Annotated in this window: 54 protein-coding genes, 20 tRNA genes and 1 riboswitch (1 of these 75 cut by a window edge); of the genes, 67 read left to right on the top strand and 7 right to left on the bottom strand. The window is 28.8% G+C overall.

Annotated elements, in window-relative coordinates; all coding sequences use genetic code 11:
• Positions 1 to 202 precede the first annotated feature (202 nt).
• The 4 genes from ACFYH6_RS16735 to ACFYH6_RS16720 all read left to right on the top strand — a co-directional run bounded on the left by ACFYH6_RS16735 (position 203) and on the right by ACFYH6_RS16720 (position 2,848).
• On the top strand, positions 203 to 547 hold the full coding sequence (locus tag ACFYH6_RS16735; protein ID WP_416179772.1) for a YciI family protein: 345 nt from the start codon (positions 203 to 205) through the stop codon (positions 545 to 547).
• Positions 548 to 908: 361 nt separating this feature from the next.
• Positions 909 to 1,466 (top strand): sigma-70 family RNA polymerase sigma factor, encoded by a 558-nt coding sequence (locus ACFYH6_RS16730; RefSeq protein WP_316343790.1) that lies wholly within the window; start codon positions 909 to 911, stop codon positions 1,464 to 1,466.
• Positions 1,459 to 2,166: a DUF4367 domain-containing protein gene (locus ACFYH6_RS16725; RefSeq protein ID WP_416179734.1), complete on the top strand. Its 708-nt coding sequence runs from the start codon at positions 1,459 to 1,461 to the stop codon at positions 2,164 to 2,166. The genes ACFYH6_RS16730 and ACFYH6_RS16725 overlap by 8 nt, the downstream gene beginning before the upstream one ends.
• Positions 2,167 to 2,191: 25 nt before the next feature.
• Positions 2,192 to 2,848 (top strand): hypothetical protein, encoded by a 657-nt coding sequence (locus ACFYH6_RS16720; protein ID WP_416179733.1) that lies wholly within the window; start codon positions 2,192 to 2,194, stop codon positions 2,846 to 2,848.
• A gap of 237 nt (positions 2,849 to 3,085) precedes the next feature.
• On the opposite strand, the gene ACFYH6_RS16715 is transcribed toward ACFYH6_RS16720, so the two are convergent.
• Complete coding sequence (locus tag ACFYH6_RS16715; protein WP_416179732.1) at positions 3,086 to 3,295, bottom strand: cold-shock protein; 210 nt, start codon at positions 3,293 to 3,295, stop codon at positions 3,086 to 3,088.
• 201 nt (positions 3,296 to 3,496) lie between these two features.
• On the opposite strand from ACFYH6_RS16715, the gene ACFYH6_RS16710 reads away from it, so the two are divergent.
• From ACFYH6_RS16710 to ACFYH6_RS16635, 16 genes are all read left to right on the top strand, one after another.
• On the top strand, positions 3,497 to 4,300 hold the full coding sequence (locus ACFYH6_RS16710) for an alpha/beta hydrolase family protein (RefSeq protein WP_316343794.1): 804 nt from the start codon (positions 3,497 to 3,499) through the stop codon (positions 4,298 to 4,300).
• A 417-nt stretch (positions 4,301 to 4,717) separates the two neighbouring features.
• Positions 4,718 to 6,295 carry an ABC transporter substrate-binding protein gene (locus ACFYH6_RS16705; protein ID WP_316343795.1) on the top strand — a complete coding sequence of 526 codons (1,578 nt, stop codon included), beginning with the start codon at positions 4,718 to 4,720 and terminating at the stop codon, positions 6,293 to 6,295.
• A gap of 68 nt (positions 6,296 to 6,363) precedes the next feature.
• On the top strand, positions 6,364 to 7,317 hold the full coding sequence (locus tag ACFYH6_RS16700; RefSeq protein WP_316343806.1) for an ABC transporter permease: 954 nt from the start codon (positions 6,364 to 6,366) through the stop codon (positions 7,315 to 7,317).
• A 4-nt stretch (positions 7,318 to 7,321) separates the two neighbouring features.
• The gene (locus ACFYH6_RS16695; protein WP_416179731.1) at positions 7,322 to 8,203 is read left to right on the top strand and encodes an ABC transporter permease; all 882 of its coding nucleotides are present in this window, start codon (positions 7,322 to 7,324) and stop codon (positions 8,201 to 8,203) included.
• Positions 8,203 to 9,177, top strand: coding sequence for an ABC transporter ATP-binding protein (locus ACFYH6_RS16690; RefSeq protein ID WP_316343797.1), 975 nt, complete (start codon positions 8,203 to 8,205; stop codon positions 9,175 to 9,177). The genes ACFYH6_RS16695 and ACFYH6_RS16690 overlap by 1 nt, the downstream gene beginning before the upstream one ends.
• Before the next feature lie 23 nt (positions 9,178 to 9,200).
• Positions 9,201 to 10,175, top strand: coding sequence for an ABC transporter ATP-binding protein (locus tag ACFYH6_RS16685; protein WP_416179730.1), 975 nt, complete (start codon positions 9,201 to 9,203; stop codon positions 10,173 to 10,175).
• A 105-nt stretch (positions 10,176 to 10,280) separates the two neighbouring features.
• Positions 10,281 to 10,465: riboswitch (Lysine riboswitch) on the top strand.
• A gap of 140 nt (positions 10,466 to 10,605) precedes the next feature.
• A complete protein-coding gene (locus ACFYH6_RS16680) occupies positions 10,606 to 11,433 on the top strand; it encodes a transporter substrate-binding domain-containing protein (protein WP_316343799.1) in 828 nt (275 codons plus the stop codon).
• A gap of 68 nt (positions 11,434 to 11,501) precedes the next feature.
• Positions 11,502 to 12,272 (top strand): amino acid ABC transporter permease, encoded by a 771-nt coding sequence (locus tag ACFYH6_RS16675; protein WP_316343800.1) that lies wholly within the window; start codon positions 11,502 to 11,504, stop codon positions 12,270 to 12,272.
• A 12-nt stretch (positions 12,273 to 12,284) separates the two neighbouring features.
• On the top strand, positions 12,285 to 13,019 hold the full coding sequence (locus tag ACFYH6_RS16670) for an amino acid ABC transporter ATP-binding protein (protein ID WP_416179729.1): 735 nt from the start codon (positions 12,285 to 12,287) through the stop codon (positions 13,017 to 13,019).
• A gap of 152 nt (positions 13,020 to 13,171) precedes the next feature.
• Complete coding sequence (locus ACFYH6_RS16665) at positions 13,172 to 15,187, top strand: methyl-accepting chemotaxis protein (protein WP_416179728.1); 2,016 nt, start codon at positions 13,172 to 13,174, stop codon at positions 15,185 to 15,187.
• 268 nt (positions 15,188 to 15,455) lie between these two features.
• On the top strand, positions 15,456 to 16,244 hold the full coding sequence (locus ACFYH6_RS16660; RefSeq protein WP_316343803.1) for an electron transfer flavoprotein subunit beta/FixA family protein: 789 nt from the start codon (positions 15,456 to 15,458) through the stop codon (positions 16,242 to 16,244).
• 11 nt (positions 16,245 to 16,255) lie between these two features.
• On the top strand, positions 16,256 to 17,458 hold the full coding sequence (locus ACFYH6_RS16655; protein WP_416179727.1) for an FAD-binding protein: 1,203 nt from the start codon (positions 16,256 to 16,258) through the stop codon (positions 17,456 to 17,458).
• Positions 17,448 to 18,848 carry an FAD-binding oxidoreductase gene (locus tag ACFYH6_RS16650; RefSeq protein WP_416179726.1) on the top strand — a complete coding sequence of 467 codons (1,401 nt, stop codon included), beginning with the start codon at positions 17,448 to 17,450 and terminating at the stop codon, positions 18,846 to 18,848. Before ACFYH6_RS16655 ends, ACFYH6_RS16650 begins: the two co-directional genes overlap by 11 nt.
• Before the next feature lie 154 nt (positions 18,849 to 19,002).
• A complete protein-coding gene (locus ACFYH6_RS16645; protein WP_316345389.1) occupies positions 19,003 to 19,455 on the top strand; it encodes a metal-dependent transcriptional regulator in 453 nt (150 codons plus the stop codon).
• Positions 19,456 to 19,484: 29 nt separating this feature from the next.
• On the top strand, positions 19,485 to 20,927 hold the full coding sequence (locus ACFYH6_RS16640) for an FAD-dependent oxidoreductase (protein ID WP_416179725.1): 1,443 nt from the start codon (positions 19,485 to 19,487) through the stop codon (positions 20,925 to 20,927).
• The gene (locus ACFYH6_RS16635) at positions 20,917 to 21,804 is read left to right on the top strand and encodes a tocopherol cyclase family protein (RefSeq protein WP_416179724.1); all 888 of its coding nucleotides are present in this window, start codon (positions 20,917 to 20,919) and stop codon (positions 21,802 to 21,804) included. Before ACFYH6_RS16640 ends, ACFYH6_RS16635 begins: the two co-directional genes overlap by 11 nt.
• Before the next feature lie 53 nt (positions 21,805 to 21,857).
• On the opposite strand, the gene pflB is transcribed toward ACFYH6_RS16635, so the two are convergent.
• Positions 21,858 to 24,089, bottom strand: coding sequence for a formate C-acetyltransferase (gene pflB / locus ACFYH6_RS16630; protein ID WP_416179723.1), 2,232 nt, complete (start codon positions 24,087 to 24,089; stop codon positions 21,858 to 21,860).
• A gap of 214 nt (positions 24,090 to 24,303) precedes the next feature.
• Here pflB and ACFYH6_RS16625 point away from each other — a divergent pair, with 214 nt between their 5' ends.
• The 11 genes from ACFYH6_RS16625 (at position 24,304) to ACFYH6_RS16575 (ending at position 34,161) form a co-directional block, all read left to right on the top strand.
• Positions 24,304 to 24,624: a (2Fe-2S)-binding protein gene (locus ACFYH6_RS16625; protein ID WP_416179722.1), complete on the top strand. Its 321-nt coding sequence runs from the start codon at positions 24,304 to 24,306 to the stop codon at positions 24,622 to 24,624.
• A 191-nt stretch (positions 24,625 to 24,815) separates the two neighbouring features.
• Complete coding sequence (locus ACFYH6_RS16620; RefSeq protein ID WP_416179721.1) at positions 24,816 to 25,568, top strand: DeoR/GlpR family DNA-binding transcription regulator; 753 nt, start codon at positions 24,816 to 24,818, stop codon at positions 25,566 to 25,568.
• Complete coding sequence (pfkB, locus tag ACFYH6_RS16615; protein ID WP_416179720.1) at positions 25,565 to 26,470, top strand: 1-phosphofructokinase; 906 nt, start codon at positions 25,565 to 25,567, stop codon at positions 26,468 to 26,470. Before ACFYH6_RS16620 ends, pfkB begins: the two co-directional genes overlap by 4 nt.
• A 15-nt stretch (positions 26,471 to 26,485) precedes the next feature.
• Complete coding sequence (locus tag ACFYH6_RS16610; RefSeq protein ID WP_416179719.1) at positions 26,486 to 28,360, top strand: fructose-specific PTS transporter subunit EIIC; 1,875 nt, start codon at positions 26,486 to 26,488, stop codon at positions 28,358 to 28,360.
• Positions 28,361 to 28,554: 194 nt separating this feature from the next.
• Complete coding sequence (gene rbr, locus ACFYH6_RS16605; RefSeq protein WP_416179718.1) at positions 28,555 to 29,142, top strand: rubrerythrin; 588 nt, start codon at positions 28,555 to 28,557, stop codon at positions 29,140 to 29,142.
• 165 nt (positions 29,143 to 29,307) lie between these two features.
• Complete coding sequence (locus ACFYH6_RS16600; protein ID WP_416179717.1) at positions 29,308 to 30,957, top strand: sensor histidine kinase; 1,650 nt, start codon at positions 29,308 to 29,310, stop codon at positions 30,955 to 30,957.
• 18 nt (positions 30,958 to 30,975) lie between these two features.
• Complete coding sequence (locus tag ACFYH6_RS16595; protein WP_416179716.1) at positions 30,976 to 31,563, top strand: response regulator; 588 nt, start codon at positions 30,976 to 30,978, stop codon at positions 31,561 to 31,563.
• Positions 31,564 to 31,658: 95 nt separating this feature from the next.
• Positions 31,659 to 32,099, top strand: a complete 441-nt coding sequence (locus tag ACFYH6_RS16590) for a hypothetical protein (RefSeq protein WP_416179715.1) — start codon at positions 31,659 to 31,661, stop codon at positions 32,097 to 32,099.
• A 172-nt stretch (positions 32,100 to 32,271) separates the two neighbouring features.
• Entirely contained in the window at positions 32,272 to 32,439 is a 168-nt protein-coding gene (locus tag ACFYH6_RS16585) for a hypothetical protein (RefSeq protein WP_316345568.1), read from the top strand.
• Positions 32,440 to 32,928: 489 nt separating this feature from the next.
• Entirely contained in the window at positions 32,929 to 33,621 is a 693-nt protein-coding gene (gene sfsA, locus ACFYH6_RS16580) for a DNA/RNA nuclease SfsA (RefSeq protein WP_416179714.1), read from the top strand.
• A gap of 33 nt (positions 33,622 to 33,654) precedes the next feature.
• Positions 33,655 to 34,161, top strand: coding sequence for an NAD(+) diphosphatase (locus ACFYH6_RS16575; protein WP_316345570.1), 507 nt, complete (start codon positions 33,655 to 33,657; stop codon positions 34,159 to 34,161).
• A gap of 41 nt (positions 34,162 to 34,202) precedes the next feature.
• Here the strand turns inward: ACFYH6_RS16575 and ACFYH6_RS16570 are convergent, their stop codons facing one another.
• Together ACFYH6_RS16570 and ACFYH6_RS16565 are read right to left on the bottom strand one after the other, a co-directional pair.
• A complete protein-coding gene (locus tag ACFYH6_RS16570; protein WP_416179713.1) occupies positions 34,203 to 34,547 on the bottom strand; it encodes a hypothetical protein in 345 nt (114 codons plus the stop codon).
• Between the two features lies 1 nt (position 34,548).
• Positions 34,549 to 35,799: a DUF1576 domain-containing protein gene (locus tag ACFYH6_RS16565; RefSeq protein WP_416179712.1), complete on the bottom strand. Its 1,251-nt coding sequence runs from the start codon at positions 35,797 to 35,799 to the stop codon at positions 34,549 to 34,551.
• A 172-nt stretch (positions 35,800 to 35,971) separates the two neighbouring features.
• Here ACFYH6_RS16565 and ACFYH6_RS16560 point away from each other — a divergent pair, with 172 nt between their 5' ends.
• The 8 genes from ACFYH6_RS16560 (at position 35,972) to ACFYH6_RS16525 (ending at position 45,031) form a co-directional block, all read left to right on the top strand.
• On the top strand, positions 35,972 to 36,649 hold the full coding sequence (locus ACFYH6_RS16560) for a hydrolase (protein ID WP_416179711.1): 678 nt from the start codon (positions 35,972 to 35,974) through the stop codon (positions 36,647 to 36,649).
• Between the two features lie 136 nt (positions 36,650 to 36,785).
• Positions 36,786 to 38,078 carry a diaminopimelate decarboxylase gene (gene lysA / locus ACFYH6_RS16555; protein WP_416179710.1) on the top strand — a complete coding sequence of 431 codons (1,293 nt, stop codon included), beginning with the start codon at positions 36,786 to 36,788 and terminating at the stop codon, positions 38,076 to 38,078.
• Positions 38,079 to 38,203: 125 nt separating this feature from the next.
• Entirely contained in the window at positions 38,204 to 38,428 is a 225-nt protein-coding gene (locus ACFYH6_RS16550; RefSeq protein WP_316344542.1) for a DUF3006 domain-containing protein, read from the top strand.
• Positions 38,425 to 38,973 carry a signal peptidase I gene (gene lepB / locus ACFYH6_RS16545; protein ID WP_416179771.1) on the top strand — a complete coding sequence of 183 codons (549 nt, stop codon included), beginning with the start codon at positions 38,425 to 38,427 and terminating at the stop codon, positions 38,971 to 38,973. Before ACFYH6_RS16550 ends, lepB begins: the two co-directional genes overlap by 4 nt.
• Positions 38,974 to 38,992: 19 nt before the next feature.
• Complete coding sequence (gene ftsH, locus ACFYH6_RS16540; RefSeq protein ID WP_416179709.1) at positions 38,993 to 40,927, top strand: ATP-dependent zinc metalloprotease FtsH; 1,935 nt, start codon at positions 38,993 to 38,995, stop codon at positions 40,925 to 40,927.
• 136 nt (positions 40,928 to 41,063) lie between these two features.
• Complete coding sequence (locus ACFYH6_RS16535) at positions 41,064 to 43,163, top strand: HelD family protein (RefSeq protein WP_316344539.1); 2,100 nt, start codon at positions 41,064 to 41,066, stop codon at positions 43,161 to 43,163.
• Positions 43,164 to 43,427: 264 nt separating this feature from the next.
• The gene (locus ACFYH6_RS16530) at positions 43,428 to 43,901 is read left to right on the top strand and encodes a hypothetical protein (RefSeq protein WP_416179708.1); all 474 of its coding nucleotides are present in this window, start codon (positions 43,428 to 43,430) and stop codon (positions 43,899 to 43,901) included.
• 20 nt (positions 43,902 to 43,921) lie between these two features.
• On the top strand, positions 43,922 to 45,031 hold the full coding sequence (locus tag ACFYH6_RS16525) for a sn-glycerol-3-phosphate ABC transporter ATP-binding protein UgpC (protein ID WP_316344537.1): 1,110 nt from the start codon (positions 43,922 to 43,924) through the stop codon (positions 45,029 to 45,031).
• A gap of 118 nt (positions 45,032 to 45,149) precedes the next feature.
• Here ACFYH6_RS16525 and ACFYH6_RS16520 read toward each other — a convergent pair whose 3' ends face one another.
• Positions 45,150 to 45,803: a superoxide dismutase gene (locus ACFYH6_RS16520; RefSeq protein WP_316344545.1), complete on the bottom strand. Its 654-nt coding sequence runs from the start codon at positions 45,801 to 45,803 to the stop codon at positions 45,150 to 45,152.
• A 166-nt stretch (positions 45,804 to 45,969) separates the two neighbouring features.
• Here ACFYH6_RS16520 and ACFYH6_RS16515 point away from each other — a divergent pair, with 166 nt between their 5' ends.
• From ACFYH6_RS16515 to ACFYH6_RS16505, 3 genes are all read left to right on the top strand, one after another.
• A complete protein-coding gene (locus ACFYH6_RS16515; RefSeq protein ID WP_316344535.1) occupies positions 45,970 to 46,281 on the top strand; it encodes a thioredoxin family protein in 312 nt (103 codons plus the stop codon).
• 106 nt (positions 46,282 to 46,387) lie between these two features.
• Positions 46,388 to 47,086, top strand: a complete 699-nt coding sequence (locus ACFYH6_RS16510) for a response regulator transcription factor (protein ID WP_316344534.1) — start codon at positions 46,388 to 46,390, stop codon at positions 47,084 to 47,086.
• Positions 47,061 to 49,217 (top strand): sensor histidine kinase, encoded by a 2,157-nt coding sequence (locus ACFYH6_RS16505; protein WP_416179707.1) that lies wholly within the window; start codon positions 47,061 to 47,063, stop codon positions 49,215 to 49,217. Before ACFYH6_RS16510 ends, ACFYH6_RS16505 begins: the two co-directional genes overlap by 26 nt.
• A gap of 72 nt (positions 49,218 to 49,289) precedes the next feature.
• Here ACFYH6_RS16505 and ACFYH6_RS16500 read toward each other — a convergent pair whose 3' ends face one another.
• Positions 49,290 to 49,547: a hypothetical protein gene (locus ACFYH6_RS16500; RefSeq protein ID WP_416179706.1), complete on the bottom strand. Its 258-nt coding sequence runs from the start codon at positions 49,545 to 49,547 to the stop codon at positions 49,290 to 49,292.
• A 148-nt stretch (positions 49,548 to 49,695) separates the two neighbouring features.
• On the opposite strand from ACFYH6_RS16500, the gene ACFYH6_RS16495 reads away from it, so the two are divergent.
• A complete protein-coding gene (locus ACFYH6_RS16495; RefSeq protein ID WP_316345248.1) occupies positions 49,696 to 51,198 on the top strand; it encodes an ABC transporter substrate-binding protein in 1,503 nt (500 codons plus the stop codon).
• Positions 51,199 to 51,235: 37 nt separating this feature from the next.
• Here ACFYH6_RS16495 and ACFYH6_RS16490 read toward each other — a convergent pair whose 3' ends face one another.
• Positions 51,236 to 52,780 (bottom strand): hypothetical protein, encoded by a 1,545-nt coding sequence (locus ACFYH6_RS16490; protein ID WP_416246466.1) that lies wholly within the window; start codon positions 52,778 to 52,780, stop codon positions 51,236 to 51,238.
• Between the two features lie 97 nt (positions 52,781 to 52,877).
• On the opposite strand from ACFYH6_RS16490, the gene rph reads away from it, so the two are divergent.
• The 24 genes from rph to pulA form a co-directional block, all read left to right on the top strand.
• Entirely contained in the window at positions 52,878 to 53,624 is a 747-nt protein-coding gene (rph, locus tag ACFYH6_RS16485; RefSeq protein ID WP_316345246.1) for a ribonuclease PH, read from the top strand.
• A 3-nt stretch (positions 53,625 to 53,627) separates the two neighbouring features.
• The gene (locus tag ACFYH6_RS16480; protein ID WP_316345245.1) at positions 53,628 to 54,239 is read left to right on the top strand and encodes an XTP/dITP diphosphatase; all 612 of its coding nucleotides are present in this window, start codon (positions 53,628 to 53,630) and stop codon (positions 54,237 to 54,239) included.
• Between the two features lie 9 nt (positions 54,240 to 54,248).
• A complete protein-coding gene (locus tag ACFYH6_RS16475) occupies positions 54,249 to 54,725 on the top strand; it encodes a metallophosphoesterase (RefSeq protein ID WP_416179704.1) in 477 nt (158 codons plus the stop codon).
• A 151-nt stretch (positions 54,726 to 54,876) separates the two neighbouring features.
• Positions 54,877 to 54,952: transfer RNA gene (locus tag ACFYH6_RS16470), tRNA-Pro, on the top strand.
• Positions 54,953 to 54,967: 15 nt separating this feature from the next.
• Positions 54,968 to 55,041 (top strand) — tRNA-Gly (locus ACFYH6_RS16465).
• A 77-nt stretch (positions 55,042 to 55,118) separates the two neighbouring features.
• Positions 55,119 to 55,195 (top strand) — tRNA-Arg (locus tag ACFYH6_RS16460).
• 6 nt (positions 55,196 to 55,201) lie between these two features.
• Positions 55,202 to 55,277, top strand: a tRNA-Pro gene (locus ACFYH6_RS16455).
• A gap of 15 nt (positions 55,278 to 55,292) precedes the next feature.
• Positions 55,293 to 55,366: transfer RNA gene (locus tag ACFYH6_RS16450), tRNA-Gly, on the top strand.
• Positions 55,367 to 55,379: 13 nt separating this feature from the next.
• A tRNA-Arg gene (locus ACFYH6_RS16445) sits at positions 55,380 to 55,456 on the top strand.
• Positions 55,457 to 55,462: 6 nt separating this feature from the next.
• A tRNA-His gene (locus ACFYH6_RS16440) sits at positions 55,463 to 55,538 on the top strand.
• 8 nt (positions 55,539 to 55,546) lie between these two features.
• A tRNA-Gln gene (locus ACFYH6_RS16435) sits at positions 55,547 to 55,621 on the top strand.
• Between the two features lie 3 nt (positions 55,622 to 55,624).
• Positions 55,625 to 55,700, top strand: a tRNA-Lys gene (locus tag ACFYH6_RS16430).
• A gap of 9 nt (positions 55,701 to 55,709) precedes the next feature.
• A tRNA-Leu gene (locus ACFYH6_RS16425) sits at positions 55,710 to 55,793 on the top strand.
• Between the two features lie 27 nt (positions 55,794 to 55,820).
• Positions 55,821 to 55,895: transfer RNA gene (locus ACFYH6_RS16420), tRNA-Gly, on the top strand.
• Positions 55,896 to 55,901: 6 nt separating this feature from the next.
• Positions 55,902 to 55,975: transfer RNA gene (locus ACFYH6_RS16415), tRNA-Gly, on the top strand.
• 27 nt (positions 55,976 to 56,002) lie between these two features.
• A tRNA-Arg gene (locus ACFYH6_RS16410) sits at positions 56,003 to 56,079 on the top strand.
• A gap of 5 nt (positions 56,080 to 56,084) precedes the next feature.
• Positions 56,085 to 56,160 (top strand) — tRNA-Lys (locus ACFYH6_RS16405).
• 6 nt (positions 56,161 to 56,166) lie between these two features.
• Positions 56,167 to 56,242: transfer RNA gene (locus ACFYH6_RS16400), tRNA-His, on the top strand.
• An 8-nt stretch (positions 56,243 to 56,250) separates the two neighbouring features.
• Positions 56,251 to 56,325: transfer RNA gene (locus ACFYH6_RS16395), tRNA-Gln, on the top strand.
• 3 nt (positions 56,326 to 56,328) lie between these two features.
• Positions 56,329 to 56,404, top strand: a tRNA-Lys gene (locus ACFYH6_RS16390).
• A 9-nt stretch (positions 56,405 to 56,413) separates the two neighbouring features.
• Positions 56,414 to 56,497: transfer RNA gene (locus ACFYH6_RS16385), tRNA-Leu, on the top strand.
• A 27-nt stretch (positions 56,498 to 56,524) separates the two neighbouring features.
• Positions 56,525 to 56,599: transfer RNA gene (locus ACFYH6_RS16380), tRNA-Gly, on the top strand.
• A 6-nt stretch (positions 56,600 to 56,605) separates the two neighbouring features.
• A tRNA-Gly gene (locus ACFYH6_RS16375) sits at positions 56,606 to 56,679 on the top strand.
• A 147-nt stretch (positions 56,680 to 56,826) separates the two neighbouring features.
• Positions 56,827 to 57,671, top strand: partial view of a type I pullulanase gene (pulA, locus tag ACFYH6_RS16370; RefSeq protein ID WP_416179703.1) — the beginning only. 1,144 nt of this gene lie beyond the right edge of the window; only the first 845 of its 1,989 coding nucleotides appear in the window; the start codon lies at positions 56,827 to 56,829; the stop codon falls past the right edge of the window.

Here is a 57,671-nt window from a genome sequence, read left to right as displayed (position 1 = left end):
TTTGGTAGTGTTACTAGAGGTTACTGAAGTAGCGAATATTAGAAAATTGATAATATTATTGAATTATTATTGTAAGTATATGAATTATTATTGTAAGTATATGAAGGATTATATAAAATTATAATAAGATTAAATGTTGAAATTAAATAAACTTTATTACAAGAATTAATTAAATGTATAAGGAGGAATAGTTTTGTTATTTATGTTGATTGTGAAAGCATCAAAGAATTCTGAAGCTGGAAATCTACCAAGCTCTGAGCTTATTGAAGCTATGAACAAGTACAATGATGATTTAGTTAAGGCTGGAGTACGGGTTATGGCTAAAGGACTTCAACCAAGTTCTAATGGGATTCGCATATCATATCCTAAACCAGGGGAAAAGCCTGTTGTTACAGAGGGGCCGTTTACTGAAACAAAAGATTTGATTGCTGGTTTTATTCTTATTGATGTAAATTCTAGGGAAGAAGCTGTGGAATGGGCTATGAATATGCCTGATCCTCAAGGATATGGAGAAGGTCAGATTGAATTACGTCAAGTGTTTGATTAAGTACTAATAGATGTATTTAATTATTCAATTAGCAGATAGACAAGAAATTGAAAGAATTTATAACTCTCTGATTCAAGAGGAAAGATTAGATAAGTAAAAATCATGGCTAGATAATAGTGAAAGTGCAATAGAGTAGTATTTATTCTGTTGCACTACTTTTTTATGGATAAAGTACGATAAAGAAAATATAAAATAGAGGATTGAAAATATTTGAAGTTTTCATACTTAACATATAATTATGTATTTACTAATATTTCTTAAATAGATATATAAAGGAATAAAAAAATTATTTAAAATAGGGAGCGGGAAATTAATTGGATACGTCTAATAAGTGTAAGCACCACAAGAAAGGAGGTAACTTATGGATTCCCTTTCGGTACCAAAGGAGAATAAATCGGTTAAAGGACAGAATATAGAAAAAGAAATTCAAAGATTAATGGATACTTATGGTAACGATGTATTAAGGACATCTTATATGTATCTGAAAAACTTACAGAATGCTGAGGATGCTTTCCAAGAAGTGTTTATTAGGGTTTTTAATAAACTTGAAAGTTTTAAAGGGGAAAGCAGTGAAAAAACATGGATAATTAGAATAACCATTAATGTATGCAAAGATATGTTACGTAGTTCATGGCTCAAGAGAGTGCTGCTTACTGATAAGTTGAAAGATAAGAATGTAAATATAGGAATTGAAAACAGAATTATTAAAATAGAAGAAAATAAAATTTTATTTGAAGAGGTAATGTCCCTATCACATCGATTTAAAGAGGTTATAATACTTTACTACTACCATAATTGCAATACAGCGGAAATAAGTAAAATTTTGAATGTTGCTGAAGGAACTGTAAGAAGTAGACTACACAGAGCAAGAGAAATACTTAAAACCAAGTTAGGAGGGAGGATTGATTGGAGTGAATAAAATCAGGGACTTTAAAAATATAGCGGATGATATCATGAAAGATGTAAAAGTTGATGAAGATCTTAAGAAAAAGACCTTGCAAAAATGTCTAAAGAAAAATTATAGGCCAATCAACAAAGTACTGATAGTAGCTGCATGTTTTCTCTTAATTATTGGAATAGCAAATATATCTCATATCCTGCCATTAAAGAATCAAGAGAATCTAGATATAACTCCTGAAAATAATCTTATGATGAGTGTTGATGATACTGAGTCAATTCCAGAGAATTCTGGTAACAATATACTAAATGCTGAGGAAGAGAAAAGCTGGGTTATAGATACACTTGATAATGCAAAAGGAGATTTTGAAAGTACTTTTATTATACCTACTTATATTCCAGAAGACTATGAGCTTGAAAAAATTAATGCATATGGTTTTGAGGAAGGAAAGGCATATAAAATTATTCTTAATTACTTTTCAGGAGATAAATCTTTTATGATTATTCAAGAAAAAGGACAAGTAGAAAATAAATTTGCTAATTATGAAGAATTTGATATTAATGGAACTATAGGGTTTCTAAATAAGAATATATCAACAGAGGGAGAAAATGAAGACAGTATGAATATTGAGCTACATTGGTTTAAAGATGAGGTTCACTATTTAATTAGTGGATTAATAACACAAGAAGATGCTATTAAGATTGCAAGATCTATGAAATAAAAAATAAATTGGAGGTATGATTTTTATGAAAAAAATTAATATTTTAAGGGCTCTTATTTTTGGAATAGGTATAACTGTATTATCATCCAATGTAGTGTTTGCAGAAACAAATCAAGATAATAAAAATGCTTATCAAACCATAGAAATTGCTGTTGTTGACGAGAACTTAGCTAAAAAGCAAGAAGAAATTGATTATATTGTATTTAATAAGAATAGTAAGGAAATTGAGGAAAAAGGCTTCACTGTAGTAAGTACGGGGATGGTTAATAAATTTGTAGAGGTTAGAATAGAACCTTATAATGAAGAAAATGCTGAATATCTATATAGTATTCTTGGAAGAGATATGGTTAATGTTGTTGATGGTAAAGAAGCAGCACTACTTGAAACAGATGAAGTTTCTCCAGATGTTGATTTATCAAGTCCATCATTTTCTGCTACAGCAATTGATGAGAATATATTAAATAAACAAAGGGAGATTGACCAATATGTAATTGAAGGACAAGAAGCTATTTCAGATGACATTATTTACTACGATACTACTGCTGAACTTTATAATACAACAACTGCTGTTAAGGAAGAGAAATCTAGCGGCTTGACATTACCTTTATTAATAGTTTCTGTTTGTGCACTTGGTGGCGTTGCTATTCTATCAACAAGAAAAAAAGCTAATTATAAAAGATAGTTTTAGAAATATAGGTAGCAGTAAGTATTTATACTTGCTACTACCTATAATTTTACTTAAATCAAAATGGAAAGTATGAATAAGTTTATAAAGGGCGGAAAATATTATGAGGATTAGAAATGTATGATTAGTAATGAAGGATTAACTTAATATGATTAAGGTTAAGTTAATAGAAGTGAATATATTAGGTACTATTATATATTAAAAAAAGCATCTCATAAGAGGTGCTTTTTTAGATTATAATTTTTGTACGTTCACAGCCATAGGTCCTTTTTCATTTTCTGTAATGTTGAAGGTTACATTTTCGCCTTCATGTAAAGATTTTTCAGAACCTTTCTCTTTAATTTGTGAGTAATGTACAAATACATCATTCCCTTCATTGCATGATATGAAACCATACCCCTTTTCACAATTGAACCATTTAACTACTCCTGTTATTTCTGCCATGATTTATCCTCCTTACTATATATATCATTAAATAGTATCTGCTAAAATTAATATTTTAAAACCTTTGTAAATAAAAAACGATTTGATATAAAAAATTATTAATGAATATATGGAAAATCATTATTATTTAATATGAATTATATACAGTCGAATTTTTTAGGTATATAATAACATAATAAAATAGTTTTTAGGAGGATAGGCATGGTTTTATTTGAAGTAAACTATTTCTCAAATACCTTAGGAATTAATACTAAGTTAAATGTACTTTTGCCTCAACAAAAGTCAAATGAAATAGATGCTAAGGAAAGTATTAATAAGAAAGGACAACCAGTATTATATTTATTACATGGTATGGGAAATGATGAAAGTGTTTGGATGCGTAGAACATCTATAGAAAGATATGCATCACAATACGGATTTGCTGTAGTAATACCTACAACTCAATTAGGTTGCTATACAGATACTACATATGGAGCTAAATATTGGACTTACATATCAGAAGAACTACCTAAGTTTTGCAAAGAATATTTCAACAACTTTTCAGATAGAAAAGAAGATACTTTTGTTGCTGGTGTTTCTATGGGGGGGCATGGTGCTCTTAAATTAGCATTAACTCATCCTGAAAAGTTTAAGGCAGCAGCATCATTATCAGGTCCTTTAAATATAGCTAGTGAATCAATGACAGAAGGCTTTAAGAATAAAAGAAAGTCTTTTTGGGAAGGAGTATTTGGACCATTAGAAAATATTAAAGGGTCAAAAAATGACTTAATATATCTTTTAGATTCCTTGTCAAAAGATAATGAAATTAATAATTTACCCAAAATATATTCTTGGTGTGGTACAGAGGACTTTCTATATAAAAATAATCAGGAAATGGAAGAAAAAATGAAGGCTTTAGGAGTAGATTCTGAATTTAATTACTCAGAAGGAGAGCATAATTGGTCTTGTTGGGATAGAGAAATACAAAATGTATTAAGATGGTTTGATGAAATAAGAAATAAATAAAAAATACGAATACATGTTAATAAATTTAAATAAAAATAGATAAGCCTATTTTTATTTAAATTTCATTGACAAAAAATAATAATGTTCATATAATATGGATATAATGCTAAAAAGTAATCCGATAGGGATTATGTGTAATCTTAATAAAGGTAGATTTAGTAAGGCTTTGAAAGAAAAAGTTCTTTGTTTCTCAAGTATTAATTGCACCTTAATTAGAGTGTAATAATAAAATAGAAGGAGTTTCTTATTATATTAAATAGATTAAGGATTTATATTATTTTATAACAATTAAAGAGGAATAGGGTTTATTTAACTTCGGATCTTAATAAGAGACGATTTTTTATTATAGTGGAATTTATAAAAAGACTATACTATAAATATCTTTTGCTAAAAATAATTATTTTATGGAGGGTAAATATGAAATTTAAGAAAATATCAAAATTATTAACAGTAACAATAGCTACAGCAATGTTATTAGCAGCTTGTGGTAATAAAGTAGATAATAATAGCAATACAGGAGGAACTTCCTCACAATCTGATTCATTTATATACGGTATTGCTGGGGATCCAGGAAACTCAGTAAATGTTATAACAACTAGTGATCGTTATGGATTAATGACTATAAAAGCATTATATTCACCTTTATATATGTATAATGCAGATGGAATTAATTATTTTCTTGCAGAAAGCATGACTCCATCAGAAGATAATTTAACTTATACAGCTAAGCTTAGAAAAGATGTTAAATGGAGTGATGGAGAAGCATTTACAGCTGATGATGTTGTGTTCACTTATGAACAAATGTTAAAAGAAGAAAATGCAGGATGGGCATATAGCCAATTAATTTTTAATGGAAAACCAGTAAAAGTTGAAAAAGTAGATGATTATACAGTTAACTTCATACTTCCAGAAGTTAGTGCTCCAGCTATGGAACTATTAGCTAATATATTCATTATGCCAAAGCATATTTATGAAGGAGAAACTAATTTTGAAAATAGTGAAAAGAATGCTACACCAGTAGGAACTGGTCCATATAAATTAGCAGAATATAAAGCAGGACAATATGTTAAGTTTGAAAAAAATGAACATTACTTCCTTGGTGAAGCCAATATACAAAATGTAATATTTAGAATAATACCAGATGCTAATACAGCTAAACTTGCTTTACAAAAGGGTGAAATAAATGCTTTATCTGTTCAATCTAGTGATTTAACTGATTTAACAAAAGGAGATAATTTAACTCCATATAAGTATGATGAAGGTAGAGTTGCTTATGTAGTTATTAATTCAAACTCAAAAAAATTACAAGATAAAAAAGTTAGACAAGCTATTTTTTATGGAATGAATAGAACAGATTTAATAAATGCTGCTTTTGGTTCAAAGGAATATGCAGAGGAAGCTTATACATTCTTACCAAACGGGAACCCATTCCATACAAATGATGTTGAACAATATAATTTTGATCAAGAAAAAGCTAAAAAGTTATTAGAAGAATCAGGGGTTACCAATTTAACAGTTAAGCTTGGATATACTTCAAATGATGTTCCATCTCAAAAAGAAGCTACAATAATTCAACAAAATCTTAAAGCAATAGGTGTTAATGTAGAATTAGCAGGACAAGAAGGAACAGCTTTAAGTCAACAAATGCTTAATGAAGATTCAGATTATGATATGTTTATTGGTGGATACATCATGGGAATAGATCCAGATACATTTAACTCATTATTTACTTCAGAAAGTAAATACAATTATAGTCACTATAAAGACAAGGAAATTGATGACTTATTTAATGCTGGTAGAGTTGAAACTGATGAAGCAAAAAGAGTTGAAATATATAATAAAGTTCAACAAAAATTACAAGATAACGCATACTTCTATCCAATGTTAGAAAACAAGAGAATAGTAGTTATGAGTTCTAATGTAACAGGAGTTGATGAAGCTAAATTAGTACCAGTTTATACTTTTGAAGATATGTCAAAATTAAGCTTTAAGTAGAATTTTAATTTTAATGAAGGTGCTGCATATTGCAGCACCATATAATTTTTGTCGGGGAAGTGATAATGATGGCTAAATACATTTTAAAGAGAATACTTCAAGCTATTCCTTTAATACTACTAATTTCAATAATTTGTTTTACATTAATTCAATTAGCACCATACAATGCCATTGATACAATGATTACTCCAAAAATGTCCCAGGAAACTGTAGAGCTTATAAAAGCAAAATATGGTTTTGATAAACCTGTATATATGCAATATTTATTATGGCTTAAAGGAATTTTTAGTGGACAATTTGGATATTCAATAATTACTCATGAAAGCATATCTAATGATTTAATAGCAAGAATTCCAGCAACTGCTATATTAGTATTCCCGTCTTATTTAATCGCATTTATAATTTCAATAGTTTTAGGCTTATTAGCAGGATCTAATAAAAATAAATTGGTAGATAAAATTATAGATGGATTTTGTTCTATTGGAATAGCTATTCCTAGCTTTTGGTTTGCAATGATTATGATATTTATCTTTGGATATAAGTTTTCAATATTACCTATATTAGGAATGAACACTATTGGAAGAGAAGGATCAATAGGAGATTTCTTATTACACTTTGTAATGCCTTGTATAGTTTTAGTAGTAGCCTTTTTACCTGATTTAATAAGATATGTGAGATCTTCTACAATAGGACAAGTTTCTGAAGACTATGTTATGGTTCAAGAAGCTTTTGGAGCAAGTAAATCAGAAATATTATTTAAACACGTTTGTAAAAATGTGCTTTTACCTATAATTACAAAACTAGGAATGGCTCTCCCTATGCTTATTACAGGAGCCATGATAACAGAAACTGTTTTTGGATGGCCAGGAGTTGGACCTTATTTCGTAAATGCTGTAAGATCTTTAGATTATCCAATTATTATGGCAATTCTATTGCTATCATCAACTTTAGTTATACTAGGAAACTTATTGTCAGATATACTTTATTCATTAATAGATCCTAGAATAAAGGAAATGAGGTAGCGTAATGGAAAATAGAAAATTAAAAAATAGAAGATTAAAAAATAGAAGATTAAAAAACTTTGAAGATGAAATTAAGCATAATAAGAGTGCTTTATTTGCTATGTTATTTTTAATATTTATAGTATTTATATCAATATTTGCCTTTATAATTCCAATAGATCCTGACTTAACTAATACATCTAATATTCTTCAATCACCTAGTTTAGCTCATATATTTGGAACTGATGAATTAGGAAGAGATTACTTTGTTAGAACTGTATATGGAGGAAGAGTTTCATTAACAGTAGGAATTTTAGCTATGATTATATCTACTAGTATTGGAGTAGCTGTAGGAACCATAAGTGGATATTATGGAGGAAAGATAGATAATATTTTAATGAGAATTGTTGATATAATATCATCTATTCCATGGATGATATTAGTAACAGTAATAAGTATATTTTTAAAACCAGGATTACAAGCAATTATAATAGTTATAGGTTTATTTTCATGGATGGAAACTTCAAGATTAGTACGTGCAGAAACTCTCTCAATTAAAGAAAGAGAATATGTGCTTTATGCAAAATCTATTGGAGAAGCTTCAGGGAAAATAATATTTAGACATATTATACCTAGCGTTTTTCCAACAATAATTATTGCTTCAACATCTAGTATTGCAGGTGCAATAATGACTGAATCTTCCCTAAGCTTTTTAGGCCTTGGAATTCAGCCGCCAATGTCATCTTGGGGAAACCTTCTTCAAAATGCACAAACTAATCTTCAAAGTGCCTTATATATGGCATTAATACCAGGGATATTAATAATTTTAACTATATATTCATTCAATAAATTAGGAAATGTATTAAGAGTCCTTGTAGAACCTAAAATTTCAGGAGGTGAGAACTAATGGATAGAGATAATAGCCTTCTTAGTGTAGAGAATTTAAAAACCAATTTTAATATTAAAGATAAGAAAATTGAAGCTGTAAGAGGTGTAAGCTTTAATGTTAATAAAGGTGATATATTAGGGATAGTTGGAGAATCAGGAAGTGGTAAAAGTGTTCTTATGAAATCTGTAATGAATATATTACCTGAAAATGCGAAAATAGAAGAGGGAAAAGTTTATTTTAATAATATAGATATTTCAAGCATGAGCAAAAAAGAATTGCAAAGTATTAAGGGAAAAGAAATAGCTATGATTTTTCAAGATCCTATGACTGCTTTAAATCCATTAAAAAAAGTAGGAGATCATTTAATAGAAGTATTAGTGAGACATAAAGGCATAAATAAGAAAGCAGCAAAGATAATAGCATTAGACATTTTAAAGCAAGTAGGAATACCTATGCCAGAAAAGAGAATAGATCAATATCCTCATGAATTTAGTGGAGGGATGCGTCAGAGAGTTTTAATAGCCATGGCATTAGCATGTAATCCTAAGCTTTTAATTGCAGACGAGCCTACTACAGCCCTTGATGTAACTATACAAGCTCAGATTTTACAGTTATTAAAGAACTTAAAAGAAATTAATGATATGTCAGTTATATTAATAACTCATGATCTTGGAGTAGTAGCAAGCCTTTGCAATAGAGTAATTGTAATGTATGGTGGATTAATAATGGAAGAGGGGCTTGTGGAGGAAATTTTCTATGAAGCTAAACATCCATATACTAAGGCTTTACTTAATTCAATACCTAAAATAGAAGATGATGAAAAAGCAAGACTTAAGCCTATAAAAGGTTCTGCACCATCTCTATTAAATCCACCAAAGGGTTGTCCTTTTGCAAATAGATGCGAATTTGCCTTTGAAAGATGTTTTCAAGAAATGCCTAATTATAAAAACTTTAGTGAAACACATAGATCAATGTGCTTTTTAGAAAAATAAATCTAAGATTGGGAGGTGTTAGAATGTCTAATGATATATTAATAGAAGTAAAGAATTTAAAAAAGTATTTTCCAGTAAAAAATGAGTTTTTAAGTGGGGAAAAAAAATACGTTAAAGCAGTAGATGGAGTTTCTTTTAATATTAAAAAAGGAGAAACCTTCGGACTTGTAGGTGAATCAGGTTGTGGTAAATCAACTCTTGGAAGATCTATTACAAGGCTTTATGATACAACAGAAGGAGATATAATTTTTGAAGGAACAAATATAGCTAAGCTTTCTAAAAAAGAAATGAAAAACTTTTATAGTAAAATTCAAACTATATTTCAAGATCCATATTCATCTTTAAATCCGAATATGACAGTTGGAGAATTAGTAAATGAACCTTTAGCATTGCATACTAAATTAAATAAGGATGAAAGAAATAAAAAAATAAAAGAATTACTAGACATGGTTGGATTATCAGAGGCAGATATGGATAAGTTTCCTTATGAATTTAGTGGAGGACAAAGGCAGAGAATAGGAATTGCAAGAGCCATATCTACTGAACCAGATTTTATTCTTTGTGACGAGCCTATTTCTGCATTGGATGTATCTATTCAAGCTCAAGTGGTGAATATGTTAGAAGATTTGCAGAAAAAATTAAAACTAACATATCTTTTTGTTGCTCATGATTTATCTATGGTAAAGCATATTTCTGATAGAATAGGAGTAATGTATCTTGGAAAAATGGTAGAAATATCAGATAGTAATGAATTATATAAAAAGCCACTTCACCCATATACAAAAGGGCTTTTATCAGCTATACCAATAGCAGATCCTAAGAAGGCAAATAATTCAGAAATAACATTAATAAAGGGAGATGTGCCTAGCCCTATAAATATTCCATCAGGATGTAGATTTCATACTAGATGCCCTTATGCAACAGACATATGTAAGACTGTGGAACCTGAAATGAGAGAGATAGAAAAGAATCACTTTGTAAGCTGTCATTTATATTAAATTCACAATATTAAGTATTGTATAAAAAATGTGAAAATATATCTATTGACATAGGTGGAAAATAGTAGTAAAATGTATATAAAATTAAATAAATACCTCACTTAGCAGTGGGGTAGAGGCGCAGAATTTAACAGTCTTTAGTGGAGCTTGAGAGTGCTATGAAGCTATTGAGAAGGAAATTTTGCCGAAGCTTGTAATATATCTCGATATTACTTGCTGGGTCTGTAATTAATAGTTGCAGGACTGTCTTAATAAGCTTTCCCGGTTTATTAAGTTGTGCTATCTCAAATGGGAAGATGAGGGTTAAGTGTCTATGAATTGATCTTGAGCTTTATGGCTCAATTATTTTTTAGAGTATCTTATCCGAAATATTTAAGATAGCACCAACCGAGAGGTTGGTTTTTTTATTATCATAAAGGAGAGGATAAATATGAAGAAAAAATTATCATTATTAATTTTAGCTGTAGCAACAGCAGCACTAACATTAACAGGTTGCGGATCAAGTAATGCAAATAATTCTGGAGAAGATGTATTTAGAGTTGGAATGGAAGCAGGATATGCTCCATTTAACTGGACTCAAATGGATGATTCAAATGGAGCTGTAAAAATAGATGGAAGTTCTGAATATGCAGGAGGCTATGATGTAGAAATAGCTAAGAAAATAGCAGATAGCTTAGGTAAAAAATTAGTAATAGTTAAAACTGAGTGGGATGGACTTGTTCCAGCATTAACATCTGGAAAGATAGATGCAATAATAGCAGGTATGTCACCAACAGCAGAACGTAAAGAAACAATAGACTTTACAGATGTTTATTATAAATCAGATTTAGTAATGCTAGTTAAAAAAGGCAGTTCTTATGAAAATGCAGAAACATTAAAAGATTTTTCAGGTGCTAAAGTAACTGCTCAATTAAATACTTTCCACTATACAGTTATAGATCAAATTCCAAGTGTTAATAAAGTTACAGCAATGGACAACTTCCCTGCAATGAGAGTTGCACTTGAATCTGGAGTAATAGATGGATATGTAACAGAAAGACCTGAAGCATTAAGTGCACAAATGGCAAATGAAAACTTTAAAATGGTTGAATTTAAAGAAGGATTTGTGACTTCAGAAGAAGATACAGCAATAGCAGTTGGCCTTCAAAAGAATAGTGATTTAAAAGATAAGATAAATGAAACCTTAAAAGGAATTTCTGAGGAAGATAGATTGAAGATAATGGATGACGCAATTAAAAATCAACCAGCAGCTCAATAACAATAAAGGGGGTCAAACTGATTTATTATAATCAGTTGCCCCTATTTCACATATAAGGAGATTAGAAGATGACTCTAGAATGGTTAATAAAAATAATTACAAATAACTGGCCTATGTTTATACGTGGGGCAGGAATGACATTACTTATTTCTATAGTAGGTACTTTAATTGGTTCATTAATTGGACTTATTGTAGGAGTAATAAGAACAATACCAATACCTGAAAGAGGTATAAAAAAGGTATTATTAAAGATAATTAATATAATTTTATCAATTTATATAGAATTCTTTAGAGGAACTCCAATGATTGTTCAAGCTATGGTAATTTACTATGGTTCAGCAGCAGCCTTTGGAATAGATATTAATAAAATTGCAGCAGGTTTATTTATAGTTTCAATTAATACTGGAGCATATATGTCTGAAATAGTTAGAGGAGGTATTGTTTCTATAGATAAAGGTCAATTTGAAGCAGCTCAAGCTATTGGAATGAATCATTTTCAAACTATGACTAACATAGTATTACCACAGGTAATTAGAAATATATTACCAGCAACAGGTAATGAATTTGTAATTAACATAAAGGATACTTCAGTATTAAATGTTATTTCGGTTTCAGAGTTATTCTTCCAAACTAAGTCTATAGCTGGAAATAACTTTAGATATTTTGAATCCTTCTTTGTAGCATGTATATTATATTTCATAATGACATTTACAGTTACAAGAATACTAAGATATTTAGAAAAGAAAATTGATGGACCAGAAAACTATATAATATTAGGAAATCAAATGCAGGTTTCTAAAATAGAAGATAAAGCTAAGAAGAATAATATAATGGCTTAAGGAGGAATTAATATGGAAAAGATTATAGAAGTTAAGCATTTAAGTAAATCCTTTGGAGGCCATGAAGTTTTAAAGGATATTGATTTTTCAGTAAATAAAGGAGAAGTTATTTGTATAATAGGTTCATCAGGTTCTGGGAAATCTACATTATTAAGATGTATAAATCTTTTAGAAAAGCCAACAGGTGGAGAAATAATATATAAAAATGAAAATATATTAGATGATAATCATGATATATATAAATATAGAACTAAATTAGGAATGGTTTTCCAACAATTTAATTTATTTAATAATCACAATGTTTTAAGTAATTGTGTTGTTGGACAAGTAAAAGTTTTAGGAAGGTCTAAAGAAGAAGCAGAGAAAGTAGCAATGAAATACTTAGATATAGTAGGTATGGGTAATTATATAAATGCTAAGCCAAAACAATTATCTGGAGGACAAAAGCAAAGAGTTGCTATTGCAAGAGCTTTATCTATGGAACCAGATGTTATTTTATTTGATGAACCAACATCTGCTCTTGATCCAGAAATGGTTGGAGAAGTTTTAAAGGTAATGAAGGAATTAGCAGAAAGTGGACTTACTATGCTAGTAGTAACTCATGAAATGGGATTTGCTAATGAAGTGTCAGATAGAGTTGTATTTATGAATAATGGAGTCATAGAAGAAGAAGGAACTCCAGAAGAAATATTTAATAATCCTAAAAAGGAACGTACTAGAGAATTCTTAAAAAGAACATTTAAATAATATTAAAAATTAATAAGAGTTATTTCAGAATGACTTATGAAATCAATGCTGAAAGGACTCTTATTTTTTATTACTATTTTTCTAAATAGTAGTGGGAATTATTCGAAAATAATATAGTAATTATAAAACATGTTCAAATATAAGGGGGAAAAATGAAAAAGAAAATAAAAAATAAGAGAAAAACATTGAAGGTTTTTGTTGCCAAATTCTTGGTTTTAACATCAACAATACCGTTAATAGTAATTGCTGTTGCCAATTTTTATTCATTAAATAAAAATATCATAAATTTAAGAAATTCTATTATTAACAAAAATATTAATTCTATTAATGAAGCATTAGAAACTAATGACAACAATAGCATAGGAGATGTTAATTTTTTATCTAAGGATGCCAATGCTAAAGGGATAAAAGATAATAAGAATAATGAAGCAGAATGGCTTGAAAAGTTATTTGAAAGTTATATTAATACTAAAATGGGTATTTCAAATGTGTATATGGGAAGCGAAGATGGTAAATTTATCATGGCTCCATATGAAGATACGGGTGGGAATTATGATGCAAGAGAAAGAGATTGGTATAAAAATTCTATAAACAATCCGGATAAAGTAGTGGTCTCAGATCCTTATGAGGATTACACAACTAAAAGAACTATGGTTACATACTCTAAAGCTGTATTTAATGATACTGGTGAATTACAGGGGGTAATTGGAATAGATAAAAATCTAGAATATTTATCTATTCTGATAAAAAAAATAGAAGATTATAATAATGCTTATTCTGTAATTTTTAATAATGATGGGACTATTATAGCTAATGAAGAAGTAGATTTAATAGGCAAAAATGAAGTTGATATTCCATGGATTAAAGAGGTTATTAAAATTGAAGACAATAATAGTGAATACATAAAAATAGATAATGAGTTCTATTTAGTTTCTAAATCTATAAATATACAAACAGGATATATAACTTGTGTATTTATACCTTTAAGTGAGACTATCAAGGAATATTTTTCAGAGTTAATAATTCCTTTAATTGTTTTTATAGTAACACTAGCAATTGTAATAATTGCTTCAAGGAATTTTATTAATAAGTTAGCTAAACCAATAAAAGGTGTAGTTGTATTATTAAATAAGATTAAAGGTGGAGATTTTACAGAAATATCGGAAGTGAAAAATGAATATAATGAAGAAGTAGCAGTTATGATTAATGCTGTAAATGATCTTTCACATGAAATGGGAATACTAATTTCAGGTATTCAAGATGAAGCAAATAGAGTTAATGATGGAAGTAGCACATTATTTGAAATAACAAAAGAGTCAAGTAATGTAGGAGAAGAAATAGCCACATCAGTTCAAGAGATAGCAGAAGGAGCAACTAATCAAGCAATACAATTAGATGATGGTGTTAAAAAAATTGGAGAGTTAGAGCAGGAAATAAATAAATCAATAATAAGCTCAAATAAGATGCTAAAAACTTCATCTGATGTAAAGCTATCTTCAAGAGAAGGTAGAATATCAATGGAGATATTAAGTGAAAAGTACTCTGAAAATAAAGAAGCTAATGACAATATAGTTAATAAGGTAAATATACTATCACATAAATCACATCAAATAGGAATAATTGTAGAAGCTATTAAATCTATTACTGAACAAACTAATCTTTTAGCATTAAATGCAGGGATAGAAGCAGCTAGAGTTGGTGAGGCTGGTAAAGGTTTTGCAGTAGTAGCAGAAGAAGTAAGAAAATTAGCAGAAGAATCAGCTAAATCAGCTACAGAAATAAATAATGTTATTGTAGAAATAAAAGGTAGTATTAATGAACTTTATATAGATATATTAAAATCAAGTGAATTAAGTAAAGAAACTGGAGTTAGCCTTATTGAAACTAGAGATAAATTTGAAGTTATAGATAATGTAATAAATGAATTAGAAATGAATGTTAAAGAAGTAACTAACTCTTTAGAGAAAATATCTTTATGCAAGGAGGATGTAGTTGTAAAAATATCTGAAGTTTCTACTGTTGGTGAAGAAACTGCTGCAATTACAGAAGAAGTAAGTGCTGCATCAGAAGAACAAGCATCAGCATTGCAAGAAATTGCTAATGAAGCCCAGGGATTAAAGGATAATTCTATGAGATTAAAGGAATTAATTAAAAAATTTAAGGTTTAGAAAAATGTAAAAATGAAGTGCACTACAGCTACTAGATGTAAAAAGCTAATAGTTATAGTGCATTTTTTATTATTAAATTATAGTACTTATATAATTAAAGTATTTATTAAAAATCATTTTCATAGAAATATAAATATGCGAAAGTTCTTTTAATAAGTTATTAAAATAACAAATATAGACAATTATATAAAATGGTATTACAATTATTCTGTGGAAAAGTGAAATAGAATTACAAGATATAATTATATATAATGGGGGGAAGGATACTATGAATACTATGGTCTGTATAAAACAAGTTCCAGGAACATCAAAAGTAGAAGTAGATGAAAAGACTGGAGTTTTAAAAAGGGATGGAATAGATAGCAAAATGAATCCTTATGATCTATATGCTTTAGAAGCTGCACTTAGAATTAAAGAGATAGTTGGAGGAACAGTTGATGCAATAAGTATGGGACCACAGCAAGCAATGGAAGTAATTAGAGAATCATTCTCTATGGGGGTAGATAATGGAATATTAATTTCTGATAGAAAATTTGCAGGAGCAGATGTTTTAGCAACTTCATATACAATATCTCAAGGTATCAAAAAAGCTGGAGACTACGATTTAATTATTTGTGGTAAGCAAACTACAGATGGGGATACTGCTCAAGTAGGGCCAGAAATAGCTGAATACTTGGGAATTCCTCATGTAACAAATGTGAAAAGAATATTTGAGGTTAAAGAGGATTCTATAATTATTGAAATGGATATGCAAGAAGTAAATGGAATATTAGAAGTAAAATTACCTTGTTTAATAACTGTTGAAAAGGATATTTATGAACCTAGACTACCATCCTATATAAGAAAAAAGAAAACAAAAAATAGAGAAATAAAAATCTTATCATTAAATGATTTAGAGGATAAAGATGAAAATAAGTATGGATTAAATGGTTCGCCAACTCAAGTTGAAAGAATATTTCCACCTGAAGTTAACTTAAAACATGAAAGTTTTACTGGTAGTTCAGAAAAGGTTTCCAAAGATGTTTTTAATAAATTAAAAGAATTTAAGTTCTTATAGGGGGAGTATATATGGCAAAGTTATTAATTAATCAAGAAAAAGTAATAAATATAGATGAACTTATTAGCATCTGCCCATTTAGAGCATTAGAAAATAAGAATGGGAAATTAGATATAAATTCTAATTGTAAAATGTGTAAGATATGTGTCAATAAAGGACCTAAAGGTGCCGTTGAGTATATAGAAGAAGAAAGGGTTTTAATAGACAAAAGTAAATGGAAGGGAATCACTATATATGTTGATCATATAGATGGCAATATACATCCAGTTACCTTTGAGCTTATAGGAAAGGCTAGAGAACTTGCAGATAAAGTTAAACAAGAAGTTTATTGTATTTTTATTGGATCTAATATAAAAGAAAAGGCAAAGGAATTGCTTCATTATGGGGTAGATAAGGTATATGTTTATGATGATGAAAGTTTAAATAATTTCAATATAGAACCATACACTGCAATCTTTGAAGATTATATAAGTGATATTAAACCTTCAGTTATTTTAGTGGGTGCAACTACTATTGGAAGGTCTCTAGCTCCAAGAGTAGCAGCAAGATTTAGAACGGGATTAACTGCTGATTGTACTATATTAGATATAAAAGAAAATACTGATTTAGTACAAATAAGACCTGCCTTTGGTGGAAATATAATGGCTCAAATAGTAACTCCTAATTCAAGACCACAATTAGCTACTGTTAGATATAAGGTTATGTCAGCACCTGATAGAAATCCAGTATCTAAAGGAATAGTTATTATTTGTGATGTAGATAAGAAAAAATTATCCTCAAATATAAAAATAAAGAACGTAGTTAAAAAGCAAAAAGAGCATAGTATCTCTGACGCTGAGGTTTTAGTAGTAGCAGGAAGAGGCGTAAAAACTGAAAAGGATATGGACATGGTAAGAGAGCTAGCAGAATTATTAGGAGGAGAAGTTGCTGTCACAAGGCCTTTAGTTGAAGCAGGATGGGAATTACCAAATAAACAAGTTGGATTAAGTGGGAGAACTGTCAGAGCTAAATTAGTAATAGCTTGTGGAGTATCAGGAGCAGTTCAATTTACTGCTGGAATGAATAATTCAGAATATATTTTTGCAATAAATAAGGATGAAAATGCATCCATATTTAAAGTGGCTCATTATGGAATTGTAGGAGATATATATGAAATTATTCCTAAATTAATAGAAATGATTAAGGAAGATGGGGGGAAGGCATATGCAATATAATAAGGTTCAAGAAGTTAATATTATTCATATAAAATCAATAATTAAAGATGAAAATAGAATTTTCTATGGTGATAATATAAATGAAGATTATAGTCATGATGAATTAGCTTTTATTAAAGTAAAACCAGAGTTAGTTGTTAAGGTTAAGAGTACTGAAGAAGTCTCATTAATTATGAAATATGCCTATGAAAATAATATACCAGTTACAGCTAGAGGGTCAGGTACTGGTTTAGTGGGAGCTTGTGTTCCACTAAGTGGAGGTATAATAATAGACCTAAGTGATATGAATAAAATAATAGAGTTAGATGAAGAAAATTTAACTTTAACTGTTGAACCAGGTGTATTACTTATGGAAATAAGTAAGTTTGTACAAGAAAATGATCTTTTCTATCCTCCAGATCCAGGAGAGAAAACAGCTACAATAGGAGGTAATATTAGCACTAATGCAGGAGGTATGAGAGCTGTAAAATATGGAGTTACAAGGGACTATGTTAGAGGCTTAGAAGTAGTTACAGCAAGTGGAGAAGTATTAAATCTAGGTGGTAAGGTAGTTAAGAATAGTTCTGGATACAGCTTAAAGGATTTAATAATAGGATCAGAAGGAACTTTGGGGATTATTACTAAGGCAATATTGAAGTTACTTCCATTACCTAAAAAATCTATAAGTTTATTGATACCCTTTATTGATTTAGAGACAGCAATAGAAACTGTTCCAAAGATAATTAAATCTAAATCTGTTCCAACAGCTATTGAATTTATGGAAGGAGAAGTTATTAAATCAGCAGAAGAATATTTAGGAAAGAAGTTTCCAGATCATAGCTCAGATGCCTATCTATTATTAACTTTTGATGGTAACTCAAAAGAAGAAGTAGAAAGAGCATATGAAAATGTAGCAGAAATATGTTTGCAGCAAGGAGCATTAGATGTATTGATTTCTGATACTGAAGAAAGGCAAGAGTCTATATGGTCCGCTAGAAGTGCATTCTTGGAGGCTATAAAAAATTCTACTACAGAAATGGATGAGGTAGATGTAGTTGTTCCTAGAAATAAAGTAGCCAATTTCGTAAAATTTACTCATAATTTACAAGAAGAATATAAAATTAGAATACAAAGTTTTGGACATGCTGGCGATGGGAATCTTCATATATATATACTAAGAGATAATTTAGATGAGGATATCTGGAACAAACTGTTAAATGATGTTATGAAAAAAATGTATGATAAAGCTAATGAATTATCAGGACAAGTATCTGGTGAGCATGGAATAGGATATGCTAAAAGGGAATATCTAAAGGAATCTTTAAGAGGAGAAAATATAGAAATAATGCAAAATATAAAGAAAGTATTTGATGATAAAAATATATTAAATCCAGGAAAGATTTGTTGGTAGAAAATTAGAAGATATATTTAAAGGGATATGAAAATAATTATGCTTATTTAAAGCTAGGGCATTATTGTTTTCATATTTTTTTATTTATATGAATTTAATAAAAATTATTAAATATAAATATATAAAGATAGTATTTTTGAGTGGAGATAAGGCTATGCCTAAGGGTTTTTATACTTTTAATAATTATTTTAAAATAAATTCTAATATAGTTACAGCATCTATGGAAGATTATATAGAAATGATTTATAGACTATCAAATAAAACTGGTTTTACTAGGGTGGTTGATTTATCTAAGGCATTAAATGTGAAACCAGCCTCTATAACAAATATGATAAGAAAGTTAGATGAATTAAGCCTAGTTACTTATGAAAAATACGGATATATAAAGCTTACAGAAGAAGGGCATAGTTATGGAGCATACTTATTATATAGGCATAATACTATAGAAAAGTTTTTAACTATAATAGGTGTTACAAACAATATTTTAGAAGAAACAGAGAAAATTGAGCATGTTTTAAGTAAAGAAACTTTTGAGCGAATTGAATATTTTATAGAAATTATTGATAATCATCCAATAATAAAAGATAAATTAGGGAAGAATAGATAATATTATTATTTAGTTAATGGAGTGATTATATGAAATCAGTTTGGTCTGAAAGCTATAAAACAAATAAAAAAGAACATAAATTAGATATAGAAGAGGCTGATGTAGTTATTATAGGGGGAGGTATAGCAGGAGTATTAACAGCCTATATGCTAAAAGAAAATAAAATAAATGCTGTGGTATTAGAGAGAGGGAAAGTTTTAACTGGTAATACAATGAATACTACAGCCAAAATTACAATACAACATAATATTATATATGATAAATTAATTAAGGAATTTGGAAAAGAAAATGCAAAAAGATATGCTTTAGCTAATCAACTAGCTTTAGAAAATTATGAAGAAATAATCAGCAAAAATAATATTGATTGTAATTTTGAAATAGCTGATGCTTATATTTACACCTTAGATTCACCAGAAAAAATAGAAAAAGAGTATAAGGCGGCAGTAAGTTTAGGAATAGATGCTGAATTAGTAGATAATACTGAACTACCATTTGAAGTTGCTAAAGCTGTTAAGTTCAGAAATCAAGCACATTTTAATCCGATAAAGTTTTTAAATCATATTATAAAGGACTTAACTATATATGAAGATACAACTGCTATAGAAATAAAAGATAATATAGTAGTTACAAATAGGGGTGAAATAAAGGCTAAAAGCATAGTAGTAGCTACACATTTCCCTATTATTAATGTTCCTGGATATTATTTTTTTAGAATGCATCAAGAAAGAGAGTATGTTATTGCCTTAAAAAATGCTCAACTTTTAAAAGGAATGTATATAGATGAAAAAGATGGAGGATATTCATTTAGAAGATATGAAGATTATTTAATTTTAGGTGGAGCATCTGGGAGAACTGGAAGTAATGAAGAAGGTGGTTCTTATAAGAAATTAAGGGATTTAGCTAAAAAGCTCTATCCAGATTCAATTGAAGAATATCATTGGTCTGCACAAGATTGTATGACTTCAGATGGAATCCCTTTTATAGGTGTATATTCAAAGGAACTTCCTAATGTTTATGTAGCTACTGGATTTAATAAATGGGGAATGACATCATCTATGGTTTCAGCAATAATAATTAGTGGATTAATAAATGGTAAAGCATATGATTTCAATGAAATCTTCTCTCCAAGTAGATTTGATATGACGGCATCAATTAAAAATTTACTTAAAGATGGATTTGAAACAACATATAACTTTATTGCAGAAAAAATAAGAATTCCAATGGAAACTGCAGAAAATATTAAAAATGGAGATGCTGGAATAGTATTATATGAAGGGAAAAAGGTTGGAGTATATAAAAATCAAGAAGGTAAGATTTATGCTGTATCTACTAAATGTCCACATTTAGGATGTGAATTAAAGTGGAATGCTGATGACTTATCCTGGGATTGCCCTTGTCATGGATCAAGATTTAACTATAAGGGAGAATTCTTAGAATCTCCAACTATTAAAGATTTGAAGTATGAAGAATAAAGAAAATTATACTAAGAAGAAAGGCTATTTTGAAGGCTGGTATTTCAAGCATCAAAGTAAAGAGCTTAGTATTTCATTTATCCCAGGTATAAATATAAACAGGAATGGAGATAAATATGCCTTTATTCAGATTATTACTGAAAATAAGTCCTATAATGTAAACTATGATTATAAGGATTTTTCTATAAGTAAAGATAAGCTTACAATAAAAATAAAAGATAATATTTTTTCATTAAGTGGAGTAATAGTTAATATAAAGAACAAAGATATTAATATAAAAGGAAGACTTATTTATAAAAACATTACTCCTATAAAGAAAGATATAATGGGACCTTTTGCACATCTTCCATTTATGGAATGTTTTCATGGAGTTTTAAGTTTAAATCATACTTTAGAAGGAAGTTTATTTATTAATTATAAAGAATTTAAATTTAATGGAGGTAAAGGATATATAGAAAAGGACTCAGGAACATCTTTTCCTGATAAATATCTATGGGTACAATCTAATTATTTTAAGAATAATGATATAAGTATAATGGTTTCTATAGCTAATATACCCTTTTTAGGTTTTAAATTTATGGGATGTATAGCCATAGTTTATTATGAAGGCATGAAATATATATTAGCCACCTATAATGGAGTAAAGATAATATCTTACAATGAAAAGGGATTAATAATTAAGAAGGGTGAATATAGATTAGAAATAGAAATAGAAGAACTACATCCGCAAAAGCTTTTGGCTCCAAATGGCGGAGAAATGATAAGAACAATAACAGAAAATATCTCCTGTAATGCAAGGTTTAAATTTTATAAAGGTAAAAATTTAATTTTTAAGTTAGATTCAGATAAAACAAGTTTTGAATATGTAAGTAATTAAAAAATGTGAAGTATAATATTATACTTCACATTTAATTATTTCAAATCAAATAATTACATTGATTTGTGGAATGTTCTATTTATAACATCTAATTGTTGTTCTCTTGTTAACTTAATGAAGTTTACAGCATATCCTGAAACTCTGATAGTTAATTGAGGATATAATTCTGGATGTTCCATAGCATCTAATAAAGTTTCTCTATCAAATACATTTACATTTAAGTGTTGAGCACCTTGAGAGAAGTATCCATCCATCATTGTTCCTAAGTTATGGATTCTATTTTCAGGTGTCTTTCCTAATGCATCAGGTATTATTGAGAAAGTATTTGATATACCATCTTGTGAATGCTCATATGGTAATTTAGCAACTGAGTTTAATGATGCTAATGAACCACTGTTATCTCTTCCGTGCATTGGATTAGCTCCTGGAGCAAATGGTTCTCCAGCTTTTCTTCCATCTGGAGTAGTACCAGTCTTCTTACCATAAACAACATTTGAAGTTATTGTTAATACTGATTGAGTGTGGTATGCATTTCTGTATGTCTTGTTCTTTCTGATTTTATTCATCATATTTTCAACTAACCATACAGCAATATCATCAACTCTATCGTCATCATTTCCATATTTAGGGTAATCGCCTTCAACTTCAAAGTCGATAGCTACGCCTTCTTCATTTCTTATTGGCTTAACCTTAGCATATTTAATTGCTGATAAAGAGTCAGCACAAACAGATAATCCTGCTATACCGCAAGCCATTGTTCTGAATACATCTCTATCATGTAAAGCCATTTGTAATTTTTCATATGAATACTTATCATGCATGTAATGAATAACATTTAAAGTGTTAACATAAAGATTAGCTAACCAATCTGTCATAGTTTCAAATCTTTCCATTACTTCATCATAGTTTAGATATTCACTAGTTAGTGGAGCAAGCTTAGGTCCAACTTGCATTCCATATTTTTCATCTTTACCGCCATTAATAGCGTAAAGTAAAGTCTTAGCTAAGTTAACTCTAGCACCGAAGAATTGCATTTGTTTACCAACTCTCATAGCAGATACGCAACAAGCAATTGCATAATCATCTCCCCAGTATGGAGCCATTAAATCATCATTTTCATATTGAACTGAGCTTGTATCAATAGAAACCTTTGAACAGAAATCTTTAAATCCTTGAGGTAATCTAGTTGACCAAAGAACAGTTAGGTTTGGTTCTGGTGATGGTCCTAAAGTATATAGTGTATTAAGAATTCTGAAAGAGTTCTTAGTAACTAATGTTCTTCCATCTAATCCCATACCACCAATTGATTCAGTAACCCAAGTTGGGTCTCCTGAGAATAAATCATTATATTCTGGAGTTCTTAAGAATTTAACAAGTCTTAATTTCATAACGAAATGGTCAACTAATTCTTGAGCTTCCTCTTCAGTTATTAATCCAGCTTTTAAATCTCTTTCAATATATATATCTAAGAAAGTAGAAGTTCTTCCAAGAGACATAGCAGCACCATTTTGGTCCTTTATAGCTCCTAAGAATCCAAAGTATAACCATTGGATAGCTTCTTTAGCATTCTTAGCTGGTCCAGATATATCAAAACCATAAGTTTCAGCTAATCCTTTTAATTCTTTTAAAGCAACTATTTGATCAGATATTTCTTCTCTTAATCTAATTACTTCTTCATCTATACATTTAACTTCTAAGCTCTTCTTTTGAGCAATTTTATCTTCTATTAATCTATCTACACCGTATAAAGCAACTCTTCTATAGTCACCTATAATTCTTCCTCTACCATAAGCATCTGGAAGTCCAGTTATAACTCCTGATTTTCTTGCAAGTCTCATTTCATCAGTATAAGCATCAAAAACACCTTGATTATGAGTTTTTCTATACTTAGTAAATATTTCAGAAATTCTTGGACTTACTTCATAACCGTAAGCTTTTGCAGCATTTTCAGCCATTCTTATACCACCAAAAGGCATTACAGCTCTCTTTAATGGAGCATCAGTTTGAACTCCAACTATTTTTTCAAAAGCTTCATCTATATATCCAGCTTTGTATTCATTTATTCCAGAGATAGTTTCAGTATCAATATCTAAAACCCCACCATTTTCTCTTTCCTTTTTGAATAATTCACTTACTTCTTCCCATAATTTTTTAGTTGAATCAGTTGCACCTACTAAAAAATTATCGTCGCCAGTGTATGGAGTATAGTTTAATTGAATAAAGTTTCTAACATCAATAGACTTAGTCCATTGGCCTTGCTTAAAATTGATCCATTCTTGCTTCATACATTGCACCCCTTTTTAACTATTTACAAACATTCTTACAATTGGGAATAATTCTCAATGAATAATGTTTATCTTCTACATTTTATCATTAAGTACTAATAATTGCAAGAATGTCTTAAAAGTTAAGTAAAATCTTTAATTTTATTATATTGATAAGAAATAATCTTACTGTATAATTATAATATATAATTAGAAGTTTTGGGAGGACTTTTTTATGGCTGGCGAAAGAAAAATTTGCAGATGTAGAAATGTTAGCTATTTAGATATAAGGCAAGCTATGAAATCAGGTGCTAGAGATATAGAAGATATTATGGAAGCTACAGGTGCTGCAACTTGTTGTGGGGGCTGTACTAGTGAGATATTATCCATATTAAATTCAGCTTGTAGCTGTAATTCTGTTTCTATTAATGAGGTGTTGGATGCAGTTAAGTCAGGAGCTGATTCAACAGATAAAGTTGGAGAAGTTACAAAAGCAGGTACTACTTGTGGTAGATGTATGCCATTAATAGAAAGTATTGTAGAATTAAAAAAATAAAAAGTTATATATTTAAATAGAAAAATAGATTTAAACTACTGTAGTTTAAATCTATTTTTCTATTTAAATGATTTTTTATGAATGAAAATGATTGATTTTTAGATTTGAAGTGAAATAAAATGAATTATTTTGAATGAAATCTCTTGAAATCGTTTTAGAAAAGGAGTATTATTTTAACAAGGAGTGATTTTATGTTAACAGAAGAAAGACAAAAGTTAATATTAGAGGAGCTTAATAAAAATTCAGTAGTATATGTTAGTGATTTAGTGAAGAAATTAGATGCTTCAGAATCAACAATTAGAAGAGATTTAAATTCATTAAATGCAGAAGGAAAACTGAAAAAAGTTCACGGGGGAGCTACTTTAGTTGAAAAGGAATTTAATACTAAAGATGATGATATTTCAATAAGAGAAAATTTGAATATAGAAGATAAGGCTGTAATTGCAAAATATGCAGCTAGCTTAGTAACTAAAAATGACTTTGTTTATATAGATTCAGGAACAACTACAAATTTAATTATAGATTACTTAGAAGAAACAAATGCAGTATATGTAACAAATGGAATAAATCAAGCTAAAAGATTAATTAGCAAAGGATTTACAACTTATATAATTGCAGGAGAGATAAAGGCAACTACAGAAGCAGTAGTAGGAATAGAAGCAATAAATAGTTTGAAAAAATACAATTTCACCAAAGGTTTTTTTGGAACTAATGGTATCTCTGAATATAGAGGGTTTACAACTCCGGACATAAAAGAGGCTTTAGTTAAAGAAGAAGCTATTAAAAGGACTAGAAATCCTTATATTCTTTCAGATAAAACAAAATTTAATGAAATAAGTTGTATCACATTTGCAGAGATAGATGAAGCAGTAATAATTACTAATGAATTAGAAGATACTAGATATTATGATAAAACTGAAGTAGTGGAGGTCTTAAAATTATGATATATACTATAACATTTAACCCAGCTCTTGACTATATAGTTAGAGTTGACGATTTTAAGATAGGAGAAGTTAACAGAACATCCTATGAAGAGATATATGCAGGAGGAAAAGGAATTAATGTTTCTATAGTTTTAAATAATTTAAATGTAGAAAATATAGCTCTTGGATTTATAGCAGGATTTACAGGAGAAGAAATCCAAAATAGATTAAAACAAATGGGTTGTAAAACAGATTTTATAAAACTAAATAGTGGTATGTCTAGAATAAATGTTAAGCTGAAATCAAAGGAAGAGTCAGAAATAAATGGTCAAGGACCAGATATTAATAATGATGATTTAGATAAATTATATAAAAAATTAGATCTATTGAAAGAAGGTGATATGTTAATTTTAGCAGGAAGCATTCCAAGTACCCTTCCAGAAAATATATATGAAATTATAATGGAAAGGTTATTAGATAAAGGAATAAAAATTATAGTAGACGCAACAAAGGATTTATTATTAAATGTTTTAAAATATAAACCATTTTTAATTAAACCTAATCACCATGAGTTAGGGGAATTATTTAATGTTAAGATTAAAAATGACGATGAAATTATACTTTATGCTAAAAAGCTTAAGGAAATGGGAGCAAGGAATGTATTAGTTTCTATGGCTGGAGATGGAGCCATATTTATAACAGAAGATAATAGGGTTATAAAATCAGATGTTCCAAAAGGAAAGCTAGTAAATTCTGTAGGTGCAGGAGATTCCATGGTAGGAGGCTTTATTGCTGGATATATTAATGAAGGTAATCTAGAAGAAGCTTTTAAAATGGGGGTAGCAACAGGAAGTGCTAGCGCATTTTCAGAAGGATTAGCAACTAAAGATAAAGTGAATGAATTATTAAAAGAAATATTATAATTTGGAGGATGAATTATGAAAATTACAGATCTATTGAACAGAAAATCTATAGCAATAAATCCTAAAGTAAATTCTAAAAATGAAGCAATAGATAAGTTAGTAGATTTAATGGATGCTTCAGGAAATTTAGTGGATAAAAATGAATATAAGAAAGCAGTGTTAGCTAGAGAAGAACTTAGCACTACTGGAATAGGTGATGGAATAGCTATACCTCACGCTAAAACAAAAGCAGTTAAGAATGCTGGTTTAGCAGCTATGATAGTAAATGATGGAGTAGATTATGACTCCCTTGATGGGAATCCAGCAAAGATATTCTTCTTAATAGCTGCTCCAGATGGAGAAAATAATGTGCATTTAGAAGTTTTAGCAAGACTTTCAACTATGTTAATGGATGAAAAGTTTAGAAATGCTTTAGAAGGTTCTAAAACGCCAGAAGAATTTATAAAATTAATTGATGAATTTGAAAATGAAAAAGTTAATAAAGTAAAAGAAGGAAGCAAAGATGGATATAGAATATTAGCAGTAACAGCATGTCCTACTGGAATTGCTCATACTTATATGGCTGCTGAAAGTTTAGAAGAAAAAGCGAAAGAAATGGGAGTTTCAATAAAAGTAGAAACAGATGGTTCAGGTGGAGCTAAAAATGTTCTAACTGATAAAGAAATAGAAGCAGCAGAATGTATAATAGTTGCAGCAGATAAAAAGGTTGAAATGGCAAGATTTAATGGAAAGAAAGTTATTCAAACTAAGGTTGCCAATGGAATTCATAAATCAGAAGAATTAATTAATAGAGCTATATCAGGAGATGCACCTATTTATAATCATAATGGTTCTAAAGACATGGAAGATAGTACTTCAGGAGAAAATGAAGGTATAGGACGTCAAATATATAAACACCTTATGAATGGAGTTTCACATATGCTACCATTTGTAATTGGTGGGGGTATATTAATTGCTCTAGCATTTTTATTTGATGATTATAGTATAGATCCTGCAAACTTTGGTATGAATACACCATTTGCAGCTTTCTTAAAGACTGTAGGTGGAACAGCTTTTGATTTCATGTTACCAATATTAGCTGGATATATTGCTATGAGTATAGGTGATAGACCAGCACTTGCAGTAGGTTTTGTAGGTGGTATGCTTGCTAATAAGGGTGGATCAGGATTCCTAGGTGCATTACTTGCAGGTTTTATTGCTGGATATTTAATAGTAGGCTTAAAGAAGTTATTTGAAAAACTTCCAAATAGCTTAGAAGGTTTAAAACCAGTATTACTATATCCATTTTTTGGTATATTAATTATAGGTGCAATAATAATATTTGTAATTAATCCACCTGTTGCAGCTTTAAATAATGGAATTACTAACCTTTTAAATAACATGGGAGAAAGTAGTAGAATATTACTTGGAGCACTTTTAGGAGGAATGATGGCATTTGATATGGGTGGTCCGTTAAATAAGGCAGCTTATGTATTTGGAACTGCATCATTAGCAAATGGCCAATTCGAATTTATGGCAGCAGTTATGGTTGGTGGTATGGTTCCTCCATTAGCAATAGCATTATGTACTACATTCTTTAAAAAGAAATTTACTAAAAAGGAAAGACAATCAGCTGTTACTAATTATGTAATGGGATTATCATTTATAACTGAAGGGGCAATACCTTTTGCAGCATCAGATCCCTTAAGAGTAATACCTTCTTGTGTAATAGGATCAGCAATAGCGGGAGCATTATCAATGTATTTTGGATGCCAACTTAGAGCACCTCATGGTGGAATATTTGTATTGCCAGTTATAAGCAATCCTCTTGGATACTTTATAGCTTTAGTAGCTGGATCAGTAATAGGAATGATAGTTTTAGCTGTATTAAAGAAAAATAAATATGATTAAGTAAAAAATAGCCATAAGAATACCTTATGGCTATTTTTTTTATAAAAAGAAAGAAAAGTCTAAAAATTAAATAAAAGCGGAGAAATTATCAGATAATTCTTATTATTTAATGGTTAAGCCTTTGATAAAAAAAAATATATGTAATATAATGTATTTATAGGAAAATTTAAAAATTTATAGGAGTGTGGTAAATTATGAAGAGTTTAAAAGGAACTAAAACTGCTGAAAATTTAATGAAATCTTTCGCTGGGGAATGTCAAGCAAGAACAAGATATACTTACTATGCCAGCGTAGCTAAAAAAGAAGGCTATGTTCAAATTTCAAACATATTTATGGAAACTGCGGAGCAAGAAAAGGAACATGCAAAGAGATTCTATAAATTCTTAAAGGATGAATTTGCTGGAGAAGAAATAGTAATAAATGCTGGATATCCAGTAGCATTATATGATGATACTGCTAGCAACTTAAAAGCAGCTGCAGCAGGAGAAAATGAAGAATGGACTCAACTTTATCCAGAGTTTGCAAGAATTGCTAGAGAAGAGGGATTCCCAGGAGTTGCTGTTGCATATGAAAGAATAATGGAAGTTGAAAATATGCATGAAGATAGATATCTTAAATTACTTAAGAATGTAGAAGAAGGAAAAGTATTCAAAAAAGACGAAGTAGTTCTATGGAAATGTTCAAACTGTGGATATATATTTGAAGGAGCAGAAGCACCACAAGCGTGTCCAGCATGTTTACATCCACAATCATACTTTGAACTATATACTGAAAGATATTAATAATATAGATAAGGACTTAAGGGGTAACTCCCTTAAGTTTTTTTTTATTTAATTCCTTGATGCATTTATGAAAAAACAATAGTATTTAGAGTAATAAAAACAATATCTAACTGTTAGTACTTTAATGTATAATTAATATGTAAGTAAAACTGAAAGGGGAATATTATGTTTAATTCCTTAAATAAAAAAGTTAAATTTATTTATATATTTTTAGGTATAATAATAGTTATTATTTGGTCCTTAACAGCAGTAAGTGTATATATGACAAAAAATTCTACAGATGGACCAATAAGTAATAGTTATAAGAGCATAGATTCAATAAAAAGTATGATAAATGCAGTAAATAACCAAGAAAAAGCTATACTTATTTATCTTCAAGGAGATAAAGAAAAGGCAGTTAACATATTTCATTCAAATGATGATGAATTTTATAAGTGGTTATATATTGTAAAGGGAAATATTACAGATAATGAAGAAGCTAAGCTATTAGAACAAGTTAATTATGAATACATAGAATTTAGTAAACTATTTTCTTTAATACAAGATTATAGCAATGGAGAAAACTATAGCGAATTAGTAAAATTCTATAATGACAAAATAGCACCACAAGTAGGAATTGTAATTGATGATTTAAAAGGCTTAGAGAAATTAAATGAGGATATTATTTTAATAGAAAAAGATACTTTTCAAAGTAAAACAAAAGAAATTATATATTCTATTTCTTTATTCTTCTTAATTGCTGCTATTATTTTTGGAATAACTTGCTTTGTTTTAATAAATAGATACTTTTATGCAATAAATTTATTAGTATATTCATTAAACGATGCAATAATATTATTAGATAAAGATTATAGATTTAAATTTATTAATAAGAATGGAATAAAGTTATTTGAAATAAATGAAAAAGATTATAAAAGAAAGTATTTTTTAGATCTAATCAATTTGCCTGAGATATATAATCTAATCCAAGAGTATGAAATCAGTAAAGAAAATAATAAAGTTATAGAAGTTATTTACAGAAATAAACGACTATTTCTTAAAATAGATATTTCTTCAAATAGAGAAGGAAATAGAAAAAATAGTGATATATTATTAGTTATTAAGGATACTACAGAGGTAATAGAATCAGAAGTTGCTAATAAAAATTTAATTTATACTATATCACATGAGTTAAAAACTCCATTAACTTCAATAATGATGGGTATAGGACTTGTTAATAATGAAAATATTGGACAATTGAATTCGAAACAAAAGGATATAGTTGATACTATGGAAGAGGATATTCAGAATCTAAATGAATTAGTATCAGATTTATTAAAGGTATATGAAATACAATCAAATAAAAATAGTTTAAATAAAAAAAGCTATGATGTAAGCAAAATTATAATGGAGTCTTTTTCTAATTTTGAATTTCAAGCAAAAGAGAAAAAGATAGCTTTAGAAATAAATTTAAATACTAAGCTGCCTTATGTAATGATAGATAGTGAAAAAATAAAGTGGGTTTTAAATAATTTAATTTCTAATGCTATAAGGTACACTGAAAATGGTGTAGTGAAAATAAGTGCTAGTTATGATAAAGAAAAGGTATTTATATCTGTTACAGACACTGGTAGAGGAATTCCAGAAGAATATTTGAATAAAATATTTGAAAGATTTGTTAGGGTTGAAGGCTTTAATATACCTCAAGAAAGTACAGGATTAGGACTTGCTATTGCTAAGGAAATAGTAGAAATGCATGGTGGAGAAATTTGGTGTGAAAGCAAGATAGGAGTAGGTAGTAAATTTACTTTTACTATCCCATTAGTTAAAAATTAGAATTTAGGAGTTGAGGTTATGAAAAGAGTTCTAGTAATAGATGACACGAAGAATATTAGAAATTTATTAAGTACTTGTTTAGAAATAAGAGGATATAACGTAATTACAGCAGATAATGGAGTAGAAGCTTTAAGAATTGTAAAAAATAAAGATATAGATATTAATTTAATATTTTTAGATATTAGAATGCCTGGTATAAGTGGCACAGAAATTTTAAAGAGTATAAAAGAAGAAAGGGAAAACTGCCCAGTTATAATAATGACTGCTTTTGCTACAGTTAAAAATGCAATTGAATGTACAAAGCTAGGTGCATTAGTATATCTACAAAAGCCCTTTTCAACTGATAGGATAAATAGTGTTCTAGCTGAGATTGAAGGTAAAATAGAAGATAATATTAAAAATAATCAAGATGATAATTTATTAAATCAAGTAAAATTATTATTAAATGACGAAGAAAATGCTATAGAAGCACATAAGTTACTTAAAAAGGCTATAGGAATTGATCCATATAATAAAGAAATCTATTTATTAATTAGTAAAGTAAATAAGATTTTAGGAAAAGAAGAAGAAGCGGAAAGATTTGAAAAAATTTATAAGCTTTTTTAAATATATAGCTTTAATTATAGAAATGTTTTAAATTTGTAAAAACTAAGATATAATAAAGTAGTTAGAATTTTTATATAATTAGGAGGGGATTAAATATGTTTTTAAATAAATTAAATAAAGAAGAATCAATATGTTTTTTAAATTTAGTTTCAATTTTTACTAAAGTTGATAATAAATTTGCAAGAGAAGAAAAGGTTCTAGTTGATGAATATAAAGAAGAATTAGGAATAGGTACTGAAGAAATTATAGCTATAGAATATGATGATATAATAAAAAAATTAAGTAATTCATCAGAGAAGTCTAAATTGATTATATATTTTGAATTAGTAGGATTAGCACTAGTTGATGGTGATTATGAGGATCAAGAAGTTGACTTTTTAGAAAAAATAGCAAGTGAATTTAAGGTATCAAGATCAAAGAGATTTGAAATAGCAAATTATTTTTATAATTTTAAAGATGTGGATAAGTTTACTACAGTAAATGAAGATAATAATATTGAACTTTTAAGAGAACAAGCAGAAGCAATTATAAATTAATAATAAATAATATTTTATATAAGTAAGGGAAGTTGATAGCTCCCTTATTTTTTTGAAGTTTTACAAATAGTTTACTTTTATACCAAAGGAGATTTATTGAAAAAGAAATATATATTATGTAAAATATATTTGGATTAAGGAATTAGACAAATAAGGGAGATAAAAATAAATTATGATAATAATATTATTATTAATATCAGTATTTGCATCATTTAAATTAGCTGAAGAAAAGGGACAAAACAAATTTATATGGGCATTAGCAACTGCTTTTATTGGACCATTTGTTTTAGGAATTCAGTATTTAGTTTCATGGTACAAATTTAGAAATTCAATATTATAATTAATAGCTGTATTAGAGAGTACTTTTTAAAAGACTTTTTAATACAGCTTTTTAGTTAATTTATTCTTTACACAGAAATATAAAATGTGTATAACTATAAAGAGTATATGTTGAAATTGTGGAAAGTTATCCACAAAATGTGGACAACTATTAAAAACTGTTGAAAACTTTTAAAAAAGTATTGACACAATATATATGTATTGAATATATGTTTGTAACAATATGATGATTTTTGTTGAGTATTAAATGTATATGTTATATAAGGTAAAATGAGAAAAAAAGTATATGTATGGATAAAAATATAGTTATGCACAGTTTGGACAAAATGTGGATAAAAACTGTGGATAATGTTACAATTATAATGAAAATATAGAAAAAATCAGAGTTTTTTCTAATTAAGCTGTGGAAAACTTTATTCATTTAAGTGAATAAGTTTGAAAATTTATGAGAAAAATGTAGAAATAAGCAATAATTTAAGGGAGTAGAAATATGAAGTTTGATAAAAATATCCTTCAGGGGAAATTTATAAGTAGACCTAATAGATTTAATGCAAAAGTACTATTAAATGATGAAGAAATTGTAGTTCATGTTCCTAATACAGGAAGATGTAGGGAGATATTGAAGGAAGGTACTAAGGTATTTCTAAGAGAAGAGTTAAATCCAACTAGAAAGACTAAATACGATTTAATTGCAGCAATGAAAGATAACATATTAATTAATATTGATTCACAAATTCCAAATAAAGTAGTTTATGAAGCTTTACAAAATAAAAAAATTGAAAATTTAAATAATTATAGTAAAATAGACAGAGAAAAGACTTTTGGGAAAAGTAGATTCGATTTTAAGTTATCCACAGAAAATGATGAAATATATTACCTAGAAGTAAAGGGAGTTACTTTAGAGCAAGAAGGCTATTGTAGATTCCCAGATGCACCTACAGAAAGAGGTGCTAGACATATAATGGAGCTTATTGAAGCAAAAAGACAGGGATATGGGGCAGGTATATTATTTTTAATACAATTAAATAATGTTCATACATTTTCTCCAAATGATGAAACTGATATTGAGTTTGCTACTGCTTTAAGGTTAGCTAAAGAAAATGGTGTGGATATAATGGCTTATAATTGTATAGTGGATGAAAATATGATTGAAATTAACCAAGAAGTAAAAATAATATTGTAAGTAATTTAGTTTTTGCTAATTAAGAGGTGGGATATGAAGTATAAGTTTTGCCCTATGTGTGGCAGAGGGTTAGAAGAGAAATTTAGTTGGGATGAAGGTGGAGTTCCTTACTGTTCTCATGATGATATAATGTTTTTTGATACTCCTAAGCCATGCATAATGGTAGCAATAATAAAGGATGATGAAATACTATTATTAAAGCAAAGCTATATATATGAAAATTCAAAGGTATTATTATCAGGATATGTTGGTAATAATGAAACAGCAGAAGAAGCAGTAAGTAGAGAAGTTAAGGAAGAAGCTGGTATAGAGATAGATAATATAAGATATTTGGGTTCAGATTATGTAGTGGATAAAGAGATTTTAATGATAACATTTGTTGCAGATTTTGTTTCAGGAGAAATTAAGAAATCTGCAGAGGTAGAAGGAATTGGGTGGACAAAACTTTCTAAGGCTTTAGGAGAAATGAAAGAAGACCTTATAGGAACAAAAGTAGTTAAAAAGGTATTAGAATTAAGAAGTAGCTGTGGCACAATATAAAATTAGTAATGAAAAAAGAGGCTGTTTTAACAGCCTCTTTTTTATATTTCATTTCTCAATATTTTAAAAGTTAGTATATTATTTGAATAAGTTACATCTGCATTATCTATCATCATTCCTATTAGAGTAAGCTCACCATTTTTCTCCCCCTCGCTATCTAGATTCCAATAATATTCTTCAATTTCATGTTGTCTATCAGTATTTAGTATATTAATTAAGCTGTCTAATTCATCTTGTTCTATACTAATTATCTCTCCCCAAATATCAATATTTGTTGTAGAGTCATTTTTAGTAAATTTAACATTAATATCTTTTGCACCTAACTTATGTAAGTAAGTCATTAGTTCATTAATAATTTTTAAGTTTCTTTCAAATTGGTATTTCATTTTATAAAGTCTCCTCCTTAAAAACATTTATTACTGGAATTAAAATCATTGCTACGAATCCTGCTGCTAAGCCATTGTTATATAAATTAAGCCCTCCATGAAGGTACCCTATATTAGTTACCATATTTACATGTAAAAATCCAGCTAATATACCTATTTTATATCCAAACTTTCCTGCTACTGGAGCTAAAGCAGTAGAGAAAAGAATAGATAGTATTAATGATGGTGAATTAATTGGATTAATATTAATTAAGGCTCCCAAAATTGCTCCTATAATAATCGGAATAACGTTTACAGGATGCTTACCAAAGGCTCCGAAGCCAACAATAGTAAATATTCCAGCAATAGTAGGGCCATTTAAATTGGATTTTAGAGCTAACACAAGTATTGTTGATAAAAGACATAATATTCCCATATTAAAGTAACATGTATTTCCAAAGGATATATAAAAATCACTAACTAATCTACCTGGCTGCTTAATTAATGATAAAAAGTCTTTACTTATTGAAGAATTTTTATAAATCCCAAGAATAATTAAATAGATAGATAAAATTAGTAATAGAATTGCAAAAATAAAATTTGATTCTGTATTCCACAACATTCTAGATTCAAATTCTATTCCCAGTGCTCTTAAAATAGCCATTAGCAATGTAGCATAAATACCTGCCGAAAAACCAACATTATATAAGTTATATCCATTGTGGACTTTAATACAATGAGAAGAAATAGGTGCTAAAATGAATCCTGTTAAAATACCAATTATATATCCTAATATAATCCCAATAGGTTTTGAAAAGTAGTTTGTAAAACTTAGTTGACTTACAGTAGGTGCCAATGTAGTAGAAAGCATTGCAACTAAACTATAATTAAGAAAGGGTTCTTTTTGATATCTAGAGTAAAGATAAACACCAATGATAATTGGCCAAATGTTAAATATATTTTTTCCAAAGAAGGAAAAACCACATATTAACCATAAGGACATAATAGTAGATCCATTTGGCTTAACACCAATAAATACTAAAATAAATAATGCAAACAGGCTAGTTAAAGCAGAGTTAATAAGAGAAGCGCCAATTCCTCCAATTTCTACATAATCAGAAATTAATATATCTGGGCTAAGAATTATTTTTTTTAGTCCAGTCAGTATTTCAATTGGAGAATCTAGAATAAATGCAACCACAATAAAAAATAGATATATAGTTATTAAAACAATATATGGTGGGTATAATTTAACCTTCTTTATATAAATCACCTCTTAGAATTTTTTATTAGTTAGCAATAATAAAGATATTAGATATTGATTCTTATTTAATAATTTTATAAAATAATCTAGTTAAATATATATTAATATGATAAAAAGATAGTATAATATAATTATACGAAAAAAAATAATAAAGAGAAAGATAAAATAGGAGGAGTTTTATATGGATGGGAAGAAAATAAAACAGGTACCAGAGATAAAAGGCGCATTAAGAAGCCATGTAATAGAGGTTCCTTCTTGTATTAGAGACTGTAGTGGGATAAAAATATTTGGCAAAAGAATAAAATCTTTATTATTTACAACGGATGTAGCAATTATAAAAAATACAAATGCTGATGCTATAATTGCAGTATATCCATTCACCCCTCAGCCTATTATAACTCAAGCTTTAGTTATGGCAGCTGATGTTCCTGTTTTTTGTGGAGTTGGAGGAGGAATTACTCAAGGTAAAAGAGTAGTTAATTTAGCTTTAGATGCAGAATTTAAGGGAGCTATGGGTGTTGTTGTAAATGCACCAACTTCTAATGAAATAATAAGTAATGTAAAAGAAATAATAGATATACCTGTAATAGTGACAATAGTGTCTGAATGTGAAAACATAGCAGAAAGAATAGAGGCAGGAGCTACTATATTAAATGTATCTGGAGGCAAAAATACTCCTAATATAGTTAGGAAAATAAGAGAAGAGTTCCCTAATTTTCCTATAATAGCAACTGGTGGACCTACTAATGAAAGCATTATGAGAACTATAGAAGCAGGAGCAAATGCAATAACATATACACCACCACCATCAGGGGAAGTAATGGGGAATTTAATGGACAAATATAGAGGTGAAAATTAAAAAAAGTCTAATTCAATTGCATAAATATAGAATAACTATCAAAAAAAGTGTATAATAATAAATAGAATGAAAAAAGCCACTATGATTAACCATGGTGGCTTTATCATAATATTTTAAAATATATTGGAGGAAATATATGAAACTTTTTGGGGCAAGCAAAATTGAAGAAAATGATCTAGTCATTGGAGGCATAAAGGCCAGTGATTTAGCTAAAGATTATGGAACACCACTTTACGTAATGGATGAAGAACTTTTATTAGATAAATGTAGGGGCTATATAAAGGGATTTAAAGTTAAAGAGAATAACAATAGAGTAGCTTTCGCAGGAAAAGCATTTTTAACAATTGAAATGTGTAAATTAATTAATGAAGAAGGTTTATATTTAGATGTAGTTTCTGGGGGCGAATTGTATACTGCATATAAAGCTGGCTTTCCAATGGAAAAAATATATTTTCATGGAAACAATAAAACCTTAGAAGAAATAAATCTTGGAATTAAATTAGGTGTAGGAAGATTTATTGTAGATAATATTGATGAGATAGCTACAATTAATGAAGTAGCAGAAAGCTATAATAAAAAGCAAGATATATATCTTAGATTAACACCAGGAATAGAAGCGCATACCCATGATTATATAAAAACAGGACAAATAGATTCAAAGTTTGGTTTTGCACCTGTAGGAAATATTATTATGGATGCTGTAAAGAAGTCATTAGAGTTAGATAATATTAATTTAGTAGGCCTTCATTGTCATATAGGCTCACAAATATTTGAGACAGAACCATTTAAAGATGCAGCGGAAGTTATGTTAAAATATATATATGATATAAAACAAGAAACAGGTCATTATATTGAAGAACTAGATTTAGGTGGAGGCTTTGGAATTTATTATTCTGAGGGAGATGCTCCAAAAAAAATAGAAGATTACTGTAAGGTTATATTAGATACTGTTGAAAAAGTCTGTTGTGACTTAGAAATTAAGAAACCTATATTAACAATAGAACCAGGTAGATCAATTGTTGCAAATGCTGGTACTACGTTATATACTGTAGGAACTATTAAAGACATACCAGGAGTTAGAAAGTATTTATCAGTAGATGGAGGAATGACGGATAATATTAGACCTGCATTATATGGTGCAAAATATGAGGCTTTAATTGCCAATAAGGCATTAGCACCAACAGATGATAAGATTACAATAGCAGGCAAGTGCTGTGAGTCTGGAGATATATTAATTAACGATATAGAAATTCAAAAAGCAGAAATTGGAGACACATTAGCTATTTTATCTACTGGTGCCTATGGTTTTTCAATGGCAAGTGGATATAATAAAATAGCTAGACCAGCAGTGGTTTTCGTAAGAAATGGTGAAGCAAGAGTAGTTGTAAAGAGACAAAGTTACGAAGATTTAATTAAAGAAGAATTATAATAGTATAAAGAGGGGCTGCTTTGACAGCCTCTATTTTAATAGATTGTATGCTATTTAAAATTGTAATAATATGATATACTAAAATATAATATAAATTATAGAGAGAGGTGATTAAGAGTAAAACTATGGAGAAAAAGGAATATATAATTGACAGAATAGAAGAGGAATACTTTGTATTAGAAGGTTTAGAGGGAAATATATTTAATGTAGAAAAGAAATATATAGATGATGCTGCAAAAGAAGGAGATATACTTTATAAAAAAGACAATTTTTATTATATAGATAATGAAGCTACAAAATTAAGAAAAGAAGAAATAGATAAATTAATGAAAGGATTATGGGAAGAATGACAGAAAATAATATTGGAAAGAATGAGAAAGAAAAAAGTTCAATAAAAAATTTCATTTATGAGTGGGGAGTCCCAATAATTTCAGCATTTATTATAGCTTTTCTTATAAATAAGTTTTTGTTATTTAAAGTTTTAATTCCAACTGGCTCTATGATCCCAACTTTAAATGTAGGAGATAGATTATTTGTAACAAGAGTTTATAATTTAGATAAATTAGAAAGAGGAGACATAGTAGTTTTTTATTCAGAAGAACTTCAAGAGGATTTAATTAAAAGATTAATTGGGTTACCTGGAGATAAAGTAGAAATAAAAAATGGAATTGTTTCTGTAAATGGTGAAGTATTAGAAGAAGATTATATAGGTTCGAAGGATAACTGGAATGGAGTATATGAGGTCCCAGAAGGAAAGTATTTCTTTTTAGGGGATAATAGAGAAGATTCTAAGGATTCTAGATATTGGATTAATCCTTATATCGACGGTAAAGATATTACCGGAAAAGCACAAGTCAAGGTATATCCACTAGATCAAATAGGAAAAGTAAAATAGTTTTTTGAAAGGAGATAATATGGATAATAAGAATACTGAAGAAAATAATAACAATAATAATAAAAAGCAGCATACCATAATATATGCAGTTTTAGCATTTTTATTTTTATATGGATTTACTGCAACTAAAAATTTAATGACTACAGATCAAATTAGTTATAATAGGTTTCTAAACATGCTAGAGAATAAGCAAGTAGAAAGCGTTGTTATTTCATCAAGTGACATAAAAATATTGCCTAAAGAAAATGAAGACGAAACTTCAAAAAGAAAAATATTATATACTGGTAATGTAAATGATCCAAATTTAATAAATTTATTAAATGAATCAGGAGTAGAGTATAGTGCAGAAACTATAAAAGATAATTTTTTTGCAGATTTTATCTTTAGCTGGGTGATTATGCCTATAATACTTTTTAGTATTTTTAGATTTTTAGCTGGAAGAATAGGCAAGAAAATGGGCGCTGGTCCTATGATGGGATTAGGTAAAAGTAATGCTAAGGTCTATAAAGAAAATGATATAAAAGTTACTTTTGATGACGTAGCAGGTCAAGATGAAGCAAAGGAATCACTAAAAGAAATAATAGATTACTTAAACAATGCAGCTAAGTATACAGATATTGGAGCAAAACTACCAAAGGGTGCACTTTTAGTTGGACCTCCAGGAACAGGAAAAACATTACTAGCAAAAGCAGTAGCTGGAGAGGCAAATGTACCATTTTTATCAATATCTGGTTCAAATTTTGTTGAAATGTTTGCAGGGATGGGAGCAGCTAAGGTTAGGGATTTATTCCAAGAAGCAGAAAAAAATGCTCCATGTATAATATTTATAGATGAAATAGATTCAATTGGTAAGAGTAGAGACTCTCAAATTCAAACTAATGATGAAAGAGAACAAACTTTAAATCAATTATTAACGCAAATGGATGGATTTGACTCCACTAAGGCTATAGTTGTTTTAGCTGCTACAAATAGACCAGAAATATTAGATAAGGCATTGTTAAGACCAGGAAGATTTGATAGAAGAGTTATAGTTGATAGACCTGATCTTAAAGGAAGAATAGATATTCTAAAAGTTCATTCTAAGGGTGTTAAACTTGGTGATGATGTAAACTTAGAGGAAATAGCTAAAAGTACTCCAGGAGCTGTAGGAGCAGATTTAGCGAACATAGTAAATGAAGGTGCCTTAGCAGCAGTTAAACATGACAGAGAATATGTAATTCAAGAAGATTTAAGAGAAGCTGTTGAAGTTATTATAGCGGGTAAGGAGAAAAAGGATAGAATTTTATCTCCAATGGAAAAGAGAGTAGTAGCTTTCCATGAAGTAGGTCACGCTTTAGTAGCAGCTCTTTTAGAAAATACAGACCCAGTACATAAGATTACTATAGTTCCAAGAACCATGGGGGCTTTAGGATATACAATGCAATTACCAGAAGAAGAAAAATATCTTGTTTCTAAAGAAGAATTGACTAATCAAATAATGGTTATGCTAGGTGGTAGGTCTGCAGAAGAAGAGGTATTTAATTTAGTTTCAACTGGAGCATCTAATGATATAGAAAGAGCTACTAAAACAGCAAGAAGTATGGTAACTATATATGGAATGACTGATAAATTTGATATGATGGCTTTAGAATCTCCTCAAAACAGATATTTAGACGGAAGAGCTGTGAGAGAATGTAGTGAAGAAACATCAACTTTAATTGATCAAGAAGTATTAGATATCATAAGAACTTGTCATAAAAATACTAGAAAGATATTAAATGAAAACAGAGATTTACTAGATAAAATTTCTGAATATCTACTAGAAAAGGAAACAATATTTGGCGATGAGTTTATGAATTTTGTTTATGAAAAATATCCAGAATTAAAGAAAAAGAAAGAAAAAAAGGATAGAGATAAGGAATCTAATAAATCTGAGACTGATATATTAGTAGATGATAATACAGATATTCTTTAGAAAAAGAATATTTAAAATCAAGTTGATTTAAAACAAACAGAAGTTTAAAATAATAAAAGTTGGTTAGTTTAATGGAAGAGTGTACAAATTTTTTGTTACACTCTTTCTTAGTAAAAAGTCAAAGGGGGAAATACTCTTGGATAAATTTGAATTCTTAAGAGAAGAAGAAAACCTAAAAAAAACATTAAACATTCTTAATGATGAAACATTAAATTATATAGAAAAGAGAAAAGCTATTTCTGAATATATACTTGACTATAGAAAGAAGTATATTGAAGAATATAGGGATGATGAAGATAAATTAATAGAATATTTCGATCATGAAAGGTATATAAAAGAAGAAAGTTATAAGGCTATAGATAGAAAGTTATCTGAATTTGTTAAGTTAAAGGAATCACCTTATTTCGGAAAGATTAATTTCGTTGATGATGGCTTTAATGAAGAATTATATATTGGAAGATATGGATTAACACCAGAAGGTACTTATGATCCAGTAATTGTAGACTGGAGAGCACCTGTTGCATCTTTATTTTATAAAGGTATGCTAGGAGAAACTACTTATTCAAGCCCCCAAGGAGAAATACCTGTAGATATATTAGGCAGAAGACAGCTTATGGTTAAGAAAGCTAAATTAGAGGGGTATTTTGATTCTGATATTAATATACAGGACGAAATATTACAAATGGTGCTATCTTCTAATTCAGGAGAAAAACTTAAAGATATAGTAAATACAATTCAAAAGGAACAAGATGAAATAATAAGAGCAGATAGAAATAAAGTTGTTGTAGTTAATGGGGTAGCTGGGTCAGGTAAAACTACAATAGCTCTTCATAGAGTAGCATACCTTTTATATAACTATAGACAACAATTAACTGACAAAGTATTAATTCTTGGGCCAAATGATATATTTATGGATTATATATCAGAAGTTTTACCTAATTTAGGAGAAACTGCAGTTAAGAATGAAACCTTCTTATCATTTGCATATAAGGAAATAGGTTTAAAGGAAGATGTTAAAGACATAACTTCTTATTTAGAAGAGGTTTTAAAAGGAAACGAAGAAGTAATTAATGAAATAAAATATAAGTCATCTAAGGAGTTCATTGATTTACTAGATAAAAAGATAATGGAAATAGAAGAAAGTTATTTCCAAATACAGCCAGTTATCTTTTTAAATGAAGAAATAGTATCAATAGAAGAAATAAATGAATTATTTGAAAAACATTATAAATACATGCCTATATTTAGAAGAAGTCAAAAGGTTAAAAGAATTTTATTTGCTAAGATTAAAGACATAAGAGATGAAAAGGTTAGAGAAATTAATATAAATGCTAAAGATGAAAAGGCAAAATTATCAGCAGATGAACTAGCTATTGAAGAAAATAATATAGAATTTAGAAGAAGAATTGCAATAAGAGATGTGGTTAGAGAAGTTATGAAATCTAAAGCTGATATAGAAGCTTGGATTGATAACGAAGAAGTGGTTAATATTTATAAGAAATTTATGAATACTGAAAAGTTATCATATTTAGATTTAGCTGGGATTCTATATCTAATGATAAAATTAGATGGAAAAAAATCAGATTACGAAGTTAAACATATTGTTATTGATGAAGCTCAAGATTATAATATGCTTCAGTTTATAGTTCTTAAGGAATTAACAGGTTGTAGAAGTTATACAATAGTAGGTGATTCAAATCAAAGACTAGTTAAGGCTGAAGAAGTACCTGCAATGTTAAGATTAAAAGATATTTTTGGTGGATTCTTTAATTTATATCAATTAAATAAAAGCTATAGATCTACTTATCAAATTATGGAATATGCTAATAAGTTTTTAGATGAAGATGTTGTAGTACCTTTTGTTAGAAAGGGAGAATTTGATGTTTTAGAAACTATAGTTCCAAAGGGAGATACTGAAGATTTAATAGAAGTTATATTAAATCTTTTAGAAGACTATCAAGAAGAAAAATATGAAAATATAGCTATAATAACTAAGGATAAGGAAGAAGTAAATATTATTTCACCAGAGCTTAAAAAGCGTACTAATATTTTAGCCTTCAATAAATCTGATATAGTTTATAGAGGAGGAAAGGTTCTTGTTCCTTCTTATTATGCTAAAGGATTAGAATTTGATGCTGTAATATTAGTTGATTTTGATGAAAACACTGATAATTTAATTAAATATATAATGAGTACAAGGGCATTGCATAGATTATCAGTAATAAAAATAAGATAAAAAATTATAATATAAATAACTTTTTATAAATTTTTTCTTTAATTTTAAGGAGATAAATCTTATATAAGAGCAACTTATAGTTTGTGAGATTGCAAGAAATATAAGATTTATCTCTTTTTTATTGTAAAAACTCACAATATATATCTAGATTTATTAGTCATTATTTAGGAAAGCAGCACTAAAAGTTGAATAAATTTGAAATTATAATAAAAGATAATATAATTAAAACATAAGCTTTGTGTAAACGGTATAGGAGGGATGTAGATGGATTGCTTTTATGAGCAGTTTCAGACAAAGGACTATCATGGAATAGAGAAAATAATGAACATTTTATCAAAAGCATCTCTAGCTATATCAATAGTGCTAATAGCAATGTTGAATATAGTAGGAGCAATATTTTTTGCATTAGTATATTTCGGTATTTTTATATTATCAAGAAGGATAATAGTAGAGTATGAATATGAGCTTACAGGAAATGATCTTTCAATTTATAAGATTATGAATAAGAGCAAAAGAAAGGAAATAGGAAGCTTTAATATAAGAGAAATATCTAGTGTAAAAACTTTAGACAAGCTAAGTAGTAATACTAAAATTATAAAAGCTTATTTAGAGGAATCAGGAATTAAGTCCATGGTCTATATAGTTAATACTTCTAAAGGAGTTACAGGCTTTCAATTGGCAATGGATGAGAAATTAATAGAGTTTATTAAAAGAGTTAACCCATTAGTATTTTATTAATATATTTGGAGGAGAGAAATATGGCAGGTTTAAAATTAAAAGGGATTCAAAAAGTATATGAGAATGGATTTGAAGCAGTTAAGGACTTCAATTTAGATATTGAAGACAGAGAATTTATTGTTTTCGTTGGTCCATCAGGATGTGGTAAATCAACAACTTTAAGAATGATTGCAGGATTAGAAGAAATATCAAGTGGGGAATTATATATTGATGATAAATTAGTAAATGATGTTGCTCCTAAAGATAGAGATATAGCTATGGTTTTCCAAAACTATGCTTTATATCCACATATGACTGTTTATGAAAATATGGCATTTGGATTAAAACTTAGAAAAATGCCAAAAGCTGAAATAGATAAAAAGGTTAGAGAAGCAGCTAAGATATTAGACATAGAACATTTATTAGATAGAAAGCCAAAGGCATTATCAGGTGGACAAAGACAAAGAGTTGCTATGGGAAGAGCTATAGTTAGAAGTCCAAAGGTATTCTTAATGGACGAACCTTTATCAAATCTTGATGCTAAATTAAGAGTTCAAATGAGAATAGAAATATCAAAATTATATAATGAATTAAACACAACATTTATATATGTTACACATGACCAAACAGAAGCAATGACTTTAGGAACTAGAATAGTAGTTATGCAAGATGGAGTTATTCAACAAGTTGCATCACCTACTGAAATATATAATCATCCAGCTAATCTTTTCGTTGCAGGATTTATTGGAAGTCCTCAAATGAATATGACATATGGACAAACTTCTGTTGAAAATGGAAGACAATATGTTAAAGTATTCGATAAATTAATGGAAATTCCAGCAGATAAGGTTAAAGCTATAAAAGAAAAGAATGCAGAAAATATAGACGTAATAGTTGGAGTAAGACCAGAAAACATATATCACACTAAGGAAGAATTGGCAAAACCAGGAGTTGTTACTTTTAATGGAGTAGTTGACTTAATGGAAAACTTAGGTGCTGAAATCTATATTCACATTAAAAAAGATGGAGCAAACTTTATCATTAAATCAAGAACAGTTGCAGATTACAAAATTGGTGATCCAATTGAATTCGGATTTGATGCTAATAAGATTCATATATTCGATAAAGAAGAACAAAACACAATATTCTAGTTAAAATGTAAAATGTAGAATTAAGGAAGAAACTCCTTGAGGAGTTTCTAAAATAACTGAATATTTAAAAAATGGAGCTGAAGAATAGCTCCATTTTTTTATGATATTTTTAGCATAATTATTTATTAATTGAACTATAGTTATTCTCTACTTGTTTCCAATTAACTACATGCCACCAATTATCTATATAATCTCCACGTCTATTTTGGTATTTTAAATAGTAAGCATGTTCCCATACATCTATTCCTAATATTGGAGTTAACCCTTGAGAAATTGGTGAGTCTTGATTAGCAGTAGAGATTATAGATAGCTTTCCATCCTTATCCAAAACAAGCCAAGCCCATCCAGAACCAAATCTTCCCAAAGCAGCATCTTTGAACTTGCTTTTAAAATTATCAAGAGAACCAAATTCTTTATTAATAGCTTTTAATAATTCTCCTTTTGGGGTTTGATCTTTTTCAGGAGACATTACTGACCAAAAGAACTCATGATTATAAACTCCACCTGCATTATTTTTAACAGTTTCTCTCACATCTTCTGGAATTGAGTTTAAATCCTTTAAAATTCCCTCTAATCCTTTTTTATATAATTCAGGATATTTAGCAATTGCCTTATTTAAATTATCTAAATATGCTTTTTCATGTTTATCATGATGAAGCATCATGGTTTCCTTATCTATATATGGTTCTAATGCATCATAAGCATAAGGCAAAGGCTTAAGTTCAAATTGAGAATCGCCTAAGATATTACTTTTGGCTGTAAGTGTAGGCATTAAAGTAATAAAGGAAATAATTGATAGGGTTGCTAGTATTAATATTGTATATTTTTTCTTCAAATTAAACACCTCCTTTTTTAGTATTTACAATGAAAAGAAATTTTATAAACAATTTATTTAAATGATATAATAAATATAAAATTAAGCTAAAGGTGGAGGAGTTATGAAAAAAGAACAAATAGAAGAATTTACAAAGGAAAATTTGATAAGTATAGTGTATTTTAGTGGCTCAATTTGTGGAGCTTGTGATGCTATAAAAGAAAAAGTATTACATGTTATAAAAGATTATAATGAAGTGAAGTTCTTAGAAGTAAATGCTATAGAAAATAAAGAAATTGCAGCAGAATATAATATTTTTTCATTACCTATTTTATTGTTATTTGTCAATGAAAAAGAAACATTAAGATTAGGAAGATATTTTGATATATTAGAGTTTAAGAATTCATTAGATAGATATTATAATATGATTTTTTAAGAATTCCTTAATAATTTTGATACTAACTTTGTAACTTATTGTTACTATCATTATTAGCATAGGAAGTTACTTTAATTACGTTTAGATTTTAATTATAGGGGGACATATGAATAAGTACAATATTTTAGTAGTGGATGATGATAAAGAGATTACAGAAGCCATTGAAATTTATCTTTTAAATGAAGGATATAACGTTTTTACTGCTTACGATGGAATTCAAGCATTAAGGATTGCGAGAGAAGAAGATATTCATTTAATAATTATGGATATAATGATGCCAAGCCTTGATGGAACTAGAGCTACTATTGAACTAAGGAAGGAAAAAGAAATTCCAATAATAATGCTTTCTGCAAAAGCAGAGGACTCAGATGTAATTCTAGGTCTTAATTTAGGAGCTGATGATTATTTAACTAAGCCCTTTAATCCTTTAGAGCTTATAGCAAGAGTAAACTCTCAAATAAGGAGATACACAAGATTTTCTTCATTAAATGATAATATTAATAAAGATGTAATTACAGTAGGAGGATTAGAATTAAATAAAGAAAGCAAGTCTGTTACTGTGAATGGTAAGGAAGTTAATTTAACTCCATTGGAATTTAAAATATTAAGTCTTCTTATGAACAACCTAGGTAGAGTTTTTTCTATAGAAGAGATTTACGAAAGAGTTTGGAATGAAGCCCCTTATAATGTAGATACTGTAACTGTCCATATAAGGAGGATAAGGGAGAAAATAGAGGTAGACCCTAGAAATCCTCAATATGTAAAGGTGGTGTGGGGAGTTGGATACAAAGTCGACAAGAAATAAATTTTTTAAAGATATAGGAACATTTATATTTTTAATTCTGATAATATTTTTTTCTATTTCTTTAATTGGTACAGTAAGAGAACATAGAAATTTCAAATCAAATTTCGGAGATACTCTTTTTGATAATAATTTAATAGTAAGTGAAGTTTTAGAACTAGATAATGTATTAAAAGAATATACAGTTTTATATTTGGATTTAGATGGGAATAAAAAAGAGAATGTATATAATAAAAGAATAGAAGAAAGTAATTCAGATAAAGAGAACTCTATAAGAGAAGTTGAAAATAATATAAGAGAAGAAGCAAAAGAAAGTAATTTATCAGAAGAAGAAATAAAAAAACAAATAGAAGAAGTAAGAGCAAGTATTATGTCAGAAGATGGTGTAGATAATTATTATAGTCAGGTAATGAATTCTGCAAATAATATTATTTATAAAAATATAAATATAGAGTTTTTCTTTAAAGATAGCTCAGGAGCAAAGGTTACAAATATAAAAGACAATAATATTGAAGATGAAATAGATAATAATGCTTTTTTGAATAATGAAGATTATTATTATATGTATTTGCCAAGTTCTAAATTGAAAGTAAATAATACTTTTTATTCTAATGAGTTAATAGATATATATAACTCAATAAGACACAGTAATGATGATGTAAGTAGATTTTATAGAATACCTAAGGAATTAAAACAAGGAGATTTACTTTATAATATATCATTAGAAAGAGAAGAAGCTTCAAGTATTTTGTATAAAAAAATAGCAGTTACAGCTGTATTTGGAGCTTTAACTTTAATATTTGCTTTTGTAGCCTTTAGGAATAGAAAAAATAAAACTACAAGTTATATAGAAGATTTGTATAATAAGGTCCCTATAGATTTAAGAACTTTAGTTTTCGTATATAGTTTAGTTTTGATTAATTCTTTAATTTTTAATGTAATACCTTACTATGGAAATAACTATTACTGTAATAGCATACTTTTAAAATCATATATCCTTATTGTATTAGACTATTATTTTATAAAAGATTTAATTTTGATTTTAGAAAAGAAGAGGACTATGGGTAAGATATTAATATTGAAGATATATAATTATATGTTAGATATTATTAAAAGTAATGAATTTATAAAAACTAATAAGTTCAAGTTTATATTTGTTATATGTTTATCTATATTAGCTTTATTTTGTTTATGGGTAGAATCATTTGCTTATTGGTCCTATGGACTTATGATATTCTCAAAAGCTTATTTATGTATATATTTAATAGCAGCATCAATTTTATCTGTAATAATATTTAGAGAGATTACTATATTAGAATCTAACGCATTAAGAATATCTAAAGGGAATTATAAAGATGAATCAAAAAAAGGAAAGATTATAGTTTTAAAAAACATAGAAAATAATCTTAATACTATTGAAGATGGACTTAAAGAAGCTTTAGATAAAGCAATAACTAGTGAAAAAATGAAAAGTGAATTAATAACTAATGTTTCTCATGATTTAAAAACACCGCTTACATCTATTATTAATTATGTTGATCTTCTTAAAGAAGAAAATATAACTGAGGATAAAAGAGCTAGGTATATAGAAGTACTAGATATGAAATCTAAAAGATTAAAAATATTAATTGAAGATTTATTTGAAGCCTCTAAGGCAGTATCAGGGACTATGAATTTTCAAAAAGAAGATTTAAATATAGTTTCTTTATTAAGACAAGTCATAGGAGAACTAGAAGAAAAGATTTCTGAAGCTAACTTAAATATAGTAACTAAGTGGCCAGAGGAAAGAATAATATTATATTTAGATGGAAGAAAAATCTATAGAGTATATGAAAATCTATTAAATAATATAATTAAGTATTCTATGGAGGGGTCTAGAGTATATATTGAAGTTATCAGCAATGACGATGAGATTATAATAACTATGAAGAATATATCAGCATATCAAATTGATTTTTCTTCAGAAGAAATTGTAGAAAGATTTAAAAGAGGTGATAAATCTAGGAGCACAGAAGGATCAGGCCTAGGTTTATCTATAGCGAAGAGTATAGTAGAACTGCAAGGTGGGGATTTTAAGATAGAAATAGATGGTGATCTATTTAAAGTAATAACTAAATTTAAGAAAAATAATTAAATAACTATTTTACATTCTACAATTTTAATAAGAGGCTGTAATGACAGCCTCTTATTTCTATTTAAATATAATTTAATCTTCTTCATTTAACAAATCATCAATACCTACTAAGGTTTCATCAGAATTTTCATTAAGAGTACTATTATTTTTATAAGTAAGTTGATTTAAAACTTGATAAATTTTTTCAAATATATAATTCTCAATTCTTTTTGTTTTGTAGTATTTATTAAAAATAATAAAACTCCATATTCCTATAATAGAAAATATTATCATAAATAAAGTACCTATACCATAAAAGACTAGTTGAAAAATCTGCACTGCTAAATCCATATTAATATTCCTCCCAAATTCAGATAAAGATATTATAACATATGGAAAAGTATAATTTGTATATTTATATAAATAATAATATTTTTGATTAGTTAAGCATTTATATGGATATAATTCTAAAAGATACCAATGAAAAGGAGAAGTATATATGAAGAAATTAATAATAACACTTATATCATCAGTGTTAGTTGTTAGCTTTTTAATAGGTTTTATAGATGTTTCCACTCCGCAAACTAAAAATGATAATAATGAAGTTATATATTCAGTTTCACAAATTCCAACAGATTTTAAAGCGGTGGGAAGTTTAAATAAAAGAGCTCAGGATATAGTTACAGCAACTAGCAGAGGATTAGTAGAATTAAATGAAAATAATGAAATTAAACCTTCTTTAGCAGAAAGTGTTGAAGTAAGGGATGATGGACTAGAATATGATTTTAAGATAAGAAGTGATGTATTTTGGAGTGATGGAAGCAGAATAACTTCAGAAGATATTGCTATGTTTTTTAGAGAAATATTAACAGAAGAAAATGAAGAAAATATAGTAGCGTTATTAAATGTATATGGAGCTAAAAGCTTTAGAGAGGGAGAAGGGTCCTTTACTAAAGATGTGGGGATAAGCTTTAATGAAGATAATATAACTTTTAGGTTAAACTCAAAGGATAATAAATTTATTGAAGAGCTTACTACTCCTCAATATAGAGTTAGAAAAGATGTTTTGCTTTGGGAGAATATAAAAAATAATTATAAGGATTTGATTTATTCAGGTTATTATAGCATTGAAGAAATTAGTATGTCTGAATTAAGTCTTAAAAAAAATAATAATATCAATTTAAACATTGCAAATAAAATAAAAATTATTCCTTATGAAGAAGAAGAGGTAGCAATGGCTTCTTTTGAAATAGGGAAAAGAGATATAGTTATTAATCCACCTAAGAGCCAATTAAGTAGATTGAAGTCAGAAGGAAGATTAATTAATTTAAAATCAAATAGAGCTATGTATTTGGCTTTTAATCCTAAGGACGATACCTTGCAGATAGGGGATAGAAAAGGAGTATATAATTTAATTAATAAGGCTTTTCAAGAGTATCAGATAAATAATAGTATGTATATTGAATTAGCTGATGGAAGCTATTTTAGAGATGATAAAGAAGATTTAGAGAAGCTCCAAGCAAGGAAGGTAATGAGCAGAGAAACTGCAGAAGAAGGTATTAGTATTAAGTCTGTACATATGATAGCAGAAGAAAGTAATGAAAATAAGGAAATATGTGATTTTTTAGTTTCATGGGTTGAAAACAACTCTGATACTAATTTAATTTATGATTTAGTCACTAAGGAAGAATTAAATTCTATTGATAAAGGAAATTATTATGATTTTGCATTAATTCAGGGGGATTTAATATTCTCTAAGGATACATCGATTTACAATAACTTATTAAACTTTTTGGATAGTAGTAATAAAGAAAAGTTTTTGATTGCTAAAACAGAAGGGGAGAGAGAGAATATCTTCATAAATATTGAAGAAGAATTGTTTAGTAATTATACTATTTTACCATTGATTTTTTATAATGATAATATTGCTATAAACAAGAAAATTAAAAATTTAGTACTAGATGGTAACGGCAACATTAATTTTAGTGAAATAGAAAAATAATAAGACTGAGAATTTCTCAGTCCTATTATTTTATATCTTAATTATCTACAGTTTTTTCTTTAACATCCTTATCTTTTTCTCTAATATCATTATTTTCATCATCTATTTTTTCATCATCTACTTCAAAATCATTATCATCCACAGAATCTTCATCAATGACTCTATAATTTGATGAATTAGATAATAAATTTGTTTCTAACATAAAATCATTAATAAATAAGAATATTATTAAATTATATATATAAAGATTTTTATAACTATCAAAAGATGAATTAGATGAACTAAAGGAATCCTTCTTTTTTGAATAAGTAATATTTTTCTTAAATATTGGTGCTACCCCCAAATTTGATGGCGATTGGGTAGTAGACATCTTAAAAAAGCTTTCATCTAGCATATCAGAGGAGTTAAAAGTTAATCCTCTATATCTTTCGGCATCATCTAAAGTAGGTGCATCTGGCCAGGAAGTTACTATTCCTGAAGTAATAAATAATTTTCTATATAATTGAGAGAGCATATTTTTATATTCCATTTCTCTATTATCTTCCTTAGAATACATAAATAATGCTAAAAAGTAAAAAGTTATATCAAAACAACTATATTTTAAATCCTTTTTACTTGATAATTTTAAGAAAATATCCTTCTCATCATCATATAGTGATAATAAATTATTTATTATATCTTTGGCTTTTTCATTAAAGGTAATCATTTGAGTATGTTTAAATGATAGCATTAAGTTTATTGCAAATAATGAAGTAAAATCTAATGAATCAACATAATAGTCCTTTTCATCAAATTTGTTAATTAAGAAATCTGTTAGATCGATAATTAATATTTTAGCATCATTATTTTTTGAATTACTATAGAACATATTGATAGCAGTTAGTATTTTACATATTTCTTCAAAGGAGCATTCATATATTTTTTCTTTAAATTCAATAAGTGTATTTAGTATTTCCATTGAAAAGTTATTATAATCTAATGAAAGTTTATCTTCAGGGTATAATATTGAATATAGATTATAAGCAAACATCATGAAAGCTTGGTCAGAGAACTTAAATTTATTATTTTTTTCTACAAGATTATAGCCTTTATGATTATTTTCAGATAAATTCTTTTTCTCAGTAAAAACACCTTCATTATTTCTGAGATTAATTGAATAAAATTCAAGTTGTCTTTTGGAAAGTTTTTTATACACCTTAGAATAGGCATATAATTTTTCATCTACATCTTTAAATCTTGAATAATAAGTAGATAAATTAAGTATACTTGTAGTCAATAGTGCATTAGTTGTTGGGCAAATTTCCTTTTTAAAGGATTCTTCATCAAACCCATTATAATTCTTGCTATGAATATAGTTTGGAGATGCTTTTCTATATATACATAGTAGTGGAGAAAAATTGGTGGATGTGGTAATATCAATAGAGGATGATAATTTTTTATAATTTTTAGTAGAATCAACTAATCCACATTTTGACTCTAGTACTAAAGTTCGTATGGCCTCTTTTGATAAATAAAAAAGTTGGCCGTTAATTTCTTTATAAGATAATTTATTCATTCTAAAATATGGTCCTATATATCGCAAATTCTTCACCTCTTCATTAATCCTCATATTAATAATATGAGTTTAAAGTTAAAATAGTGCATAAATTTTTATAGTATTAAGAAATGGAGGTAATAACATGAGAATAGATGGAAGAAAAAATGATCAAGTGAGATCAACTAAAATTACTAGAGGATATACAAAGTATGCAGAAGGCTCTGTATTAATAGAAGTTGGCGATACAAAGGTAATTTGTACAGCCTCTATAGAAGATAAAGTACCACCTTTTTTAAAAGGTCAAGGTGAAGGGTGGATAACAGCTGAATATAATATGTTACCAAGATCTACTGGAACAAGAAAGGTTAGAGATATAGCTAGACTAAAGATAGATGGTAGAACTATGGAGATTCAAAGGTTAATAGGAAGAGCCTTAAGATCTGTTATGGATTTAAAAGCACTTGGTGAAAAAACTATTTGGATAGATTGTGATGTAATACAAGCAGATGGAGGTACAAGAACAACTTCTATTACTGGTGCCTTTGTGGCTTTAGTAGATGCAGTCAATAAACTTCATAAAGAAAAACCTTTTGAAGTTTATCCAATAAGAAAATTTGTAAGTGCAACAAGTGTAGGAATTCTTAATGAAGAAAAAATACTGGACTTATGTTATGAGGAAGACTCTAATGCAAAAGTAGATATGAATGTAATAGCTACAGATGAAGGAGAGTTTATAGAAATTCAAGGTACAGGTGAAGAATCTCCATTTAGTAGAAGTGAATTAAATGAATTACTAGATTTAGCTCAAAAAGGAATTAAGCAAATGGTTCAAATCCAAAAAGATGCATTAAAGATGGATGCACTATGGATAGGGACTGGAGGAAAATAGTTTATGAAAAAGTTAATTATTGCTAGTAATAATTCAGGTAAAATAAAAGAGATAAAAAGAATTTTAAGGGATATTGATATTGATGTTTTATCATTAAAGGATATAGGATTAAACATAGATGTAGAAGAAGATGGGCTTACTTTTGAAGAAAATGCAAAAAAGAAAAGTACAGAAATATATAAGGAATTAATTAAAAAAGGTGAAAGTAATTTTATCATTATGTCAGATGATTCTGGTTTAGAAGTTGAATATTTAAATGGTGAGCCAGGAGTTTTTTCAGCAAGATATGCTGGTGAGCATGGAAATGATAAAAAAAATAATGAAAAACTTCTTTTAAATTTAGAAGGAGTTGATTATAAAAATAGAAAAGCAAGATTTGTTTGTCAATTAGCAATTATAAATGATAAGAATGAATATAGGGGTATAAAAGGAACCGTTGAAGGTTATATATTAGAGAATGAAAAAGGGAATGGTGGCTTTGGATATGATCCATTGTTCTTTTATGAACCATTAAATAAAAGTTTTGCTGAACTTACTATTGAAGAGAAGAATAAGATATCACACAGAGGAAATGCACTTCAAAAGGCTAGAAAAATAATTGAGGAATTATTGTAGGAGGGAAAAATGAAAATTGCTGTTATAAGTGATTCACATTATGAAGCTTCTAATATAAATGCAGTAAAAAAATATCTTAAAGATGTAGATGTTTTAATACATTGTGGAGATGGAGCTCCAGACACTAGAATTTTAGAGAAGGACTTTAACGGAGAAATATATGCCGTTAAAGGAAATTGTGATATGAGTAATGAATATCCCAATGAAAGAATAATAGATGTTATGGGAGTAAAGATATTCATAACTCATGGTAATATGTACAATGTAAAATATGAATATAATACTATATTTTATAAGGGAAAATCAGTTGGAGCTGACATAGTTCTTTTTGGTCATTCACATAAGGCCCTAATAAGTAATTATGATGGAATTATTATAATGAATCCTGGAAGTATAACTTTTCCTTATGGAAGCACCAAAAGAACAATGGGATTTATAGAAATAGATAAGGGGAAAAAGCCTGAGTTATATATTCAGGAAATATAGTTATTAGGCTAAGCAATCCGTTTTATTATTGTATTATTGTTATGTTTTATGTAAAAAACATATATTTTTATTAATTTTATTTAAAAAAAGCTATTGACGGATTGCTATTCCTATTGTAGAATAAACATTGTCGCTGAGAGATATTAGATATCGGGGTGTGGCGCAGATGGGAGCGCGCGTGGTTTGGGACCATGAGGTCGCAGGTTCAATCCCTGTCACCCCGACCATTTAAAACCTAATATGCGGGTGTAGCTCAATGGTAGAGCCCTTGCCTTCCAAGCAAGTTACGTGAGTTCGATTCTCATCACCCGCTCCACTAAAAAGGTTTAAAAAAAAGATATTGACAAGTAGACAGTAATGATATAAAATAACTTATGTTCTTTACGAGAATATGCGTGTTTAGCTCAGCTGGATAGAGCAACGCCCTTCTAAGGCGTGGGCCAGGAGTTCGAATCTCTTAACACGCACCATAATCTCGGGGTGTGGCGCAGATGGGAGCGCGCGTGGTTTGGGACCATGAGGTCGCAGGTTCAATCCCTGTCACCCCGACCATTTAAAACCTAATATGCGGGTGTAGCTCAATGGTAGAGCCCTTGCCTTCCAAGCAAGTTACGTGAGTTCGATTCTCATCACCCGCTCCATTTAAATTAATATGCGTGTTTAGCTCAGCTGGATAGAGCAACGCCCTTCTAAGGCGTGGGCCAGGAGTTCGAATCTCTTAACACGCACCATTAATGGTGAACGTAGTTCAGTTGGTAGAGCGCCAGTTTGTGGCACTGGTTGTCGTGGGTTCGAGTCCCATCGTTCACCCCATTAAATACTGGGATATCGCCAAGCGGTAAGGCACCGCACTTTGACTGCGGTATTCGTAGGTTCGAATCCTGCTATCCCAGCCATGTGGTTTACTAGCTCATTCGGTAGAGCACTTGACTTTTAATCAAGGTGTACCGGGTTCGATTCCCGGGTAAGCCACCAAATATATATGCAGATGTGGCGGAATTGGCAGACGCACTAGACTTAGGATCTAGCGCCATTGGCGTGGGGGTTCGACTCCCTTCATCTGCACCATATATATTTTAAAATTACAAAAGATAAGCGGAAGTGGCTCAATGGTAGAGCGTCACCTTGCCAAGGTGAATGTTGCGGGTTCGAGTCCCGTCTTTCGCTCCATAATATGCGGGTGTAGCTCAATGGTAGAGCCCTTGCCTTCCAAGCAAGTTACGTGAGTTCGATTCTCATCACCCGCTCCATAAACATAATATGTTAATGGTTAATACGCGTGTTTAGCTCAGCTGGATAGAGCAACGCCCTTCTAAGGCGTGGGCCAGGAGTTCGAATCTCTTAACACGCACCAGTTATGCGTTATTAGCTCAGTTGGTAGAGCACCTGACTCTTAATCAGGGTGTCCCGGGTTCGATCCCCTGATAACGCACCATTAATGGTGAACGTAGTTCAGTTGGTAGAGCGCCAGTTTGTGGCACTGGTTGTCGTGGGTTCGAGTCCCATCGTTCACCCCATTAAATACTGGGATATCGCCAAGCGGTAAGGCACCGCACTTTGACTGCGGTATTCGTAGGTTCGAATCCTGCTATCCCAGCCATGTGGTTTACTAGCTCATTCGGTAGAGCACTTGACTTTTAATCAAGGTGTACCGGGTTCGATTCCCGGGTAAGCCACCAAATATATATGCAGATGTGGCGGAATTGGCAGACGCACTAGACTTAGGATCTAGCGCCATTGGCGTGGGGGTTCGACTCCCTTCATCTGCACCATATATATTTTAAAATTACAAAAAATAAGCGGAAGTGGCTCAATGGTAGAGCGTCACCTTGCCAAGGTGAATGTTGCGGGTTCGAGTCCCGTCTTTCGCTCCATAATACGCGGGTGTAGCTCAATGGTAGAGCCCTTGCCTTCCAAGCAAGTTACGTGAGTTCGATTCTCATCACCCGCTCCAAAAAAAGCTTACGAGTTATCGTAAGCTTTTTTATTTTTTATAAAATAACAAAAAAGTATTTATGTATTTTGTATTTTAAACAAAACATAGAGAAAAGATATAAAAATAAAAAATTTTATAATATAATAGCTTTAAGGAGGTGATTATATGGTCAAGCTGTTTGAAAAATATTCAGTAGAAGATTTTGATGAATTGTATAAATATGATGGGAAATTAGGAGCAATTTATAGTAAAGAAAAAACTATTTTTAAGCTTTGGGCACCTTTAGCAGATTCGGTGAAAATAATATTTTTTGGTAATGATGGATATAGGTATAATATAGCTCCTGATAAAGTTGAGAGCATGGAATATAAAGAGAATGGTATATGGGAAATAGAAATTCTTGGAGACTTAAATGGAGAGTTTTATAATTATATTATAAAAAGAGAAGAAACAGAATATGAAGTAGTAGATCCATATGCAAAAGCAGTAGGGGTTAATGGTAATAGAGGAATGGTAATAGACTTGAGGGAGACTAATCCTTTAGGATGGGAAAATCACAAAATTCCCCAATTAGATAGTCCTTTAGATGCAATTATATATGAAGCAAACGTTAGAGACTTTACAATAGATGATAACTCTGGTGTTCATAATGATATAAAAGGAAAGTTCAAAGGATTTCATAAGGATACCTCATATTTGGAAAGTGAAATAAAAACAGGAGTAAATCATCTAAAAGAATTAGGAGTAAACGTTATACAACTACTACCGATATTCGATTATAAAAATTTAAATGAAATGTATTTTAATGAGAATGAATATAATTGGGGATATGACCCTTTAAACTACAATGTTCCAGAGGGATCTTATTCAACAAATCCATATAATAGTGAAGTTAGGATAAGGGAATTAAAAGAATTAATAATGAATCTTCATGAATTAGGATTCAAAGTTGTTATGGACGTAGTATATAATCATACTGCTGATACTGAAAATTCTAATTTTAATAAAAT

This window comes from Clostridium sp. HCS.1, assembly GCF_047900555.1.
In the GTDB taxonomy this organism is placed as follows: Bacteria; Bacillota; Clostridia; order Clostridiales; family Clostridiaceae; genus Clostridium.
This window is presented reverse-complemented; position numbering and strand designations above follow the sequence as displayed.

Excerpts from the sequence above, each read along its gene's own strand:
- rbr (WP_416179718.1), top strand. The coding sequence starts at position 28,555 with ATGAAGAGTTTAAAAGGAACTAAAACTGCTGAAAATTTAATGAAATCT.
- ACFYH6_RS16650 (WP_416179726.1), top strand. The coding sequence starts at position 17,448 with ATGCAATATAATAAGGTTCAAGAAGTTAATATTATTCATATAAAATCA.
- ACFYH6_RS16655 (WP_416179727.1), top strand. The coding sequence starts at position 16,256 with ATGGCAAAGTTATTAATTAATCAAGAAAAAGTAATAAATATAGATGAA.
- ACFYH6_RS16600 (WP_416179717.1), top strand. The coding sequence starts at position 29,308 with ATGTTTAATTCCTTAAATAAAAAAGTTAAATTTATTTATATATTTTTA.
- ACFYH6_RS16695 (WP_416179731.1), top strand. The coding sequence starts at position 7,322 with ATGGAAAATAGAAAATTAAAAAATAGAAGATTAAAAAATAGAAGATTA.
- ACFYH6_RS16500 (WP_416179706.1), bottom strand. The coding sequence starts at position 49,547 with ATGGATTTAGCAGTGCAGATTTTTCAACTAGTCTTTTATGGTATAGGT.
- rph (WP_316345246.1), top strand. The coding sequence starts at position 52,878 with ATGAGAATAGATGGAAGAAAAAATGATCAAGTGAGATCAACTAAAATT.
- sfsA (WP_416179714.1), top strand. The coding sequence starts at position 32,929 with ATGAAGTTTGATAAAAATATCCTTCAGGGGAAATTTATAAGTAGACCT.
- ACFYH6_RS16625 (WP_416179722.1), top strand. The coding sequence starts at position 24,304 with ATGGCTGGCGAAAGAAAAATTTGCAGATGTAGAAATGTTAGCTATTTA.
- ACFYH6_RS16610 (WP_416179719.1), top strand. The coding sequence starts at position 26,486 with ATGAAAATTACAGATCTATTGAACAGAAAATCTATAGCAATAAATCCT.
- ACFYH6_RS16515 (WP_316344535.1), top strand. The coding sequence starts at position 45,970 with ATGAAAAAAGAACAAATAGAAGAATTTACAAAGGAAAATTTGATAAGT.
- ftsH (WP_416179709.1), top strand. The coding sequence starts at position 38,993 with ATGGATAATAAGAATACTGAAGAAAATAATAACAATAATAATAAAAAG.
- ACFYH6_RS16525 (WP_316344537.1), top strand. The coding sequence starts at position 43,922 with ATGGCAGGTTTAAAATTAAAAGGGATTCAAAAAGTATATGAGAATGGA.
- ACFYH6_RS16510 (WP_316344534.1), top strand. The coding sequence starts at position 46,388 with ATGAATAAGTACAATATTTTAGTAGTGGATGATGATAAAGAGATTACA.
- ACFYH6_RS16735 (WP_416179772.1), top strand. The coding sequence starts at position 203 with ATGTTGATTGTGAAAGCATCAAAGAATTCTGAAGCTGGAAATCTACCA.
- ACFYH6_RS16705 (WP_316343795.1), top strand. The coding sequence starts at position 4,718 with ATGAAATTTAAGAAAATATCAAAATTATTAACAGTAACAATAGCTACA.
- ACFYH6_RS16675 (WP_316343800.1), top strand. The coding sequence starts at position 11,502 with ATGACTCTAGAATGGTTAATAAAAATAATTACAAATAACTGGCCTATG.
- ACFYH6_RS16475 (WP_416179704.1), top strand. The coding sequence starts at position 54,249 with ATGAAAATTGCTGTTATAAGTGATTCACATTATGAAGCTTCTAATATA.
- ACFYH6_RS16530 (WP_416179708.1), top strand. The coding sequence starts at position 43,428 with ATGGATTGCTTTTATGAGCAGTTTCAGACAAAGGACTATCATGGAATA.
- ACFYH6_RS16640 (WP_416179725.1), top strand. The coding sequence starts at position 19,485 with ATGAAATCAGTTTGGTCTGAAAGCTATAAAACAAATAAAAAAGAACAT.
- lepB (WP_416179771.1), top strand. The coding sequence starts at position 38,425 with ATGACAGAAAATAATATTGGAAAGAATGAGAAAGAAAAAAGTTCAATA.
- pflB (WP_416179723.1), bottom strand. The coding sequence starts at position 24,089 with ATGAAGCAAGAATGGATCAATTTTAAGCAAGGCCAATGGACTAAGTCT.
- ACFYH6_RS16645 (WP_316345389.1), top strand. The coding sequence starts at position 19,003 with ATGCCTAAGGGTTTTTATACTTTTAATAATTATTTTAAAATAAATTCT.
- ACFYH6_RS16495 (WP_316345248.1), top strand. The coding sequence starts at position 49,696 with ATGAAGAAATTAATAATAACACTTATATCATCAGTGTTAGTTGTTAGC.
- ACFYH6_RS16480 (WP_316345245.1), top strand. The coding sequence starts at position 53,628 with ATGAAAAAGTTAATTATTGCTAGTAATAATTCAGGTAAAATAAAAGAG.
- ACFYH6_RS16715 (WP_416179732.1), bottom strand. The coding sequence starts at position 3,295 with ATGGCAGAAATAACAGGAGTAGTTAAATGGTTCAATTGTGAAAAGGGG.
- ACFYH6_RS16635 (WP_416179724.1), top strand. The coding sequence starts at position 20,917 with ATGAAGAATAAAGAAAATTATACTAAGAAGAAAGGCTATTTTGAAGGC.
- ACFYH6_RS16670 (WP_416179729.1), top strand. The coding sequence starts at position 12,285 with ATGGAAAAGATTATAGAAGTTAAGCATTTAAGTAAATCCTTTGGAGGC.
- ACFYH6_RS16700 (WP_316343806.1), top strand. The coding sequence starts at position 6,364 with ATGGCTAAATACATTTTAAAGAGAATACTTCAAGCTATTCCTTTAATA.
- pfkB (WP_416179720.1), top strand. The coding sequence starts at position 25,565 with ATGATATATACTATAACATTTAACCCAGCTCTTGACTATATAGTTAGA.
- ACFYH6_RS16570 (WP_416179713.1), bottom strand. The coding sequence starts at position 34,547 with ATGAAATACCAATTTGAAAGAAACTTAAAAATTATTAATGAACTAATG.
- ACFYH6_RS16550 (WP_316344542.1), top strand. The coding sequence starts at position 38,204 with ATGGAGAAAAAGGAATATATAATTGACAGAATAGAAGAGGAATACTTT.
- ACFYH6_RS16520 (WP_316344545.1), bottom strand. The coding sequence starts at position 45,803 with ATGCCTACACTTACAGCCAAAAGTAATATCTTAGGCGATTCTCAATTT.
- ACFYH6_RS16710 (WP_316343794.1), top strand. The coding sequence starts at position 3,497 with ATGGTTTTATTTGAAGTAAACTATTTCTCAAATACCTTAGGAATTAAT.
- lysA (WP_416179710.1), top strand. The coding sequence starts at position 36,786 with ATGAAACTTTTTGGGGCAAGCAAAATTGAAGAAAATGATCTAGTCATT.
- ACFYH6_RS16690 (WP_316343797.1), top strand. The coding sequence starts at position 8,203 with ATGGATAGAGATAATAGCCTTCTTAGTGTAGAGAATTTAAAAACCAAT.
- ACFYH6_RS16590 (WP_416179715.1), top strand. The coding sequence starts at position 31,659 with ATGTTTTTAAATAAATTAAATAAAGAAGAATCAATATGTTTTTTAAAT.
- ACFYH6_RS16680 (WP_316343799.1), top strand. The coding sequence starts at position 10,606 with ATGAAGAAAAAATTATCATTATTAATTTTAGCTGTAGCAACAGCAGCA.
- ACFYH6_RS16560 (WP_416179711.1), top strand. The coding sequence starts at position 35,972 with ATGGATGGGAAGAAAATAAAACAGGTACCAGAGATAAAAGGCGCATTA.
- ACFYH6_RS16595 (WP_416179716.1), top strand. The coding sequence starts at position 30,976 with ATGAAAAGAGTTCTAGTAATAGATGACACGAAGAATATTAGAAATTTA.
- ACFYH6_RS16660 (WP_316343803.1), top strand. The coding sequence starts at position 15,456 with ATGAATACTATGGTCTGTATAAAACAAGTTCCAGGAACATCAAAAGTA.
- ACFYH6_RS16585 (WP_316345568.1), top strand. The coding sequence starts at position 32,272 with ATGATAATAATATTATTATTAATATCAGTATTTGCATCATTTAAATTA.
- ACFYH6_RS16665 (WP_416179728.1), top strand. The coding sequence starts at position 13,172 with ATGAAAAAGAAAATAAAAAATAAGAGAAAAACATTGAAGGTTTTTGTT.
- ACFYH6_RS16620 (WP_416179721.1), top strand. The coding sequence starts at position 24,816 with ATGTTAACAGAAGAAAGACAAAAGTTAATATTAGAGGAGCTTAATAAA.
- ACFYH6_RS16730 (WP_316343790.1), top strand. The coding sequence starts at position 909 with ATGGATTCCCTTTCGGTACCAAAGGAGAATAAATCGGTTAAAGGACAG.
- ACFYH6_RS16575 (WP_316345570.1), top strand. The coding sequence starts at position 33,655 with ATGAAGTATAAGTTTTGCCCTATGTGTGGCAGAGGGTTAGAAGAGAAA.
- ACFYH6_RS16720 (WP_416179733.1), top strand. The coding sequence starts at position 2,192 with ATGAAAAAAATTAATATTTTAAGGGCTCTTATTTTTGGAATAGGTATA.
- ACFYH6_RS16685 (WP_416179730.1), top strand. The coding sequence starts at position 9,201 with ATGTCTAATGATATATTAATAGAAGTAAAGAATTTAAAAAAGTATTTT.